The sequence below is a fragment of the Reinekea blandensis MED297 genome, from assembly GCF_000153185.1.
In the GTDB taxonomy this organism is placed as follows: domain Bacteria; phylum Pseudomonadota; class Gammaproteobacteria; order Pseudomonadales; family Natronospirillaceae; genus Reinekea; species Reinekea blandensis.
This window is the reverse complement of record NZ_CH724150.1, coordinates 431,427-488,731: the sequence shown is the minus strand read 5'-3', so window position 1 is coordinate 488,731 and position 57,305 is coordinate 431,427. Positions and strand designations below refer to the sequence as shown.

55 protein-coding genes are annotated in these 57,305 nt (G+C 52.6%); 38 read left to right on the top strand and 17 right to left on the bottom strand.

What is annotated here, in order from left to right:
* The first annotated feature begins 38 nt into the window (after positions 1 to 38).
* The 5 genes from MED297_RS07665 (at position 39) to MED297_RS07645 (ending at position 4,530) form a co-directional block, all read left to right on the top strand.
* Positions 39 to 359, top strand: a complete 321-nt coding sequence (locus MED297_RS07665) for a YqfO family protein (protein ID WP_008043814.1) — start codon at positions 39 to 41, stop codon at positions 357 to 359.
* Positions 360 to 486: 127 nt separating this feature from the next.
* Entirely contained in the window at positions 487 to 717 is a 231-nt protein-coding gene (locus MED297_RS07660) for a FeoA family protein (RefSeq protein ID WP_008043811.1), read from the top strand.
* Positions 714 to 2,837 carry a ferrous iron transport protein B gene (gene feoB, locus MED297_RS07655; protein WP_008043809.1) on the top strand — a complete coding sequence of 708 codons (2,124 nt, stop codon included), beginning with the start codon at positions 714 to 716 and terminating at the stop codon, positions 2,835 to 2,837. Before MED297_RS07660 ends, feoB begins: the two co-directional genes overlap by 4 nt.
* A gap of 447 nt (positions 2,838 to 3,284) precedes the next feature.
* Positions 3,285 to 3,863, top strand: a complete 579-nt coding sequence (hemG, locus tag MED297_RS07650) for a menaquinone-dependent protoporphyrinogen IX dehydrogenase (RefSeq protein WP_008043808.1) — start codon at positions 3,285 to 3,287, stop codon at positions 3,861 to 3,863.
* Between the two features lie 274 nt (positions 3,864 to 4,137).
* Positions 4,138 to 4,530, top strand: a complete 393-nt coding sequence (locus tag MED297_RS07645; protein ID WP_040556742.1) for a hypothetical protein — start codon at positions 4,138 to 4,140, stop codon at positions 4,528 to 4,530.
* 22 nt (positions 4,531 to 4,552) lie between these two features.
* On the opposite strand, the gene MED297_RS07640 is transcribed toward MED297_RS07645, so the two are convergent.
* Positions 4,553 to 5,014 carry an Lrp/AsnC family transcriptional regulator gene (locus MED297_RS07640; RefSeq protein WP_008043805.1) on the bottom strand — a complete coding sequence of 154 codons (462 nt, stop codon included), beginning with the start codon at positions 5,012 to 5,014 and terminating at the stop codon, positions 4,553 to 4,555.
* A gap of 120 nt (positions 5,015 to 5,134) precedes the next feature.
* Here MED297_RS07640 and MED297_RS07635 point away from each other — a divergent pair, with 120 nt between their 5' ends.
* Positions 5,135 to 6,571 (top strand): aminotransferase class V-fold PLP-dependent enzyme, encoded by a 1,437-nt coding sequence (locus MED297_RS07635; RefSeq protein ID WP_008043804.1) that lies wholly within the window; start codon positions 5,135 to 5,137, stop codon positions 6,569 to 6,571.
* A 120-nt stretch (positions 6,572 to 6,691) separates the two neighbouring features.
* Positions 6,692 to 7,369 carry a hypothetical protein gene (locus tag MED297_RS07630; protein ID WP_008043803.1) on the top strand — a complete coding sequence of 226 codons (678 nt, stop codon included), beginning with the start codon at positions 6,692 to 6,694 and terminating at the stop codon, positions 7,367 to 7,369.
* Here MED297_RS07630 and pepQ read toward each other — a convergent pair.
* Positions 7,358 to 8,662: a Xaa-Pro dipeptidase gene (gene pepQ, locus MED297_RS07625; RefSeq protein ID WP_008043802.1), complete on the bottom strand. Its 1,305-nt coding sequence runs from the start codon at positions 8,660 to 8,662 to the stop codon at positions 7,358 to 7,360. The genes MED297_RS07630 and pepQ overlap by 12 nt on opposite strands.
* Positions 8,663 to 8,746: 84 nt before the next feature.
* Here pepQ and MED297_RS07620 point away from each other — a divergent pair, with 84 nt between their 5' ends.
* The 7 genes from MED297_RS07620 (at position 8,747) to MED297_RS07590 (ending at position 14,394) form a co-directional block, all read left to right on the top strand.
* Positions 8,747 to 9,448 carry an aspartate/glutamate racemase family protein gene (locus MED297_RS07620; protein WP_008043801.1) on the top strand — a complete coding sequence of 234 codons (702 nt, stop codon included), beginning with the start codon at positions 8,747 to 8,749 and terminating at the stop codon, positions 9,446 to 9,448.
* A gap of 5 nt (positions 9,449 to 9,453) precedes the next feature.
* Complete coding sequence (locus tag MED297_RS07615; RefSeq protein WP_008043800.1) at positions 9,454 to 10,128, top strand: HAD family hydrolase; 675 nt, start codon at positions 9,454 to 9,456, stop codon at positions 10,126 to 10,128.
* Positions 10,125 to 10,526, top strand: a complete 402-nt coding sequence (locus tag MED297_RS07610; protein ID WP_008043799.1) for a YiiD C-terminal domain-containing protein — start codon at positions 10,125 to 10,127, stop codon at positions 10,524 to 10,526. The genes MED297_RS07615 and MED297_RS07610 overlap by 4 nt, the downstream gene beginning before the upstream one ends.
* Complete coding sequence (locus MED297_RS07605; protein ID WP_008043798.1) at positions 10,523 to 10,837, top strand: hypothetical protein; 315 nt, start codon at positions 10,523 to 10,525, stop codon at positions 10,835 to 10,837. Before MED297_RS07610 ends, MED297_RS07605 begins: the two co-directional genes overlap by 4 nt.
* Before the next feature lie 142 nt (positions 10,838 to 10,979).
* Positions 10,980 to 12,371: a DUF4856 domain-containing protein gene (locus tag MED297_RS07600; protein WP_040556740.1), complete on the top strand. Its 1,392-nt coding sequence runs from the start codon at positions 10,980 to 10,982 to the stop codon at positions 12,369 to 12,371.
* 27 nt (positions 12,372 to 12,398) lie between these two features.
* Positions 12,399 to 13,388 (top strand): sterol desaturase family protein, encoded by a 990-nt coding sequence (locus MED297_RS07595; protein WP_050762886.1) that lies wholly within the window; start codon positions 12,399 to 12,401, stop codon positions 13,386 to 13,388.
* A complete protein-coding gene (locus MED297_RS07590) occupies positions 13,378 to 14,394 on the top strand; it encodes a Fe(3+) ABC transporter substrate-binding protein (RefSeq protein WP_008043795.1) in 1,017 nt (338 codons plus the stop codon). The genes MED297_RS07595 and MED297_RS07590 overlap by 11 nt, the downstream gene beginning before the upstream one ends.
* Before the next feature lie 54 nt (positions 14,395 to 14,448).
* Here the strand turns inward: MED297_RS07590 and MED297_RS07585 are convergent, their stop codons facing one another.
* Entirely contained in the window at positions 14,449 to 15,633 is a 1,185-nt protein-coding gene (locus MED297_RS07585; RefSeq protein WP_008043789.1) for an MFS transporter, read from the bottom strand.
* 393 nt (positions 15,634 to 16,026) lie between these two features.
* Between MED297_RS07585 and MED297_RS07580 the strand changes: the two genes are divergently transcribed.
* Together MED297_RS07580 and gloA2 are read left to right on the top strand one after the other, a co-directional pair.
* Positions 16,027 to 17,139, top strand: coding sequence for a 1-acyl-sn-glycerol-3-phosphate acyltransferase (locus MED297_RS07580; protein WP_008043788.1), 1,113 nt, complete (start codon positions 16,027 to 16,029; stop codon positions 17,137 to 17,139).
* A 14-nt stretch (positions 17,140 to 17,153) separates the two neighbouring features.
* Entirely contained in the window at positions 17,154 to 17,576 is a 423-nt protein-coding gene (gloA2, locus tag MED297_RS07575; RefSeq protein WP_008043787.1) for an SMU1112c/YaeR family gloxylase I-like metalloprotein, read from the top strand.
* 33 nt (positions 17,577 to 17,609) lie between these two features.
* Here the strand turns inward: gloA2 and MED297_RS07570 are convergent, their stop codons facing one another.
* A complete protein-coding gene (locus tag MED297_RS07570) occupies positions 17,610 to 19,850 on the bottom strand; it encodes a CHASE2 domain-containing protein (protein ID WP_008043785.1) in 2,241 nt (746 codons plus the stop codon).
* Between the two features lie 89 nt (positions 19,851 to 19,939).
* Here MED297_RS07570 and MED297_RS07565 point away from each other — a divergent pair, with 89 nt between their 5' ends.
* The 7 genes from MED297_RS07565 to MED297_RS07535 all read left to right on the top strand — a co-directional run bounded on the left by MED297_RS07565 (position 19,940) and on the right by MED297_RS07535 (position 25,829).
* Positions 19,940 to 20,260, top strand: coding sequence for a VanZ family protein (locus tag MED297_RS07565; RefSeq protein WP_154650869.1), 321 nt, complete (start codon positions 19,940 to 19,942; stop codon positions 20,258 to 20,260).
* 106 nt (positions 20,261 to 20,366) lie between these two features.
* Positions 20,367 to 20,810 carry a methylglyoxal synthase gene (locus tag MED297_RS07560; protein WP_008043772.1) on the top strand — a complete coding sequence of 148 codons (444 nt, stop codon included), beginning with the start codon at positions 20,367 to 20,369 and terminating at the stop codon, positions 20,808 to 20,810.
* Positions 20,811 to 20,821: 11 nt separating this feature from the next.
* Complete coding sequence (locus tag MED297_RS07555; protein WP_008043771.1) at positions 20,822 to 21,091, top strand: MoaD/ThiS family protein; 270 nt, start codon at positions 20,822 to 20,824, stop codon at positions 21,089 to 21,091.
* Positions 21,092 to 21,094: 3 nt separating this feature from the next.
* Positions 21,095 to 22,180: a WD40/YVTN/BNR-like repeat-containing protein gene (locus MED297_RS07550; protein ID WP_008043770.1), complete on the top strand. Its 1,086-nt coding sequence runs from the start codon at positions 21,095 to 21,097 to the stop codon at positions 22,178 to 22,180.
* A 212-nt stretch (positions 22,181 to 22,392) separates the two neighbouring features.
* The gene (locus MED297_RS07545) at positions 22,393 to 22,995 is read left to right on the top strand and encodes a YitT family protein (protein ID WP_008043768.1); all 603 of its coding nucleotides are present in this window, start codon (positions 22,393 to 22,395) and stop codon (positions 22,993 to 22,995) included.
* Positions 22,996 to 23,231: 236 nt separating this feature from the next.
* Positions 23,232 to 24,767 (top strand): ABC transporter permease, encoded by a 1,536-nt coding sequence (locus tag MED297_RS07540; protein WP_086004882.1) that lies wholly within the window; start codon positions 23,232 to 23,234, stop codon positions 24,765 to 24,767.
* Between the two features lie 3 nt (positions 24,768 to 24,770).
* A complete protein-coding gene (locus MED297_RS07535) occupies positions 24,771 to 25,829 on the top strand; it encodes an ABC transporter ATP-binding protein (protein ID WP_008043765.1) in 1,059 nt (352 codons plus the stop codon).
* Between the two features lie 18 nt (positions 25,830 to 25,847).
* Here MED297_RS07535 and MED297_RS07530 read toward each other — a convergent pair whose 3' ends face one another.
* Both MED297_RS07530 and MED297_RS07525 read right to left on the bottom strand, forming a co-directional pair.
* On the bottom strand, positions 25,848 to 27,782 hold the full coding sequence (locus MED297_RS07530) for a hypothetical protein (protein WP_154650868.1): 1,935 nt from the start codon (positions 27,780 to 27,782) through the stop codon (positions 25,848 to 25,850).
* Between the two features lie 169 nt (positions 27,783 to 27,951).
* A complete protein-coding gene (locus MED297_RS07525) occupies positions 27,952 to 29,055 on the bottom strand; it encodes a HupE/UreJ family protein (protein ID WP_008043762.1) in 1,104 nt (367 codons plus the stop codon).
* Between the two features lie 67 nt (positions 29,056 to 29,122).
* Between MED297_RS07525 and MED297_RS07520 the strand changes: the two genes are divergently transcribed.
* Positions 29,123 to 29,899, top strand: coding sequence for a DUF4198 domain-containing protein (locus MED297_RS07520; protein WP_083779373.1), 777 nt, complete (start codon positions 29,123 to 29,125; stop codon positions 29,897 to 29,899).
* Positions 29,900 to 30,000: 101 nt separating this feature from the next.
* Here the strand turns inward: MED297_RS07520 and MED297_RS07515 are convergent, their stop codons facing one another.
* The gene (locus MED297_RS07515; RefSeq protein WP_008043758.1) at positions 30,001 to 31,611 is read right to left on the bottom strand and encodes an isocitrate lyase; all 1,611 of its coding nucleotides are present in this window, start codon (positions 31,609 to 31,611) and stop codon (positions 30,001 to 30,003) included.
* Positions 31,612 to 31,823: 212 nt separating this feature from the next.
* Here MED297_RS07515 and MED297_RS07510 point away from each other — a divergent pair, with 212 nt between their 5' ends.
* On the top strand, positions 31,824 to 32,774 hold the full coding sequence (locus MED297_RS07510) for a LysR family transcriptional regulator (RefSeq protein ID WP_040556736.1): 951 nt from the start codon (positions 31,824 to 31,826) through the stop codon (positions 32,772 to 32,774).
* A gap of 115 nt (positions 32,775 to 32,889) precedes the next feature.
* Positions 32,890 to 35,061, top strand: coding sequence for a malate synthase G (locus MED297_RS07505; protein WP_008043756.1), 2,172 nt, complete (start codon positions 32,890 to 32,892; stop codon positions 35,059 to 35,061).
* Positions 35,062 to 35,121: 60 nt separating this feature from the next.
* Here MED297_RS07505 and MED297_RS07500 read toward each other — a convergent pair whose 3' ends face one another.
* The 5 genes from MED297_RS07500 to purM form a co-directional block, all read right to left on the bottom strand.
* Complete coding sequence (locus tag MED297_RS07500; protein WP_008043755.1) at positions 35,122 to 35,775, bottom strand: peroxiredoxin; 654 nt, start codon at positions 35,773 to 35,775, stop codon at positions 35,122 to 35,124.
* Positions 35,776 to 35,985: 210 nt separating this feature from the next.
* The gene (locus MED297_RS07495) at positions 35,986 to 36,981 is read right to left on the bottom strand and encodes a 2-hydroxyacid dehydrogenase (protein ID WP_008043754.1); all 996 of its coding nucleotides are present in this window, start codon (positions 36,979 to 36,981) and stop codon (positions 35,986 to 35,988) included.
* Between the two features lie 18 nt (positions 36,982 to 36,999).
* Positions 37,000 to 37,725 carry a DUF3108 domain-containing protein gene (locus MED297_RS07490; RefSeq protein WP_008043753.1) on the bottom strand — a complete coding sequence of 242 codons (726 nt, stop codon included), beginning with the start codon at positions 37,723 to 37,725 and terminating at the stop codon, positions 37,000 to 37,002.
* Positions 37,726 to 37,745: 20 nt separating this feature from the next.
* Positions 37,746 to 38,396, bottom strand: coding sequence for a phosphoribosylglycinamide formyltransferase (gene purN / locus MED297_RS07485; RefSeq protein WP_008043752.1), 651 nt, complete (start codon positions 38,394 to 38,396; stop codon positions 37,746 to 37,748).
* A complete protein-coding gene (purM, locus tag MED297_RS07480) occupies positions 38,397 to 39,446 on the bottom strand; it encodes a phosphoribosylformylglycinamidine cyclo-ligase (protein WP_008043751.1) in 1,050 nt (349 codons plus the stop codon). It lies immediately after the preceding gene.
* 287 nt (positions 39,447 to 39,733) lie between these two features.
* Here purM and MED297_RS07475 point away from each other — a divergent pair, with 287 nt between their 5' ends.
* Genes MED297_RS07475 through hda form a run of 3 tightly spaced genes read left to right on the top strand, consistent with a single transcriptional unit; the run spans position 39,734 to position 42,736 of the window.
* Positions 39,734 to 40,837, top strand: coding sequence for a DUF2066 domain-containing protein (locus MED297_RS07475; protein ID WP_161599281.1), 1,104 nt, complete (start codon positions 39,734 to 39,736; stop codon positions 40,835 to 40,837).
* A gap of 19 nt (positions 40,838 to 40,856) precedes the next feature.
* Positions 40,857 to 42,032, top strand: a complete 1,176-nt coding sequence (locus MED297_RS07470; RefSeq protein ID WP_008043749.1) for an AI-2E family transporter — start codon at positions 40,857 to 40,859, stop codon at positions 42,030 to 42,032.
* A complete protein-coding gene (hda, locus tag MED297_RS07465) occupies positions 42,029 to 42,736 on the top strand; it encodes a DnaA regulatory inactivator Hda (protein ID WP_008043747.1) in 708 nt (235 codons plus the stop codon). The genes MED297_RS07470 and hda overlap by 4 nt, the downstream gene beginning before the upstream one ends.
* Positions 42,737 to 42,781: 45 nt before the next feature.
* Here hda and MED297_RS07460 read toward each other — a convergent pair whose 3' ends face one another.
* Positions 42,782 to 44,620, bottom strand: coding sequence for a beta-ketoacyl synthase (locus MED297_RS07460; RefSeq protein WP_008043745.1), 1,839 nt, complete (start codon positions 44,618 to 44,620; stop codon positions 42,782 to 42,784).
* Between the two features lie 111 nt (positions 44,621 to 44,731).
* Between MED297_RS07460 and MED297_RS07455 the strand changes: the two genes are divergently transcribed.
* Positions 44,732 to 45,706 carry a GlxA family transcriptional regulator gene (locus MED297_RS07455; RefSeq protein WP_008043744.1) on the top strand — a complete coding sequence of 325 codons (975 nt, stop codon included), beginning with the start codon at positions 44,732 to 44,734 and terminating at the stop codon, positions 45,704 to 45,706.
* Here MED297_RS07455 and MED297_RS07450 read toward each other — a convergent pair.
* From MED297_RS07450 to arsC, 3 genes are read right to left on the bottom strand one after another with little or no spacing between them, the layout of a single operon-like run.
* On the bottom strand, positions 45,701 to 46,099 hold the full coding sequence (locus MED297_RS07450; RefSeq protein ID WP_008043742.1) for a DUF2069 domain-containing protein: 399 nt from the start codon (positions 46,097 to 46,099) through the stop codon (positions 45,701 to 45,703). The genes MED297_RS07455 and MED297_RS07450 overlap by 6 nt on opposite strands.
* Complete coding sequence (wrbA, locus tag MED297_RS07445) at positions 46,074 to 46,685, bottom strand: NAD(P)H:quinone oxidoreductase (RefSeq protein ID WP_008043741.1); 612 nt, start codon at positions 46,683 to 46,685, stop codon at positions 46,074 to 46,076. The genes MED297_RS07450 and wrbA overlap by 26 nt, the downstream gene beginning before the upstream one ends.
* Entirely contained in the window at positions 46,686 to 47,030 is a 345-nt protein-coding gene (gene arsC, locus MED297_RS07440) for an arsenate reductase (glutaredoxin) (RefSeq protein ID WP_008043740.1), read from the bottom strand.
* Positions 47,031 to 47,057: 27 nt separating this feature from the next.
* On the opposite strand from arsC, the gene MED297_RS07435 reads away from it, so the two are divergent.
* A complete protein-coding gene (locus MED297_RS07435; RefSeq protein WP_083779371.1) occupies positions 47,058 to 47,858 on the top strand; it encodes a YihY/virulence factor BrkB family protein in 801 nt (266 codons plus the stop codon).
* Positions 47,859 to 47,880: 22 nt separating this feature from the next.
* On the opposite strand, the gene MED297_RS07430 is transcribed toward MED297_RS07435, so the two are convergent.
* Positions 47,881 to 48,252: a hypothetical protein gene (locus tag MED297_RS07430; protein WP_008043737.1), complete on the bottom strand. Its 372-nt coding sequence runs from the start codon at positions 48,250 to 48,252 to the stop codon at positions 47,881 to 47,883.
* 225 nt (positions 48,253 to 48,477) lie between these two features.
* On the opposite strand from MED297_RS07430, the gene MED297_RS07425 reads away from it, so the two are divergent.
* The 7 genes from MED297_RS07425 to MED297_RS07395 form a co-directional block, all read left to right on the top strand.
* On the top strand, positions 48,478 to 50,877 hold the full coding sequence (locus tag MED297_RS07425) for a c-type cytochrome (protein WP_154650866.1): 2,400 nt from the start codon (positions 48,478 to 48,480) through the stop codon (positions 50,875 to 50,877).
* Between the two features lie 18 nt (positions 50,878 to 50,895).
* Positions 50,896 to 52,530, top strand: coding sequence for a DUF1501 domain-containing protein (locus tag MED297_RS07420; protein ID WP_008043730.1), 1,635 nt, complete (start codon positions 50,896 to 50,898; stop codon positions 52,528 to 52,530).
* Positions 52,531 to 52,596: 66 nt separating this feature from the next.
* The gene (locus tag MED297_RS07415) at positions 52,597 to 52,809 is read left to right on the top strand and encodes a DUF4266 domain-containing protein (RefSeq protein ID WP_008043729.1); all 213 of its coding nucleotides are present in this window, start codon (positions 52,597 to 52,599) and stop codon (positions 52,807 to 52,809) included.
* A 19-nt stretch (positions 52,810 to 52,828) separates the two neighbouring features.
* Positions 52,829 to 54,085 (top strand): DUF3570 domain-containing protein, encoded by a 1,257-nt coding sequence (locus MED297_RS07410; protein WP_008043727.1) that lies wholly within the window; start codon positions 52,829 to 52,831, stop codon positions 54,083 to 54,085.
* Positions 54,086 to 54,096: 11 nt separating this feature from the next.
* Complete coding sequence (locus MED297_RS07405) at positions 54,097 to 54,981, top strand: FAD:protein FMN transferase (protein WP_008043725.1); 885 nt, start codon at positions 54,097 to 54,099, stop codon at positions 54,979 to 54,981.
* A 6-nt stretch (positions 54,982 to 54,987) separates the two neighbouring features.
* Entirely contained in the window at positions 54,988 to 56,682 is a 1,695-nt protein-coding gene (locus MED297_RS07400) for a protein-disulfide reductase DsbD family protein (protein ID WP_040556732.1), read from the top strand.
* A gap of 151 nt (positions 56,683 to 56,833) precedes the next feature.
* Positions 56,834 to 57,305: 3'-5' exonuclease (locus tag MED297_RS07395; RefSeq protein WP_008043723.1), on the top strand; the 472-nt coding region annotated here is incomplete at its 3' end.

Here is a 57,305-nt window from a genome sequence, read left to right as displayed (position 1 = left end):
GTTGCGCTTGTGTTGCTTTATTAAGGAGGTTTTAGGATATGAATGTCATTGTGGCGTATGTGCCATCCGAGTATGTCGATGCGGTTGTCGAGGCCATGGCGCAAGCCGGGGCGGGGCAGATCGGCAACTATCGGGCCTGTGCGTTTAAGGTGCCAGGGCAGGGGCAGTTTCAGCCCATGGACGGTGCGGATCCGTTTGTCGGGTCGGTGGGTGAGTTGGAGAAGGTCTCGGAAGTGCGGGTGGAAATGGTGTGTGCCAACAAGCAAACCCGGGCGACGCTGGAGGCGTTGATCGCTGCGCACCCCTATGAGGAACCGGCTTATCATGTACTGAAGGCGCGTACGCTCGCCGATTTTTGATTCAGGTCATCAACGTTTGTTTTCTGTGGCTGGCGGTTGATGCAGATCAAGAGGCGATTCAATAGCGCCTGCAAATGAGAACAATTCACAACATAATGCTCGCAAAATTTTCAGGTCGTTGCGCACTATGTTGTTAAGTGAAATGCGGGTAGGGCAAGCCTCCCGGGTGAAGGGCTTCAGCGAAGCCGGTCTGGCGCATCAGGCGCGTTATTTATCGATGGGATTGTTACCGGGCGCGGAGGTGACGCTGCGTCATGTGGCGCCGGCCGGGTGCCCGTTGCAGGTGAAGGTCGGTTCGACGCTCATCAGTATTCGCCGCGCCGAGGCCGCCGAAATAGATGTGGAGGCGCGCTCATGAGTACGTTCCGCATGGCCATGATCGGTAACCCTAACTGCGGCAAAACCACGTTGTTTAACGGCCTGACCGGTGCGCACCAAAAGGTGGGCAATTGGCCGGGCGTCACCATTGAACGCAAAGAAGGCCATTTCCGGATGGACGATGGTCGCGAAGCAACGGTTATCGACTTACCCGGTATTTATTCTCTGGAGCAGGACGATTACGGCGTCGATGAGCAGATAGCGCGGGATTTTCTGAGCGACGGTAAAATCGACCTGCTGATAAATGTGGTCGATGCCAATACGCTCGACCGTCAGTTGCTGCTGACGCATCAGCTCAGGGAGTTCAACATTCCCATGCTGGTGGTCGTAAACATGATGGATGTGGCCCAGGCCAACGACGTTCAGGTGGATGTGGTGGCGCTGTCCGAAGCCATTGGTTTGCCCGTGGTCGGGGTGTCGGCGTCGCGCCACTCGGGTGTTCGGTTGGTACGTCAGTCTTTGCCTCAGGCGACGGTCTATCCGGCTGCAGCACCGCCACCAACCGATACGGCTGTTGAGCGGATCAGTCGTCGTCTTGCGGTGGTTCGGGAGTGGCATCAGGCTGCGGTGACCCACGGGAATGGCACCATTACGCTCACCGATAAGTTTGACCGTATTGTGCTGAACCGGTTTCTGGGTGTGCCGATTTTTCTGTTGGTGATGTATCTGCTGTTTACCTTTGCTATCAACATTGGTGCGGTGTTTATCGACTTTTTCGACATTCTGCTCGGTGCCTGGCTCGTCGATGGGCTGGGGGCATTGTTGTCGGCTCTGCATGCGCCTGGTTGGTTGGTGGTGTTGCTGGCCGATGGTCTTGGCGGTGGCATTCAGCTTGTTGGTACCTTTATTCCGGTGATTGGCTTTTTGTATCTTGGGTTGGCGTTTTTGGAGTCCAGCGGTTATATCGTACGGGCGGCGTTTGTGGTCGACCGGCTGATGCAATCGATTGGCTTGCCCGGTAAGGCGTTTGTGCCGCTTATCGTCGGGTTTGGCTGTAACGTGCCATCGATTATGGCGACGCGCACCATGAGTCGTGAGTCTGATCGCTTGGTGACCATGGCCATGGCGCCGTTTATGAGTTGCGGGGCGCGTTTGACCGTGTATGCCCTGTTTGGGGCGGCGTTCTTTGGGTCGATGAGTCAGAACGTGGTGTTTGGGCTCTATCTGTTTGGCATTCTGGTTGCCGTTGCGACCGGTTGGGTGTTCCGCAAGTGGATGTTCCGGGGCGAGTTGAGTTCGTCAATCATGGAGATGCCGCAATATCACATCCCTTCCTGGCGCAATATCGTGATGACCACCTGGCACCGTCTGCGTGGGTTTGTTGAGCGTGCGGGTAAAACCATTGTGACGGTCGTGGTGGTGCTGTCGTTCCTGAACTCCTGGGGTACTGACGGTTCATTCGGTAACGAAAACAGTCAGCGTTCGGTACTCAGTCAGGTCAGCCAGTGGGTAACGCCCGTTCTGAGTCCGATGGGTGTGCAATCCGATAACTGGCCGGCCACGGTGGGCATCATTACCGGTATTTTTGCCAAAGAAGCGGTCGTCGGCACACTCGATGCGCTCTATGCCGATGTCGCAGGCGACAGCGGGAACGATGAAGAACCGGAAACACTGTGGCAGTCGACACAATCGGCGTTCGTCTCCATCTGGGACAATGCCGTTGGGCTGGGCGGCGCCCTGACCGATCCACTGGGCATTCGGGTGGGCGATTACGCCTCGCTGGATGAAGCGGCTGCCGAGCAGGAAGTGCGAACATCAACCCTGCAAACCATGGTGGCGTTGTTTGTATCACCGTTTGCGGCCTTCTGTTATTTGGTGTTTATCCTGCTGTATACGCCTTGTGTGGCGTCGATGGGGGCATTGGTGCGAGAGGCTGGCAGCCGTTGGGCCTGGCTAATCGTCGGTTGGAGTACGGTGGTGGCTTACGCGGCGGCGGTCTCGCTGTATCAGCTGGGAACGTTGGCGCTGCACCCGCTCAGCTCGTTACTTTGGGTCGCCGCGATGGCGATACTGGTGGTGGCCTATGTTGGTTTGTTGATTAAGCTGGCCCGCGCGGGTGAGTCGGGGTCTCCCGACATTATTCCGACTCAATCTGTGTGAGTTGTGAAGCTCGGTTCCATGTCGGAGCCTGTCTGCAGGCGATGGGAGGTGTGGTTAGCCGACTGATCGCGAGCAGGCTCGCTCTTACTTGGGGTGGTGCCGGGTGCAGGTCATGTGGCTTGTGGTTAGCCGATTGTTCGCGAGCAGGCTCGCTCTTACTTGGGGCGGAGCCGGGTGCAAGTCATATGGCGTGTGGTTAGCCAATCTGATCGCGAGCAGGCTCGCTCTTACTTGGGGCGGTGCCGGGTGCAGGTCATGTGGCATGTGGTTAGCCGATTGTTCGCGAGCAGGCTCGCTCTTACCAAGCGGTGGGTTTCTTACTTGGTAAAGAAGGCTTTACAGCGGTGAAGCACTGTGGTGATTTCAGGGGAGTGTGTGGCTTGCTTCAGATCAAATTATCACGAAGTCAGACCCGTACACTGTGGCCAACCAACTGGAGGTTAGGCCATGAAATCTTTGATTTTTTACGCGACAACAGACGGTCACACCAAAAAGGTCGCCGAGGCAATTGCCCGGGACTGGGTCGGTGAAGTAGAAGTCCATCCGTTTGAGGCGTTTGAATCGTTTGTCGGAGCGACCGATGTCGATACTGTGGTCATCGGTGCATCGATTCGGTACGGGCATTTTAATCGCTCTGTCCAGCAGGTGATCAGTCAGTACACCGATTGGCTGAATGATATTCAAAGCGCGTTTTTCTGTGTCAATCTGACAGCGAGAAAACCGGGCAAAGACGATCCGGCGAACAGCCCATACGTACAGAAGTTTTTGCGGGCGACAGGGTGGATGCCCGATCAATTGGCTATTTTTGCCGGCCGATTGGCGTATCCGCAGTATCGGTTTGTCGATAAACAGATGATCCGCTTCATCATGAAAATCACCGGGGGTTGTGCCGATGGTAAAAGCACCATCGAATACACCAACTGGGGTGAAGTGAAACGTTTTTCCAAAACCATTTCCGGGTTAAACCCGAGTCATTACCGACCAAAATCGGTTATGACGCAGGGGGCTGATCTTCAGGTCAGTTGATTCGGAAACGATTGGAGTCGTAAGCGAGCCGGGCGCAAGCCCGGCTTTTTTATGTCCCGAACATTGTCTACACCTTTCCTGGTTCCCGTTGGCATTGCACTCGAAATAATGCATGGTGGTCACGAATTGGAAGCCATGCCGGCTTCGTTAACAACCACTGTCAACACGAAGGACCGCAACCGTGCGACTGATTGCAATCTTAACTTTTCTTTTCCTGGCTTCGGCACCACAGGCCCAAGAACTTAGAGCGTTTTTAAATGGTCAGGAGTTCCGGATGCCAATGAACCCGTTGGCCGTGGTGTCATCAAACAATTCGCTCATCGTTAAGTACAGCAAGGTGAAAGGCGAACGCTATGTCGGTATTACGGATGCTTTGGCGGATGGCTTTTTTGATGAGGCGCAATGCCAAGCCGTTCAGCTGTTGGAACAGGCATTCAATGATATAGATGAAGGCTGCGCCGACGACTGGGTGCATGCTTTGACTTTCTTTTATGTTAAAGACGTCCCTCATGGCACGAAACAAATCGACGGTAGTCGCTTTTATTACGCAGAGAGCGATGGCAAAACCTTTGTGTTTGTCAGCGTAGAGGGACGCGTGTTTTTTCTGGACAGTGACTTTCTTGATCCTCAATCACTCATCAATACGGTGGTACAGCCTGAGCTTTGATAGAAAAGCGTGTTTTAGCACGTCATAACGGCAGGGCGGTGGTGTATTTCATCCGTTCCATGGCAAAGCTGGAGCTGACATCCGACAACCTCACTTTACTCACCAGGCGTTTGTAAAAGGCGTCGTAGTCTTCAATATTCTGCACAACCACGCGCAGCAGGTAATCGACGTCACCACTCATGCGATACGCTTCGCAGACTTCCGGTAACTCGCTTAAGGCATCACTGAAGGTTTGCAGCCAGTGGTCGTTGTGTTCGTTGGTTTTAATGAACACAAACACATCAATGCCCAACGACAGCTTTTCCCGGTTCAACAGCGCCACCCGTCGTTCAATAAAGCCTTTCTGTTCGAGGTTTTGGATGCGGCGCCAGCAAGGGCTGACGGTCAGGTTAATCCGGTCGGCAATCTCCTGAACCGACAGGGTGGCGTCGTGTTGCAGCAGATCGAGAATCTGGCGATCGGTCGAGTCGTATAGATTTTCCATATTCAATGTTAATCCTGGAAAAATATTCCACGTATTGGCGATATTGGGAAATATTAAGCAAAACCTTTGTGTCTGTCACCCATTAGACTTCTCTAAACAACACAGCCTGGAGATCTTGTGATGACTTACGCCCGACAACCCATTACCGAACCGGCCACCGAAGCCTTCTGGGCGGACGTGCGCCGTCAGGTGGTCACGTCGGAAGATGATCGACTGTACGCCGACTGGACGGCCAGCGGTCGACTCTATCGCCCGATTGAAGACCGGTTAATGGCAATGGCGGGCGGCATGATGGCCAATACCCATACCGAAGACAGTGTCACCGGTGCGCAGATGACACAGTGGTTGGAGACTGCGCGGCAGCGCATTAAACAACACGTGAATGCGCAGGCGTCCGATGTGTTGCTGACCAGTGGCAGCGGTATGACCGGAGCGCTGGCTAAGTTTCTGCGCATACTGGGGTTGTGGGTGCATGAGCGTCATCGCGAGGCGGTTTTGCACGAGTTGAATGATCGGCCCTTGGTGTACATTACGCACCGGGAACATCACAGCAATCAAACCATGTGGCTGGAATCGCTGGCGGAAGTGCGCATTATTCCGGCGCTGCCCGGCGATGACATTGACCTGGCCTGGCTGGCGGAGGATCTGGCCAGGGAACAGCATCGGTCGCTGAAGTTTGCCTCCGTCACGGCCGCGTCGAATGTCACCGGCATTTTGACGCCGGTGAAGGCCATTGCCCGGCTGCTGCACGATGTCGGCGGTTATTGTTTTGTCGATTACGCCGCGGCGGCGCCTTATGTCGATATCGACATGCACGCGTCAGCGGACGATTGGTTAGACGCCATTTACTTCTCGCCGCATAAGTTTCTTGGCGGCCCGGGCAGTGAAGGCGTGTTGGTGTTTAATGCCGAGCTTTACGACAACCGGGTGCCTGAGCAGCCGGGTGGCGGTACGGTCGTATGGACCAATCCCTGGGGTGAGCATCGCTACGTGGCCGACATCGAAGCCCGCGAGTCCGGCGGAACGCCCGGTATTCTGCAGACGTTGAAAACCGCCATGGCCCTGCAATTGAAAGAAGAGATGGGTGTGGAGCGTATACGTCAGCGAGAAGCCGAACTGAACGCGCATTTCTTTCGGCGGTTGTCTTCAATGGCAGGTATCACAGTGTTGTCCGATCAGCACCGCCATCGGTTGAGTGTGTTTTCGCTGGTGGTGGAAGGGATGGATTATCGCACGGTGGTGCAGACCCTGAGCCGTCAGTACGGTATTGAAACCCGGGGCGGTTGTGCCTGTGCCGGTACTTATGGGCATTACTTGCTGGGTATTGATTACTGCACCTCGCATCGGATTACCGATCAACTCGACGACGATCATCAGGACAATAAACCCGGCTGGGTGCGGATCAGCCTGCATCCGTCGATGACCCGTCGGGATATCGATCGGATTGCCGATGCACTGGAAGCCATTGTTGAGGCGAACAGCGCGGGTGCCGACGTCGGGTTGCCGCAGGCCAGCCGTGAAGATGATGCTTTGTTTGCGCCCTTGCTGACGACTTAACGGTCCTTTCGATATGTCTGATTTCACCACCGAACCGTCAATCGCTTAGCCGAGAGCAATCGGTGGTGATTGCCTGCCGGCAATGATATAAACGGGGCACCGCGACATTGAGAGCCCATCATGAAGGATCTGACCAGCAGCACCGCTCAGCATTTGAAGCAGCAATTGAAATCGGCCGATCCGGCCTTGCCGGACGATCTGGCGACCCGGTTGCATCGGGCCATCAGTTGGTTGCAGGCGGCTGAAGACGCCGTGAACGATGACATGGAGTTTATTGCGCTCTGGATCGCCTTCAGTGCCTGTTGTTCCATCGATCAGCAGGGCGATGCGCCGCTCGAAGACCACGAACAGTTTCTGCGGTTTGTCGGCAATCTGGTCAAGCATGACCATGGCAACCGTATCTACTCCTGCCTGTGGGAAGAGTATTCAACGCATGTCAAAGCGCTGATCCGTAACCCTTATGTGTTTCACCCGTTCTGGGTCAGTCAGCGCGAAGGCAACGATGCCTGGCAGCGACAGTTCGATCAGTCGTCATTGGCCGCTTTAAATGCCTTGTCGCGTGGCCGCGTAACGGAGTTGTGTTCCATTGTGCTCGATCGTTTGTTTGTCCTGCGTAACCAGTTGATCTTCGGTGGGGCGACTTATCAAGGGCGGGTGAATCGTGAGCAGGTGACCGACGGGGCCGGTCTGCTCGGGACTCTGTTGCCGATCATGATCAGCATTATGCTGCAGGCCGGCGACGAAGATTGGGGCAATATTGCCTATCCGGTCGTCGGCCCGCTGAGCTCAACGCGGTAAGTTGTCGAAAGCGGCGCGGGTCAGGTTCAAAGGTCCTTCCTGTCGCACCAGAACGTTGTCTTCAATGCGGATGCCGCCAAAGGGCTTCAGGCTGTCGATCAGGTCGAGGTCGCAACCGTGGTCGGGTGTCCCGGCGATCATTTTTTCCAACAACATAGGGATGAAATACAGGCCCGGTTCAATCGTGAGAGTCATGCCATCCTGTAAGGGTCGCAGCAAACGCAGGAACGGTGCGTGCTCCGGTCTTGGCGCCATGGTGCCATCCCGATCCTGCTGAAACCCGCCAATGTCATGAACCTGAAGTCCGAGCAGATGGCCGATACCATGTGGGAAAAAGGTTTGCGGTATCCGCTTCGCTAATTGCGCCTCCGGGCTCAATGTGCACAGCTGATGACGGTGCAGCAGCTCAGCGGTTTTCTGTAACGCCAGCTCGTGAACCTGCTGATAATGGGTGTCCACGGTGCAGGCGGCCACCAGTTCCTGTTGCAGCCTGTCCATATCGGAAACCAGTGTGGCGAACAGCGTGCCGTCCGGGGTTGTGGTGCGGGTGATGTCACTGGCGTAACCCAGCGTTTGCGCGCCAGCGTCTATCAACAGGGTGCGGTGACCACTGGATGCAACGGTTTGCTTTTGCTCGTAATGTAAGGTGGCCGCCCGCTCATTCAGGGCCACAATTGCACTGTAAGGCTCCTGCACCTGTTGTTGATGACTGGCTTGCAGGTAGGCCAGATGAATTTCATATTCACTGAGCCCTTGATGGAATGCCTGCGCCGCGGCCTTGTGACCACGCGCGGCAGCATCATTTGCTTGCCGCATCTGGTCAATTTCCCATTCCGTCTTAACAGCACGATCATAATTCAGCCAATGCATCAGATCGGTGGGGTTGATCTGCGCCGCTATGGGCAGGTCTAACTGCTCCGGGTAGGGTGCAAGCACGGCGACATTGCCTTTCAGTGTGTTCAGCCAGCTCAGATCGCCATTGGCTTGTATGTTCCAGTCGCGCGTCCAATCGCCCTTGGGTGCCGATGGGCTGACGTGCCAGAAATCCTGTTGTTCGGGCCAGTGTAACGACAAGCCTTGGTTCACCGAAAACAGCACCCAGGTGTCCGGGGTCGGTAAATAGGGTAACCATTGCTGCACCATGGGGAAGGGGCGAAAAGGGTAGGTCATGTCATCGTACGGGTACGCCAGTGGCCAGCCGCTGTAGAGCAGAATCGCGTCCAGCTCAAAGGCTTCGCAGGCATGGTTGAAGCGCTCAACCAGGGTTTGCAAGTGGCGATGGTAAAGTGACATGGTAAGCTTCCCGCAGTAATGACGATGATGTCGATCAGTGTAAACGCTGAGGTTAGACGCGACAATTTAAGACGAGGTGACAGAATGCGACGACTGGGTTTGCTCGGTGGCATGAGCTGGGAGAGTACCGCCCTTTATTATCAATGGATCAATGAAGGCGTTCGAGAGGCAATGGGTGGCCTGCATTCGGCCGATCTGCTGGTCAGCTCAGTCGACTTTCACCAGATCGAACGGTTGCAGGATCAGGGCCAGTGGGATGAGGCCGGGCGCACCCTGGCGCAGCGCGCGGTGGAGCTCAAAGCTGCCGGTGCTGAGGGCTTGGTTATTGCCACCAACACCATGCACAAGGTGGCGGATCAGATCACCCAGGAAAGTCAGTTGCCATTGCTGCACATTGCCGACTGTACGGCCGATGTCATTGTGCAACAGGGGCGGCAACGCGTGGCCCTGTTGGGGACGGCCTTTACCATGGAGCAGGATTTTTATCGTGCTCGGCTGACTGAAAAATATGGACTGGACGTCCTCATTCCTGAACCAGACGAGCGGGCCGATGTGCACCGGATCATTTACAACGAACTGTGCCTTGGAAAGCAAAATGCCGACTCGCAGGCACGCTATGTGGAGATCGCGCAGCGATTGCAGTCGCGTGGCGCAGAAGCCGTCATACTCGGTTGCACCGAAATAACACTGTTGCTGACAGAAGAGGTGACAGAGGTCCCATTAATTGATACAACGCGCATTCACGCACAGCAAGCTGTTCAGTGGATGCTGAATGGAGAAGGGTAAGCAGGTTGGCGATTATCGAAGCAGTACTGTGGGATATGGATGGCGTTCTGGTTGATTCTGAACGCTTGGTCATGGATGCCTTTGTCGATGTGATTAACAGCAAAGGCGGGATGGACGATCCTGCCGCCTTTTACAAAAGCACCATTGGTATGAACCGAGCCTCGATTGTGTCGACGTACCGTTCCGCTTTTCCGGCCGATGGTGAAGCCGAAGACATCTACGAGCAGGTTGAAAAACTGTATCGGGCCCGGATGAAGACCGATCTGGCGTTGAAGCCCGGCGTTGCCGAGTCGCTCGACAGTATCCGGGCCATGGGTTTGCCACAAATGGTGGTGACCAGTACCGGAACCGAAACCGCCACACACAAGCTGAACCTGTTTTCGTTAATGGAGTATTTCGATGGTCTGGTGGGTGGTGACCAGGTGACTCAGGGCAAGCCGCATCCGGAACCCTACCTGACGGCCTGTCAGCGCCTGGACGTCTCACCGAACCGAGCCCTCGTGATTGAAGACAGCCCCAATGGCGTCCGGGCGGCGATTGCCGCTGGGTGTGCCGTGGTCCATGTGCCGGATCTGGTCGATACCGATCCGGAATGGACCGACGAAATCTACGAAGCACTGGATTCGCTGGAATCTTTCCCCGGCTGGTTTCAGACACAGAATCAGGGCGACTGGGTATGAACCTGGAAGCCATTGAGCCGTTATCCAAACTGGGTATTGAGCTGGTCACCGCTCAGCCTGAGCGGGTCGTGTTTCACGTGCCTTTAGCCGGCAACCGAAACGACAAGGGAACCTTGTTTGCGGGGAGTCAGTACAGTGGCCTTGTGTTGGCCGGCTGGTATCTGGCCAGCCAATGGGCGAACGCGCAAGGGTTGGGCGATAAGGTGGCGGTAAAAGATGCCCAAGTAAGCTACCCCAAGGCAGCCTACTCGAACGTTACCATCACGGCTGAGTTTCTCGCGGCTCCGGATCAGCGCCCCAGTGGGCATTGGCGGGCAAACATCCGTGTAGTGGCGGTCGATGACGACGCCAATACGGTCAGTGAACTGACCGGCGACTATCGAATACTGACCCAATGAGAGTGGTGCCGGCCAATCGGCTGCTGATTCAACCGACCGTACAGCTGTCCTGGATTCGCCAGCACGGTGACCTCGAGTTTGTTGTAGCAAAGGACGTTCAAGACCGTTTTCTTCGCGCCTGGACCCGCTACCGGGCGTCAGACCATCCTTCCTTGGCGGCCTTTCTGGCCGATGATCAAACCCTTGAGCTAGCCCTTCATGAAGATGATGCCGTCTTTGCATTGCTGACCGGGGCCGACACCATTGAATCGGCGTTGGGTCCATTGCGCATGGCTACCCATCAGCCGAATCTGACCTGGACCCTGACCTGAGCGCGGACCTGTTGTCCTAACCTCCTGAATACAATGCTCATCCTGTGATAATTATTCTCATTTGTGATTGCAATAGATTCCCATTCAACTAAAATGAGCCGAAATTTACGCCAGTCTCAACTTAAAAGGACGCATTCGCTTTATGAAGAAAACAATACTGACGTCAATGATTGCACTGTTCGCGGCACAGGCTGCGGCCGATTCCTATCTGGATTTCCCAGTGACGCTGAAAGATTACGAGGGAGATAAAGAATCGTCGGTGTCCTATACCGGTCAAAGTGCCCGCCATGTGCTTCATGACAGTCTGAAGGCGGCAGTTGGTCAGGTTTCCTTCGGCGATGAAGCGGCCAACCTGGAACTGATGAATCGTTATTTTTCTGAAACCGGCACCGATCGTGCTGTGTTAAGTCCCGTCAGTAGCGCCGGGTTTGAAGTGACTCCCGATGTAGTCAGCGCCATCTCCGGCGGCAAAAACCTGGCTGATAAAGCCTACAAAGGTGCGGTACCCGCTTGGCCGGGATACCTCAATGGCGAGCAGGTGCTGGCGGATATGATTGCCCGGGCAGCCCGCACGGAAGGTGGCTTCGATCCGGTGACCGGTCACGATTACCAACAGCTGATTTCAAAATTTGCCATGGGGGCGGTGTTCTACAACCAGGCCGTCGATAATTATCTGGACGAACTGCTGGCCGAAGACGTCAAGCCAAATGACCAAGCTTACAGCGATGGTGCGGCCTACACCGGCAAAGAACACGTTTGGGATGAAGCCTTTGGTTACTTTGGCGCGCCAGCGGACGTGCTGAATATGAGCGCGCAAGACGTTTATGACATTGCCAAGAAAAATGCCGATATCGCCGAGCGTGCCGATGTGAATGGCAATGGCTCGGTGGATCTGCACGGTGAGATGGCCTATGCCCATGCTTATTATGCTGCGGGTTTCGACAAGGGCGGCAAGACCAACTATCTGCACACCATCGCGCAGGCGTTTTACGATGGTCGTGACGTTATCCGTAAAGCAAAAGGCGACACGCTGTCTAAGCGTGAGCGTAATAAACTGTACGATTACGCCGACGTGATCGCGGCTAACTGGGAGCTGGTTTTGGCTGAAGCGGCCTTTAAATACGCTGGCTCAACCTATTCAGATATCGAGAAACTGAACATCATCCTCGAAGCGGACGGTAATGCAGCCGAGGCCTATCGGACGTACGCCAAACATTGGGGTGAGCTGAAAGGCTTTGCCATGGCGTTACAGGTCGGTGGTCGTGATCTGGGCGAAACCGCATTTGAGTTGAACTCTCTGATCGGGTTCAGCCCGGTACTGCCAGGCGACAGCCAGGTCGTTGGTATTGATGCCGATGGCGAAATGGTTCAGCGTAAAACCAAGACGCTGGCGGAATATCAGGCCGATATGGTGCGGGTACAAGCCTTACTGGCCGCCAACTTTGACCTGCAGGCGAAATCCAACGATGTCACGGCAAGCATGACCGAGCTGTTGGAACAGTTGAACTCAGGTGGTTCGGTCGAAAACGACTGACCGTTTGCTTGAGGAACCGGAAATACCGTGCTGGAATCGTTAATGGGTCCGTTCAGTCTGTCGGAGTGGGTCGGTGAGTTCACTGATCCGCGTAAACGGCTGTTCTGGGGTTATTTGGCCAGTGCGGTTTTTCTCGCGTGGTTGTGGTCGTTAAGACACCCAACTTTGCCACGCTTGTGGCAGCGTGACGTGTGGTTTTCGGCCAGCGCTCGCGCTGATCTGAAACTCTTCATCATCAACAAAGTTTTGTTTTTCTGGCTGCGGCCAAACCTGTTAACGCAATCGGCGGTGGCGCTCGGGGTGTATCTGTTTTTGATCGGGCAGGTCAACTCCGCCGGAGTGTTAGCGTCTTCGGTTCCGCCACTCGGGCGCGCCTTACTGTTTACGCTGGTGTTGTTTGTAATCGATGATTTCAGTCGATTCTGGGTGCATTTGCTGATGCATCGCGTGTCCTTTTTGTGGGCGTTTCATCGGGTGCATCACAGCGCTGAAGTGCTTAATCCTATGACGGTACTGCGGACGCATCCGGTGGAAGGCGTGTTGTTCACTTTCCGATCCGTTCTGGTGCAAGGCACGGTGGTCGCCTGCGCGTTATGGTTGTTCGGCAATGATCTGCAGTTGCAGACGATCATGGGCGCGAATGTGTTTGTTTTTGTCTTTCATGCGTTTGGCAGTAATTTGCGACATTCACCGGTACCCATCTGGTACCCGGCTTGGCTGGAGCGCTGGTTGTTGTCTCCGGCACAGCACCAATTACACCATTCGCGCTTACCTGAGCACTATGACAAAAACATGGGTGTAGTGCTGGCCTGTTGGGATCGATGTTTTGGTACCTGGCACGTCAGCGACCGGTCGCCGATCCCCGTCGGGGTGAATGACCAATTACCTGATGAACATCAACTCGGACGGTTGCTCTTGCATCCTTTTGAACGAATAGTAAGTGCGATTCGTCGGCGCATTCATCAGCGCGGTAAGTTTAAAAAGTTTTCTGAAAAAGGGTTACAACATGAACTTTAAGCAATGGGTCGGTGCTCTGGTGCTGACATCGGTAGGTTTGACCGCCACAGCGGCGGAACAGGTTTCGGTTTACAGCGCACGTAAAGAAGCGTTGATTAAGCCGTTACTGGATCAGTTTTCGGAGCAGACGGGTATTAAAGTCAATCTGGTGACAGGCTCGGCCGATACGCTGTTGAAGCGCCTGGAACTGGAAGGGCAGTACAGCAAGGCCGATGTGTTTGTCACGGTCGATGCGGGCCGACTGTATCGGGCTAAGATGGCTGAGGTTCTGCAACCGATTGAATCCGACGTACTTGAAGCTCGCGTTCCTGCAAACCTTCAGGACGCTGATAATTTCTGGTTTGGGTTATCTCAGCGTGCTCGTACTGTTTTTTATAACAAGAATACGGTGGCCGATGGTGAAATCCAAAGCTACGAACAACTGGCCGATGAACAATGGCGCGGGCGTATTTGTGTGCGTTCATCCGATAACATCTATAACCAATCGTTGGTGGCTTCGTTAATCGAACATAATGGTATTGACGCTACTGAAAACTGGGCTGAAGGCGTTGTAGCTAATATGGCCCGTCCGCCAGCCGGTGGCGATACCGACCAACTCCTGGCGTTAGCTGCTGGTTTGTGTGACCTGACGTTTGTGAACACCTATTACTTCGGCCGTCTGCTGACCAGTGACAATGAGCGCGAACTGGCGGCGGCGGAAAATATCGGGTTGGCTTGGATGAATCAGGACGGCCGCGGTGTTCATATGAATGTCAGCGGTGCCGGCGTAACCAAAGCGGCACCTAACCGCGATAACGCCATTTTGCTGCTGGAATTTCTGGTCAGCGACGATGCGCAAAGCTGGTATGCCCATGTTAATAACGAATACCCCGTGGTGGATACGGCCGAGATTCCCGAGCATCTGGCCCAGTATGGATCGCCGAAAATCGATTCGCTGAACCTGACCGTGTTGGGCGAAAACAATCGCGAGGCCGTCGAACTTATGGACCGCGCAGGCTGGCGATAAACAGCAAGTAAAGGAAGCGATGGCGGGCCGGGTATGAACGGCCCATCATCGACGTTAGCTGTTTTGAGCAGACGACGTTTCCAGATACTGGTCGAGATACCACAGGCCCAGAATGGCCGGCACGATCAGTACGACCAGGAACATGGCCGCAACGTCTGCATCGTAAATATCAACGGCCATTCCCATTAACGGACCGAGAAAAAAAGTCGCAATGCGGAAAAACGAGGCAACGATCGAGTTCACGGTGGCGCGATAAACGTTGTCGATGCTCTGATTGATTGCAACTTTCAATCGTGGTGCCACCAGTCCCCGGAAAACCGCCATCAGGAAACCACCGGCGATGATGATTGCCAATGACCTGCTGATTAACGCCACCCAGGCGATAGTCACAACGATGGACAACAAACCGAAGGCACCGAAGCCTGCCAGTCGCGTCGGTAACCGGTCACTGTAGCGTGAAGCAATGGCCACGGTCATGCTGAACAAACCCCAGATTAATCCAAACGTTTCCAGAGGCAGTTGATGCCGCTGCCACAGACTTTGATTCAGCCAAGTGGCCAGATAGGTCGTACTCATGCAGGCAACAAATACCAAGGTAACCAATAAGGTCACCGGAGACAGGCGAAAAGCACGCCAGGCTCCGTGGGTCGTTCGTTTCAGTTCTATCTGATCAGAACGGGCCGGTTCGGTTAAAGCGAAACTCAATATAAACGGGACCCATCCGACGATCGCCTGAACCCACAAAATTAATCGGAGATCCCAGGCGACCAGGAAGAAGGCACAGAGGGCGGCCGTGCCTTCACCAAAGTTCATCCAGCTGAGCATGCGGCCAATGGCGCCGTAGTTCTGCTCTGAAGACAAAGCTTTTTCCGACTCGAAAACCAGGGCTGTATCGCTGCCACTGACCAGGGACATCGCGCAACCCAGGGTGAACTCAAACAAAACCAGAGACCAAAATGTTTCTGCCCAGACAATCTGACTGAACCCGGCACCGGCCAGCAGATAGCCGACCATCAACGTATTTTTCCGGCCAAACACATCCGCCACATAACCCGAGGGCAGTTCAAGAATGAGCGTGGTTCCAGCGAATACCGATTGCAGTAGCATGGTCTGTTGCATGTTCAGCCCATAGCTTTCCATGAGCGGCACAAAGACCGGCATGATGATCAGAAAGGTGCGCGCAAATGAGATGACGTTCATCAGCGTAAGATTGCGTTGCCAGGGTTGCCCGGGTGGCATGTTGGTCTCCTTTTTGTGTTGACTGCCATGTTTTTTGTAACCCCAGAAAACGAAAAACCCCGCGAATCTTTCGATTGGCGGGGTTTTCTGGATATCTGGTTTTTCTCAGACGAACAGCACAGCCCCACCTTGCGATGAATACATCACAATCTCTAGCATGCATTGAGTGGTTAGCTGAAAAGTCATAATTTGGCTGTTTCGTAGGTTGAGTAACGGGTTTAGTCGAACACAAACCGATGATTGGCGCAACGTTTTTTTCATCGTAAGACAAGGCGGTTGTTTGTGAGACTGGCGCATAACTGATTTGAAAGGTCATCGGTTGTCGCTAATTTGGCTGAAAAAATCGCCGAAATGCTATAAATTTGCACAACACTTCTATTCAGCGACCTGATTGTGTTTGACGATATTCGACCCTTTACCGATGACGAAGTCCGTCCGGTATTAAAAGCGACCTTGAAAGATCCGGAGTTTGCTAAAGCCCTTTCGGCTTGGTTAGCCCCTGGCTTGAATCGAAAGGCTCCCTGGCTTATTCGGCCATTGGTTCGATTGGCGTTGACCCTGTATGTCGGTCGGGTGAAAACTATTGAAGCGTTTCAGATGAAACTCGCTCCCTTTGTTGCCCGGTTGTTAAAGCGCTCAGTTGAAGAGTTCTCCGTCCATGGGTTGGAGCGTTTGGATAAAAACAAAGCCTATCTGTTTGTGTCCAATCATCGGGACATTGTCATGGACCCGGCCATGGTGAACTGGGCATTGCACCAGAATGGTTTTCAGACCGTTCGTATCGCCATCGGTGATAACCTCTTGTCGCGACCCTTTTCTTCCAACCTGATGCGTTTGAATAAAAGCTTTATTGTTAAGCGCAGCGTGAAAGGGATGAAAGCGAAGTATAAGGCAGCTCTGGAGTTGTCGCGGTACATCCATTTTTCCATTCTGGAAGAAAACGCGAATATATGGATCGCACAGCGTGAAGGTCGTGCAAAGGATGGCTATGACCGAACCAATCCCGCGGTCATTGGAATGTTCAGTCTGAGCCGACCTAAAACCCGTGACTATTCCGACTACATTAACGAACTCAATATCGTTCCTGTTGCGATCAGCTACGAGCTTGATCCATTGGATGTGGCCAAAGCGCGTGAGTTACATGCGCAGCATACAACGGGTGAGTACCGTAAACGTCGCAATGAAGACATGACGTCCATTGCCCGGGGCATGACCGGTTGGAAAGGGCGGGTGCACCTGGAGTTTGGCAATGTGCTCAATGGGAGTTTTGAATCGGACGACGACGTAGCGCAGGCCATTGATGAGCAGATTCATCAGATCTATCGGCCGTTCGAAACCAATGAATGGGCAGAAGCGCAATTGAACGGCACGCCCGTACCTGAAAGCAACAGCAACGTTGAACAGCTTCGGCAGCGCGTGGAATCCATTCGTCCGGAATGGAAGTCCTATCTTTTGAAGCAGTATGCGAATGGTATGCGAATGCGTCGGGGTGAAGACCCGTTGTAATAGGAGTCGAAACGATGGCGTTACCAGGGCTGACGGGTGTTGATCACATTGCGGTTATTGCATCGGATTATCGACGCTCGAAGCAGTTCTACATTGATGTGCTGGGTGGCCAAATCATTGCGGAAACCTATCGGGAAGCACGCGACAGTTATAAGTTGGATCTGGCTTACCCCGGGTTTCAGATTGAACTGTTCAACTTTCCGGCTCCACCACCGCGACCGTCCCGTCCTGAAGCTCAGGGCTTACGACATTTGGCGTTTCAGGTAGCGAACCTGGATGAGAGTATTGATTATCTCGAGGGCTTGGGTGTTCCGGTGGAGCCGGTGCGGGTCGATGAGCTGACGGGTCAGCGTTTTACTTTTTTTCAGGACCCAGACGGGCTGCCATTAGAGTTGGTGGAAACCAAACCAGCGAATAAACACGAAGGCGATCGCTGAACGTGAAGCTCGCGCTTGAGCGTCGCCTGTGTTTTATTTGTGCGTGTGGGTAAAGGTACCGTCCCAATCGTCGGGCAGTGGTTGCCAGCTCAGGATGTCAATCCGGTCGAGATAAATCTGGTAAAGCTCCGGACGTTTCGATGTTTCCAGCAGTTGCTCAAAGCGTGCCCGTGCGGCATCCCATTCCCGGTTCAGATACAGATCGTAAGCTTCCTGATAGGTAGCCAGTTCTTCACTCAAACGTTTACTGACTTTGCTGGTCGGACCGATCGGTTCAAACACATCCACCGGTTTGAGTTTGCCCCGTACCTGAATCCGATCAACAAACCGGAATGTCAAGTCAGGACAGTTCTGAGCGGTTTGAGCACCCACCAGAATTCCGACGTGGTAAAACTTGGTCAGATTCTCAAGGCGGCTGCCGAGATTTACCGCGTCGCCGAGAACCGTATAGGCGCGACGGAAACTGGATCCCATGTCGCCTACGTTCATCGGACCTGAGTTGATCCCGATGCCAATGGTCAGTTCCGGATAACCGAGCGCTCTGAGTTCCGGGTTCAGACGGGCGACCACCTTTTGCATTTCCAGCGAGGCTTGTATTGCGTGTTGAGCATGTTGCGAATCGTTCAACGGTGCGCCCCAGAATGCCATGACCATATCGCCGACGTATTTATCGACGGTACCCTGATGACGAAAGATAGTTTCAGTGATCGGCGTAAAATAGCGATTCAGCAAATCTTTCAGTTCGGCAGCGGAGAGATTTTCGGAGATGGTGGTAAAGGAACGGATATCTGAAAACAGAACGGTCATGTCTCGGTTTTCACCCTGAAAACCATATTGATCCGGTGCCGTCAGCATGTGATCGATGTGCGCACTGGGAACATACTGACCAAATACAGAGGTCACGTGTTGTTTGGCCCGGCGTTCGCCGAGAAAACCTTCCAACAGGTGCAGCGTGCCCAGCGCTAACGTCAATATAAAACTACTGGCTAATGGCAAGGCAACATTCAACGAAAACCAGATGTATAAGTTGATGGAAACAAGCGTCAACAGAAGTGCCAGTGTCGCCACCGTCAGTTGAAAAGGTCCTAAGCGATTGGAAAATGCGGTAAATAAAAAGCCCAACACTAACAACACAATCGCCGTAAAGGTGTTGGCATCGACCGGCTCAAACGGGAACACGCCGGCCAGTAAGCCGTTGAGGAGGTTCGCATGCACTTCAACTCCGGGGTATTGCGTACCGACGGGCGTGGAACGCAGGTCTGCAAGCCCGACTGAGGATGTACCAATCAGAACGATCGCGTTTTCAAACTGTTCCGGATCAATCTGGTTGCTCACCACATCGGTGGCCGATACATACGGAAACTGCCCTTGAGGACCGAGGTAGGGAACCAAAACCCGTCCATAAATATCGGTACGAATGGTTTTGTCGACAAAGCCAATCTGAGAAACATAACTGAGATTACGGTTCAGAGCGGCAGTATGCAGTTCGATTTCATCCAGAAACATGTAGGCCATGCCAATCGCCAACGCCAGGCTGGGATAGAGTTCGGACCCGTAACGCTGCACCATGGGCGCACCACGCAGTACACCGTCGCCATCGATTGCAGGAACAATGAAACCGGCCCCCATTGCGGCATCCTGCACGATGGGGACATTGGCGGTGTAGCCATTCGCCGTGATGACCACCAGTTGATCCGATTCGTCATCAGTAAATTGATAGACCGGTTCGGGCAGTTCTCCGACCTGAATGGCATCGTTATCGTGAAACAGGAATGACAGAACGACGTCGGTCGTGGAAAAACTCTCGGACAGGATACGATCGTAGTCGGTTTCGGACGCAAAGCCTGCAAGTTCTGCTGCCAGACGGGTCCGACCCATTTCAATGGCCTTTTTCTGCAGCTGCCGGGTCGGGTTTAGCTGCGGCTCGGTCATCAGTACATCGAACCCGACCACGATAGCGCCTGCAGACGCCAGGTTTTCAACCATTCTGGCAATTTTATCCCGCGACCAGGGCCAACGACCTTCCATTTCCAGACTGTGTTCATCAATATCCACGATGACAATGGATTCTTCGGCTCGGGAAAAGCGATCGTCGTTTAAACGCAGGTTGTATCGCCAGTCGTAAAAGAGGTAATCGAGTCGCTTAATAAATGAACTCTGATCCGTTTGCGCCTGAAACAGATGATAGCTGGCGAGCGTCAGCGTAATGAACACACTGAGTGTGACGACGGTCCAGCGCAGGCTATGGCGTTTCAACAAACGGATTATTTGCATAGATCACGACTTAAGTTGATATTATCCAGGTACAAAAGAGATAGGTTAGCGCAAAATTGATTTCGACGGGATTCCCACGCACGCTTTTATTGACTCGATGGTTGTTTGCGACTGCGCTGTCAGGCGTGTTGGTTTTATCATTGTTACCCATGGATCACCCGGATTTTTCTCCTAATGACAAACTGAACCATTTACTCGCTTATGGTGGCCTGATGGTTTTGGGTGCACTCAGTTGGCGAAATCTCTGGTGGGTTGCCGGCGGTGTATTTATGTGGGGCGTCGGTATTGAGGGGCTTCAGGGATTAACGCCGTATCGCTACTTCAGTCTTGCTGACATGCTGGCCAACGCGTCAGGGGTGTTACTCGGCTGGATGGGCTATTTTGGTGTCAGAAAATTATGGGTACGGTAACGCCATTGCCATGGGAACCGGTTGGCTTTGATGCGCGCTGAACGTTAATTTCAGCAACGATAAGCATGTGACTAAAATAACGATGTCTTTTTAAAAGGTTAACAATATGAAACAACGCAACATCGCCCTAGTGGCTCATGACAACAAGAAAAAAGAACTGGTGGATTGGGCGGTGGCGAAAGCCGAGTTAATGGCCGAAATTGGTATTTTTGCAACCGGCACGACCGGTCGGTTAATTGAAGACGCCATGAAGCGCCCGGTTAATCGGTTACTCAGCGGACCGTTAGGCGGCGATCAGCAAATTGGCGCTAAGATTGCGGAAGGCGAAATCGATCTGCTGATTTTTTTCTGGGATCCGCTCGAACCACAACCTCACGATCCGGACATTAAAGCGTTGCTGCGTATTGCCGCTTTATACAACATCCCTGTGGCGTGTAACAAAGCCAGTGCTGATTACATGATTCATTCGCCATTGCTTCACGGCGACTATGTGCCGGATGAGCCCGATTTTTCAGACTATACTCTGCGCAAAACGCCCATCGATAAATAAGTGATCGCTATATGGTTCGGGTGAGTGTTACAGACAACCTGCAAAGGCATGTTCACTGTCGCGACCTGAACGTCGAAGAAGGGTCGCTGGCGGATGTTTTGAACGATGTTTTTGCCCAGTGGCCCGAGCTTGAACCCTATGTCCTGAATGAACAGAAACAGCTTCGACCGCATATCATGTTGGCGGTCGATCAGTCCCTGGTTCAGGGAAATCTGAAGGATTGGCGCTCTCATCGGGGGTTTCATCGTTTGCATATTATGCAGGCGCTCTCAGGAGGCTAGAGGATGGACATACTCATTGCGACCCGTAAGGGGTTAATGGTTTACGAGGATACCGAGCAGGGGTTGTCGTTGACCGGGCGACATTTTTTGGGCGATCCGGTATCGAATGTTGTCGTTGACGCCGCCGGGGTCTGGTACGCCGCTCTCAACCTAGGGCATTTTGGCCCCAAGATGCACAAATCCGTCGACCGTGGCGCTCATTGGACCGAAATTGCCTGCCCAACCTTACCTGAGAAACCACCAAGCAGTTCCGATAGTACCGACTGGACGGTCAAACAGGTTTGGGAACTGACCGCCTTTGCCGATGAACCCGGTCATCTGTTAGCGGGAACCAATCCCGGTGCTGTGTTTGAAACAACCGATGGTGGCCAGAGCTGGCAGTTGAATGATGCATTCTGGCAGTTGGAGCAGCGTCCAGGTTGGTTTGGTGGCGGTTTTGATGACAGTGGTGTGCATTCCATTTCCATTCGTTCAGATGACCCGTCGTCATGGTCAGTAGCTGTCTCGGTAGGTGGCGTGTGGCATACCGACAACGCCGGTCAAAGCTGGGCACTGCATTGTGCTGGTATGGTGGCTGACTACATGCCGGAAGACATGGTCGACTCAGAAGACCTGCAGGACCCGCATCGAATGGTGCGCTGTCTGAGCGCTCCTGACCGTTGCTGGGTTCAGCACCATTGCGGCATTTTTGTGTCGGATGATGGTGGTCACCAATGGCGGGAATGTCAGATCGACGGACGTTCCAGTTTTGGTTTTTCGGTGGTTGTGCATCCGACGTCGCCGGATACAGCCTGGTTTGTCCCGGGCATTAAAGATGAAAGCCGCTACCCGAAAGACGGGCAGTTGTGTGTACTACGCACGCAGGATGGCGGACAGACCTTTGAACGGCTGCGCAGCGGACTGCCACAGGAGGACTGCTACGACCTGATTTACCGGCATGCGCTGGCGATCAGCCAGGATGGCCAACGCTTAGTCATGGGGTCCACAACCGGCAATGTCTGGGTGTCGGATGATCAAGGTGAGCATTGGCACTGCCTATCCAACCATTTACCGCCGGTTTATGCGGTGGTCATTCACTCTGTTTCATGACTCAACGTCCGTTGGGCGGAATGAAGTATTGAGTGGTGTTCGTAAAGGTATGGTTACGAAGGTGGGTGCTTTTTGATAAATAGGGGTGGTCCGTAAGCTATACTTTACGGATAAAATCATTAGCATGTGCGCCGAATTATGACCCTGTTGCAGGGTAGTCTGGCGCTCATCCGTGCATCGCCAGCCTGCAACACTTCATTTGGAGGCATTCGGTGAAACCCCAGAATCATCATTCCATCCCAGAAGACCTGCTGGCGCTGATAACGGCATCGCTCATGGTGGCTTTTGGTATCTATCTGTTTAAGCAATGTGGCTTTCTGACCGGTGGGACTGCTGGGATCGCGCTGATCCTGACCCAGCTGACACCGTTCTCGTTTGGTCAGATCTTTTTTACCATCAATCTTCCATTCTATTATCTGGCCTGGACACGCATGGGACGGCGTTTCACATTGAACACCTTTATCTCGGTAGCGGTGGTGTCACTGTTTTCCGACAACCTGCATCGGGTCATTCAGGTCAGTGACCTGAACCCGGTGTATTCCGCCATATTTGGCGGACTTCTGGTTGGTATGGGCATTCTGATTATGTTTCGCCACGTCTCCAGCCTCGGTGGATTGGGTGTGTTGGCGAAATTCGTTCAGGATCGGTTCCAGATCAGTGCTGGCAAGTTTCAGATGTCGATTGATGTCTCGATTGTTTGTATTGGCTTCTTTCTGGTCAGCCCTTGGGTTTTGGCGTTGTCCGTTCTCGGAGCGGTCGCACTGAACCTGGTGATTGCCATTAACCATAAACCCGGACGCTATCAGATTACCTGAGACCGGACGCTGATCAATTGAGAACTGTTTGTATTTGCGGTGACTGAGCGCTAAGATCTGACTCCCATATCATTGCTCTGCTGTAGAATGCATCCCGACCGTACGTTCATCATTAAAGTTGTCTGGTCGGGCTCAGGTCTGAGGTTCCGTTGAAACAACGCCGTTTTGGAAAACTCTCTACTGTATCCGTCATCACGGCGACTTTGCTGAGTACGCCTCTGCTGGTGATTGTGCTTATGGCGGTCACCGGTAAGGCCGATGTCTGGTCGCATCTATGGCAAACGGTACTGGGCGATTACGTCACGCACTCATTGCGATTGGTGGTCGGAGTGGCCATTGGCGTCCTGCTGCTGGGGGTCAGTACCGCCTGGTTAACGGCTTGCTGTGAGTTTCCCGGACGAAAGCTGTTATCTCTGTTGCTGCTGCTGCCAATGGCCATGCCGGCTTATATCATCGCTTATGCCTACACCGGGTTGTTGGACTTTGCCGGTCCGATCCAAACCTGGATCCGGGCGACTTTTGAGTTGCGTTACGGCGAATACTGGTTCTTCAATATTCACTCAGTTACGGGGGCGACCTTAATGTTGTCCCTGGTGCTGTATCCTTACGTTTATCTCATGGCCCGTGCAGCCTTTCTGGCGCAATCGGCGCATATCATTGACGTCAGTCGTTCGCTTGGGGCAACGCCGTCCCGCGCGTTCTTCCGGGTCGCCTTGCCGATGGCCCGACCGGCGATTGTGGCTGGCTTATCCTTAGCCATGATGGAAACGCTGGCGGATTATGGCACGGTTCAGTACTTTGGCGTGCCGACCTTTACCACAGGCATATTTCGTACTTTTTACGGCTTTGGTGATGCGGCCGCCGCGGCGCAGTTGGCGGTCGTTTTGCTGACGTTTGTGATTCTGCTGGTGGTTCTGGAAAAGTACTCCCGTCGTCGCATTTCGTACTTTCAGTCCTCGGATCGTAAAACGCCAATGACCCGGCTGCCGTTGCAGGGTTTAACCGCCTGGCTGACGACTCTGTGGTGCCTGCTGCCGGTCAGTCTGGGCTTTTTGTTGCCCTTTGGTTTGTTGGCAGTCTGGTCGACATCTTCCAATGAGTGGGTGCAGGGCGGGTTTATTGACATCGCGGTGAACTCGCTGTCTCTGGCGGCCATTGCTGCTTTGGTTGCCGTATTGCTGGCGCTGGTCTTTGCGTATGCGGCGCGAATCAGTCGCAGTCGTTGGGTTCATTTGTCGGTTCAGGTCACATCGCTAGGGTACGCCTTGCCCGGAACCATTATCGCCATTGGCGTCCTGGTCAGTTTTGCTTGGATTGATCACCACGCTGTGGCGGCATTCGATTCAATGGCAGGAACACAGCTCGGGCTGCTGTTCTCGGGGACGTTAATTGCCTTGGTGTTTGCTTACACCACGCGTTTCCTGGCGGTGTCGTTAGGCGCGGTGCAAAGTGGTCTGCAAACGATCAAACCCAGTTTGGACTCGACCGCCCGGTTGTTGGGTCGGACACCTTTGCAAGTACTGCGGGAAATTCATGTTCCGATGTTAAAAGGTTCGGTGCTGACGGCGTTTCTTATTGTTTTTGTCGATGTCCTTAAAGAGCTGCCGGCGACCTTGATGCTGCGGCCATTCAACTTTAATACTCTGGCTGTCCGGGCTTATGAACTGGCCTCGGATGAACGATTGATCGACGCGGCGCCTGCGTCGGTGTTGATTGTTCTGGTTGGCCTGATTCCGGTTTTCTTCCTGAACCGGTCAATTACCAAGAGGTAAGCTATGTCTGTTGTCTCATCGGATCTGCAATTATGGCTGGAAGGCGTCGACGTCCGCTATGGTGATGTTAAAGCGGTCAGTGGTGCAGCGTTTGGACTGCACAAAGGCGAGATCGGTTGCCTCTTAGGCCCCAGCGGTTGCGGTAAGTCGACTTTGCTGCGCGCCATCGCGGGTTTTGAAACCGTCGCTGGCGGATCAATCGCCATGGCCGGCAAGGTGATCAGTTCGCCAACGCTGCAGCTGGACGCTCAGGAGCGAAACATCGGTATGGTGTTTCAGGACATCGCGCTGTTTCCGCACTTAACCGTTGAACAGAACATTGCGTTTGGCCTGAATCGTTGGCCAACGTCAGATCAGCAGGCACGAGTGCAGGTGTTGCTGGATCTGATTGGCCTGAGCGGATTTGAAACCCGGTATCCTAACTCGCTCTCTGGCGGACAACAGCAGCGGGTTGCGCTGGCTCGGGCATTGGCACCGAAGCCCGCTGTTTTGCTGATGGACGAACCCTTTTCAGGTCTCGATGCGACACTGAAAGAAACCCTGGTGCCTGATGTTCGGGATATCTTGCTCAAAGAAGGCATTACCGCGCTGGTGGTGACACACGATCAGCAGGAGGCGTTTTCCATCGCCGACAAGGTCGCATTGATGAACCAGGGCTGTATTGAGCAGTTTTCAACGCCTTATGAAATCTATCATAAGCCCGAGACCCGCTTCGCTGCGGACTTCATCGGCCAGGGCTACTTTATTCCGGCAACGGTTCTGAACTCCCGGCAGATTAACACCGACCTGGGCGTGTTGGACTTGCCGCAGGAGTCCGGGTTTACGCCGGAGTTCACCGTGGATCTGTTGGTCCGCCCCGATGATGTGTTGCACGATGACGACAGTCCGTTTGAAGGTGAGATCACCAAGAAGTTCTTTAAGGGCACTTTCTTTCAGTATCAGGTTGCGCTGGCCAATGGTCGCCGGCTGTGGTGTATCGCTTCAAGCCATCATAACCATGAAGTAGGGCAGCGCATTGGTATTCGACTCGACCTGGACCACTTTGTCCTTTTTCCTTGCTAAGTATTTGCGGGTTTGAATTTATTGGCTGGCTTCGGGTTTCGGGTGTGCTGAATACCACAATCGTTCCAGATGCCGACGTGCTCGTTGGCTGAGCTGTCCGCTGTCGTCAGTCGTGTCCGCCAGTGAGTCTGCAAAACGGCTTCCGCTGAACTCATTGGATAACGCTCGGATTAACTGTTCGCCTTGTCGAATAAATTCCTCATAGCTGTAAGCTCGATCCAATGCGTTCCATAGTCGTGCATTGAACAGCATTTCCAGCGCGGCATGATCGAGCCTGCCGCGGACGGCCGAGGTCAATTGATGTTCCGGAATCGGCGTGCTCAACGACATTTCAGATTGCCAACCGATAAACCGTCGCAGCAGATAACTTTCTTCATCACTTAAATGTGGAATCAGTGGTTCGTAACCAGGCCAATCCCGACTGTCGATGCCTGCCGACTCGAGATGATCCAGCAGTTGATCGGCCATCGAATCCTGTATCGGTTGGCTGAATGTCGGCAACAATCGAATCAATTCCTGATGAAGTTGCACATCATTGAATCGTCGACTGGAAAACCAATGCAGTAACGGGCTGTATTGATAAAAGGAGTCACCATGCGTGGTTCCATACCGGCGCTGCCAGTGTTGATAATTCACCTCAATTCGTTGGTACAGATTGGCGTTTCGAATGATGCGGATGCGTCCTTTGCGCGCCAGAAAATCGAGTACGGTATGGCTGTTAATGGCTGCAATCTCGGTCCGCTCGGTGGTGTTCAATGAGCCAAAAAAACTATCCAGTTGCGAATCGGTGATTGTGGGTGCCGACAGAATCTGTTCCCAGAAGTTGGCAATTAAATCATCAGACAGGGTGACGATGTCCGGTACGGACTCCTGACTTCGGCCTTCGCAACTTAACTGAATCGATAAGTTCCGATTAAGTACTTCTAACCAATGTGGCTTACGGTTTAAACAAGCCTGAAAGTAAAAAAACTGATTCCACCACCCATAACGGCGCTGGTATTGAGGCAGAGTTATTTGGCGTAGCAAGGCTTCGGGAGCGCTGGTCGCCAGCAAGTCGTATAGAAAATCATAACGCTCCGATTGCAACCCCGGAGCTTTCATCAACAGTGCGGTTGCCTGATCCCATTCTTGCTTTAAAACAGCATTGTAAAAGCGAAAGACATCGCTGCCCGCACCGGCATAAGGCGTCATTGCCTGAACCGTTTTATCGATGGAGTGTGTCCGGCGTGAAATGCGCAGACCTGCGCTTTTCATGACGACATCATTCAGGTGGAACTCCAGCAATCGTTGAATGCCGGGCGCTAATGGTGCCAGTGTATCAGCCAAGCCACCGCGTTCTATTTTGATTAAAAAGTCCCGATCGTAGTGGTTCAGCAACAGAGACTCTCGATAGGTGTTGTCGGCACTGCCTGCAATCAGCGACATGGGCCAGAACTGATCGGCATGATGGTTCAGCACGTCAAACAGCGAACTGCGGGTGTCATCCAGTAGAGACTCGGCTCGATACTGTTCGGTAATCTGTCGGCTGGCCGATGGGTAAAGATTCATGTCGTAAAGCCGGTCCAGCTTCAAATAAGCCGCCAGCTCCGCCAGGTATGGGCTGCCGGCAGACAGGCGATATCGCCAGCGTGCCTGAGTCTCTATATCAAAACTGGTGGTGAAGTAATCGTGTAGCAAGGCATTCAGAGTGTCGGCGACCGGGTCCAGCGCGGTTGGTGGTAATGCGGTGGACGGAGAAGGCGCCAGTTGGATGCTGGCTGGTGCTGTTTGGATGGATGGACTCGGCGACCAGGCAATAGGCGTGTCCGCCTCGACCCTTGTTTGCGTGTGACCCATGTCGGGTTTTAACTGCAGGATAGCAGAGATCAGCCAGGCGACGATTGAAAGAGCCACAGCCATACCAACTATGGTATGCCAGGTATGGGGTTGTTGCAGATTTAATTGATTTGGCATGCACACCTCGACAGCGAACTGAGGTCGTTCGGGCATCGGTCGAGTTGGTTGTGCACCAGAGTGCCGGAACGCCGGAGTTAGGCATTACATTTCCGATAAGCGTAGCCGAACTCCGACATTCCGAATGTGACAATTGTATTGACTGTGTTACTTCGGATTGAGAGGTGCGTTATCCAAGCACGCGTTGCACAAACCAGAAAGCTCCGGTGGCGGCAATGGCGGCCGAAGCCGGGATAACAACCCATTGCCGGTACTGATCGCGTCGCGAGAACCACAGACCGACCAGCAGATAACAGGCCGCAATCACACTGAGCTGACCCAGTTCAACGCCCAGGTTAAAGCCGATCAGGCCGGCAATGAATGATTGCGTGGTGAGGCCGAAATCGGTCAGAACCGAAGCGAAGCCCAGACCGTGTAACAAACCAAAAGCAAAAATCAGGATCGGACGCCACCAGTGCAGACGTTTAAACACAATGTTTTCCAAGGCCACGTAGACAATACTCAGCGCGATCAGCGGTTCAATGATACTCGGAGAGACACGCAGGATGCCCAGCATACCCAATGCGAGAGTGATGGTATGAGCAATGGTGAATGCCGAGACTTGCCAAAGCAACGGTTGCCAGCGGGCACTGAGCAGAAACAGACCTATGACAAAGAGGATGTGATCAAGCCCGAGCGGTACGATGTGCGTAAACCCGACCGGGATATAGGCGATGAACGTTTTGCCGGCGGACTGAGGCATCTGGTCACTGAGATCGATAACCTCAGAAGGCGCACCGTTCTGCAGGTAACCGGTGGCCACATCCTGTGTGTTCGGTGTGCTCACCCGGTAGGCCAGCGAGCCCAGTTGGCGATCCCAGATCAAAGACCAGGGTGCTCGGACCGGCGCTTCACTGATCAGGGTGATGGTGGACTCCCGGGCTTCGCGTGGGCTATCGGCTGACCCGATTTTTAGATCGGTCACCACAAGAGTGGTTGGTGGTTCAACGGACAGGCCGATTAATGTTGGCAGCCGAGCCAGCCAGGGTTGTGCCTGTTGTTCAAGCTCGGCCGCAGGTAAGGCGCGGAGAGCCTGATAGACGTCGGCATTGTCGGCATCTTCGGTATTCGTATGGTTTTCAGGGATGCCGGTCAGCTGAGCTTCCAGGTTCAGTGTTAAGGTTAACCGGAGGTGAGCATCGGATTGCAGTTGGACATCAACGATGACAGGATTGATTTCATGCGCTTCAACCGATGACAGGGCCATCGCGAACAGCAAACCAAGGCTGCTCATAAAGTAAGACAACCTGGGCCGCCCGCCGTATTTCCTGTCAGACATCATTTCACTCCCGGATATTGATATGAAAAAGATATGCATTCCATTGATGGTGTACCTGTTCGCTGTAGCAACGGTGCAGGCGCACGATTTCTGGCTTGAACCCGAGGCCTATACGAGCACACCTGGGGAAGAGATTGCCATAGAATGGCGAATAGGGCAGGGTTTTTTGGGTGAATCGCTGGTCTTTCTGCCTTTTAACGCCGACCAAGTCGCGATTTGGCTGGGCGGGGAGCCAACGGCGTTATCGCCGCGTTTTGCGGCACGTCCGGCCTTGTCCGTTGCTCTCCCGGATGACGGCAGTGCCATCGTGAGCACCGTTACCCCCAAGTTTGATTTGCAATATGACGCCTGGTCGGAGTTTCAGGATTTTGTCGAACATGAGGCCATTGGCGTAACGTTGCCGGCGCCGGCAGCCGGTCCGGTCAAGGAGCAGTATCAGCGCTTTGCGAAAACATTGCTGAGCAGCGGTAACCACCGTTGGCAGGATGAGCGACTTGGGTTGCGTTATGAATGGGTGGTGCAGCCCGAGTCTGAGCATAGCCTGATGGCGACCCTTTACTTTGACTCCGAGCCGGCATCGGACCATTCGGTAAAGGTGTACGTTAAGCAACCTGCACAACCGGCAAAAACCATCGAACCGACGTTCTATCGGACGAATGCACAAGGGCAACTGCTGATCAGAGCGTTACGCCCGGGTGATCAGGTCTTGCTGAACGCGCTTCATTTGGTGCATGAGCCTGATAACGAGTGGTCTTGGCAAAGCTATTGGGCATCCACAACATTGCAGATGCCGGAATAAACGTTTTGCTCATCTGTTTGATAGGTAACGAACTCAACGAACATAAAAAAGGCGGCCTTTTGGCCGCCAATAACACTTTTGGGGAGTGTGTTGCTGGTTAATCAGGCAAACTGATTCATGGTGTTGTCTTCACCGGCCGCTTTCAGTGCATTATCGCCTGAGAAGTATTCTTTATGATCGTCACCGATGTCGGAGCCAGCCATGTTCTGGTGGCGGACACAGGCAATTTTCTGACGAATTTCTTTGCGCTGTACACCGGCGACGTAGCCGAGCATGCCCGCTTCACCGAAGTACTCTTTCGCCAGGTTGTCTGTAGACAATGCGGTCGTGTGGTACGTTGGCAGCGTGATCAGGTGATGGAAAATGCCTGCATTCGCAGCGGCATCCGCCTGGAAGCTCTGGATGCGACGATCCGCTTCTTTCGCCAGTTCCGTTTCATCGTACTCAATGCTCATCAGGTCGTCGCGGTTGTAGCGTGAGACATCCTGACCCGCTTCGGCCCAGGCATCGAACACCTGCTGACGGAAGCTCAATGTCCAGTTGAACGATGGCGAGTTGTTGTAAACAAGCTTAGCGTTTGGCACTTCTTCGCGAATGCGATCAACCATGCCACCGATCTGGCCAACATGTGGTTTTTCAGTTTCGATCCACAGCAGGTCAGCACCGGCCTTCATGGCTTCGATACAGTCGAACACGCAACGATCTTCACCGGTATCTTTACGGAACTGGTAGAGACCTGATGGCAGTCGTTTAGGTCGCAGCAGCTTGTCACCTTTTTTGATGACTACGTCGCCTTGATTCATGGTTTCGGTACTGACTTCTTCGACATCGAGGAAGCTGTTGTAAATGTCACCCTGATCGCCTTCTTCATTCACAACGGCAATCTGTTTGGTCAGACCGGCACCCAGTGAGTCGGTGCGGGCTACGATCACACCATCGTCGACACCCAACTCGAGGAAGGCATAACGAACGGCACGGATTTTTGCGTGGAAATCATCGTGCGGAACAGTCACTTTGCCGTCTTGGTGACCACATTGCTTTTCGTCGGCGACCTGGTTTTCAATCTGAATGCAGCAGGCACCGGCTTCGATCATTTTCTTCGCCAACAAGTAGGTGGCTTCTTCGTTACCGAAACCGGCATCGATGTCGGCAATGATCGGCACGACATGGGTCTCATGGTTGTCGATCTGTTTCTGAATGTCCTGTGCTTTCAGTTCGTCGCCGGCTTTGCGAGCCGCGTCCAGTTCACGGAACAGACCGCCGAGTTCACGGGCATCAGCTTGTCGCAGGAAGGTGTACAGCTCTTCAATCAGTGACGGAACGGCGGTTTTTTCATGCATTGACTGGTCTGGCAGAGGACCGAACTCAGAACGCAGTGCCGCAACCATCCAGCCAGAAAGGTAGAGGTAGCGACCTTTGGTGTTACCAAAATGCTTTTTAATGGAAATCATCTTCTGTTGGCCAACAAAGCCATGCCAGCAGCCCAGAGATTGGGTGTACTTGCTGTTGTCGGCATCATAAGCCGCCATATCTTCCCGCATGATCTTTGCCGTGTAGCGGGCAATGTCCAGGCCGGTCTGGAACCGGTTTTGAGCACGCATACGGGCAACGGCCTCAGGGTCAATGGCATCCCAGGAGGTACCGGCGGCTTTTTTCAATTGCTCTGCAGCTTGCAGATTGGTTTTGTAGTCAGACTCAGTTCGGGTCGTCATGTCGAATATCCTCTTCTTGTTTTACCAGTGCGACCAGGGGTGGTTTGCGTCCGTTCCTCATCGCCGATGCCCAAACAATAGGTTTGCGACTATGATTCGTCTAATTTATATGTATAATTTTCGCCATAACTTAGGTGAATTTAAGTTGGTGTAATTTTTAAATCCAGCGAAATTTCGCTAAAAATAATTGAAATGCATCGGAGATTATTAATATGCACTTAAGCCGAGTGGATATGAACCTTCTGGTCTATCTCGATGCTTTGCTGAGAGAGCGAAGTGTCACAAAGGCGGCCCATAAATTGGGCATAAGCCAGCCTGCGATGAGTAACGGGCTGCGTCGATTGCGGGATCTGTTTGAGGACCCGTTGCTGATTCGAACCAGCGACGGTATGACGCCGACCGAGCGGGCTCGGGAGCTGGAGCCGATGTTGCGTCTGGCCTTGCAGTCGCTGGAAAAAGTCGTGCAGCCGCGAGCTCACTTTGATGCTCATGAGAGTCATCGGGTGTTCCGGATCATGGCCAGTGACTATGCTGAATCAACTCTGATACCGGCTCTGTTGAAGCGTTTGACCGTCGAGGCGCCGAATGTGGCGTTGGACATCATGACGCCCAGCGATGTCAGCTTTACCGATGTTGAGCAGGGTCGGGTAGACATGGTGATCAACCGGTTTGACCAGTTGCCGCAGTCGTTTCACCAGATGACCGTCTGGACCGATAACTTCTGTTGCATGCTGTCTGCAGACAACCCGATTCTTGAAAACTTCAGTCTGACTAATTACCTGCAGGCCCGCCATGTCTGGGTCAGTAAGACCGGTTATGGCGTGGGTGTGGGCGTGGACCCGAGCGATGTTCAGAAGCTCGGATTTGTTGATGAAGTGCTGCACCAGATGGGTAAAAAGCGGGATATCGCCGTCTTTACCCGGCACTATCAGGCCGCCATGTTATTGGCAGAGGAAAACGACCTGGTTGTGACCATTCCGGCGCGTGCCGCGCATTTGCAGGCGCGTAACCCGCGGTTGGCCGTTAAGGCGCCGCCCTTTGAGATTCCTTCTTTGCTGCTGAAAATGGTGTGGAGTCCTTTGCTTCACCATGATCCGGCGCATCGCTGGATTCGACGCTTGATTATCGACGTCGCTGAAGAAATTCCAGCACCTTATTTTTAAAGGTGGACCCTATAATAATTACTGTGAATGTGAATTATAAATTTAATTGATTAGCTGGATTTGGTCCTCGTCTTTATTCTGGAAGCACAACAAGAACGAGCAGAAGGTAAGTGACATGACCGACTACATACAATTGGGCACTCTCAAGGTTGCCAGAGAGCTTGCTGCGCTGATATCGGATGAGATGATTCCAGGCACTGGCGTTCAGGCGGATGCGTTCTGGGCTGAGTTGGAATCCATTTTTAACGATTTGGGGCCGGTCAATCAGGCATTGCTGGCGAAACGCGATGCGTTGCAGGCCGATATTGATCGTTGGCATCAGGCACGCGCCGGTCAACCGCATGACGCTGAAGCTTATAAAACCTTTCTGACCGACATCGGCTATCTGTTGCCCGAACCTGAAGATTTTCAGGTGACCACAGACAATGTTGATGACGAGATTGCGCAACAGGCGGGCCCCCAACTGGTGGTGCCGGTCAAAAACGCCCGGTTTGCACTCAACGCGGCGAATGCGCGTTGGGGTTCTTTGTATGATGCGTTGTATGGCACGGATGCGATTTCCGAAGACGGTGGCGCTGAACGAACGGGGGGCTACAACCCGGTTCGTGGTCAGAAGGTCATCGATTTTGCAAAAAATCATCTCGACCAGGTGGCTCCATTGGAGTTAGGCGAGCATGGTCGCGTCACTCGATACGCCATTGTAAACGGTGAACTGCTGATGACCCTGCAAGGTGGCGAGCCTACCGGGTTACAGAATCCGGAGTCGTTTGTTGGTTATCGTGGCGATCCGGGAGCGCCGGAAGCGATTCTGTTTCGACACAATGGGTTGCATGTTGAAGTGCAGATCGATGCAAATCATCCCATTGGTAAGACTGACCCAGCGGGTGTGAAAGATTTGTTGGTCGAGGCGGCCATCACGACCATCATGGACTGCGAAGATTCCGTTGCAGCGGTGGACGCTGAAGACAAAGTGGAAGTTTATCGTAACTGGCTGGGGCTGATGCGAGGCACGCTGACGGCCGAGTTTAACAAAGGCGGACAGACGATGACCCGTCGCCTGGAAACTGACCGGGAGTATACGGCAGGCAACGGCGAAACCTTTACTTTGCACGGGCGTAGCCTGATGTTTGTGCGCAATGTCGGTCATCTGATGACGAATCCTGCAGTACTGAATGCAAAGGGCGACGAAATACCCGAAGGCATTCTCGATGGCATGGTGACGGTGCTGGCCGCTCTGCACGACTTGAAAGGTCTGGGTGCGTTGCGTAACAGTCGACGTGGCAGCGTTTATATTGTTAAGCCAAAGATGCACGGACCTGAAGAGGTTGCGTTCACTGTGACCCTGTTCGAGCGGATCGAGCGGGCTCTGGGATTGCCGGCGCGTACGTTGAAAGTCGGCATTATGGATGAAGAGCGCCGAACGACGTTGAATCTCAAGGCTTGTATCCGAGAAGCCAGTGACCGCGTGGTCTTCATTAATACCGGATTCCTGGATCGAACCGGGGATGAAATTCATACCAGTATGCGTGCTGGGGTGATGGTTCCGAAAGGGCAGATGAAAGCATCTACCTGGATTCAGGCCTACGAAAACAGCAATGTTGATGTCGGCCTTGCCTGTGGCTTGCCCGGCAAGGCGCAAATCGGCAAGGGCATGTGGGCCATGCCTGATGAAATGGCAGCCATGCTGGAACAGAAGATTGGGCATCCGAAGTCAGGCGCCACCACTGCGTGGGTGCCATCACCGAATGGCGCGACACTGCACAGTACGCATTATCATCAGGTGAATGTTTTTGATCTGCAGGAGTCATTGAAAACGCGAACGTCGGCGTCTCGGGATGAGATTCTGCAAATTCCATTGTTAGACGATCCAGACAGTTTGACGGCTGAGGAGATTCAGAACGAACTCGATAACAATGCACAGGGCATTCTCGGTTACGTGGTTCGTTGGGTCGAACAGGGTGTCGGCTGTTCTAAAGTGCCGGATATCAATAACGTCGGGTTGATGGAAGATCGTGCGACGCTTCGGATTTCAAGTCAGCACATGGCAAACTGGTTACTGCACGGCGTCACCAATGAAGCCCAGGTTATGGAAACGCTGAAGCGGATGGCTAAGGTGGTCGATGACCAAAATGCGCAAGATCCGGATTATCGAGCGATGAGCCCGGACTTTGATCGCAGTGTTGCCTTTCAGGCGGCGGTCGATTTGGTGTTGAAAGGGACGGACCAGCCCAATGGTTACACAGAGCCATTGCTACATGCTTATCGCCAACAGGCTAAGCGTCAGTAAGTCGGCTGGGAATCTCTAGTAGACAAAAAAGGCACCGCTGAGCGGTGCCTTTGTCGTTTATCACGATGGGTATTTCGTGGTCCTGAGGTAGGGCAGTTTGACATCGATGTCGCCAAATTTTTCTTTTGCCTGTTCGTCATTGAGTGACAGTGCCACGATCACATCCTGACCTTGCTGCCAGTTAGCCGGTGTGGCAATCGGGTTGCCATAGGTTGCCTGCAGTGCGTCGAGTGCGCGCAGTACTTCTGCAAAGTTACGGCCAACGGACATTGGGTAGGTCATCGACAGTTGCAGTTTCTTATCGGGACTGAAAATGAATACCACGCGGACACTGGCTGAGTCTGCTGCGGTGCGACCGTCCGGGAGGTAGGCTTCTGCCGGCAGCATATCGAGGGCTTTCGAAACGGCCAGGTCATCGTCGGCAATGATCGGGAAGCCGGCTTTCGCCCCGGCAAATTTTTCAATGTCAGCTTTCCACTGTTTGTGTTCGTCGACGCCGTCAACGGACAGACCAATCACTTTGGTGCCGCGCTTTTCCCATTCATCGGCAAGCTGAGAGACTGCGCCGAACTCTGTCGTGCAGACGGGAGTGAAATCTTTCGGGTGACTGAACAGAATGGCCCAGTTGTCGCCGATAAAATCGTGCAGTTTGAAGTTACCCTGGTCGGTGACTAGGTCCAGATTCGGAACAACATCATTGATTCGTAGTGCCATGGTATTTCCTCGCTATCTGGTGTTGAGAGAGCGTGACAACGTGCTTGCGTCAGGCGGATACCGGAATCAGCAAACCTAACAAGAGAGTCACGAGGGCTACGATAGCACATCGGTGTTACGGTGCTATTAAAACAGTCATATAATTTACCTATTAAATCGATTGGTCGGTAGGTTTTTACGAAACGGCCCTGGATGCAGGGCTTTTGGGTGTTAACTTGTGCTCACGAGGCAGATGCGTTCGGGCTTGCCTTCGGCAAAACCGGAAAGATTCTCGATCGTCACTCTGGCAATAGCGCTGAGGGCTTCATTGGTGAAAAAAGCCTGATGTCCGGTGATCATGACGTTTTTGAAGGTCAACAGACGGGCGAAGGTGTCGTCACGCAGAATTTCATTGGAGTTGTCCTCAAAGAACAGATCCGCCTCTTCTTCGTAAACGTCTAACCCCAGGTAGCCGATCTGCCCGGTTTTCAGTGCATCAATGACCGCCTGAGTATCGATTAACGCTCCCCGGCTGGTGTTTAACAGCATGACGCCGGGTTTCATCTGACTCAGACTGTCCTGGTTGATCAGATGACGGGTCGCAGGGACCAAAGGGCAGTGAAGCGAAATGATATCGCTGTCGGACCATAGGGTGTCCAGAGAGACGTATTGCGCGCCAGCGTGCTCTGCCTCGGGGTTGGGGTAAGGATCTGAACAGATGACCCGGCAGCCAAAGCCCACCATGATGCGGATAAAGGCGATACCGATTTTACCGGTCCCGATAACCCCCACGGTTTTGCCATGCATGTCAAAACCCAACAGACCATGCAGCGAGTAGTCATTTTCACGAACCCGATTGTGCGCACGATGCAGATTTCGGTTAAGTGACATGGCCAGTGCGACGGCATGTTCGGCGACCGCATAAGGCGAATATTCCGGGACTCTGGCAACGGTGAGCCCGCGTTTTTCAGCTTGTGCCAGATCGACATTATTAAATCCGGCGCAACGAAGTGCGATTAATTGGACCTGGTTATTAGCCAAGGTGTCGATGACTTCGGCGCTCAATGTATCGTTGACGAAGCAACAGACCGCGTCAAAGCCGGCTGACAATGCTGCGGTCTGTTCGTCCAAGTGGGGCTCAAAGAAGGTGAATTCATGCTGGCCCTGATTGGCATTTTCAAGATGAGTTTTGTCGTAAGGTTTGCTGCTGAAAACAGCGACTTTCATGCTTGCTCCTTGGTGAGGTCAGGGATTAAAGCGAACTTCTTTTCCATCGACCCACAGTTTTTCGACGACCAGCTCATCTTTCAGTTTGCCATCATCATAGGTTGAGAATCTTACCGGAATGAAATTATGGTCTTTCGCCACCCAGATCAGCTTTTTTTCATCGCGTCGCAGCGGGTCCGTTTGGCGGATGATGAGCGTATGGACCCGGCCTCCGGCAAGCGTAAGCAGTTCTTCGCCGACGACTTCAAAGGCCAGATCATCGGGCCGGCTGTAGCGCATAAAACGGAAGTTGAACTCGGTTTCGCCGGCTTTCAAACCCTGTCTCATCGGAATCTGAAAGCTGTTCGGGTCGTGAATGAGTTCTCTCAGCGGGTGACTGTGGCTGTCTTTTTTCACCTGTCCGCTGACGGTCTGCTTTGCCCAGTCAAAGCGCCAGTTAATGTCTTCCCGGTAAAAGAGGATCTTCAGGCGGCGTTCAAAGTCCAATGGTCGATAGAGGCCATCGTCAGTGATTTCGCCATGAGTGGTTTCAGACAGTTTGAGCGGGCCGTCGTTTAACCGAACCTTGAGTTGCCAGCTGTTCTGGTCTGTATGGTTAAATGAAATGTAGCCTTCGGACTTGATATCGATGGCACCGTGACGAACCGCGCGGATCTCCGCCCGGTAGTCGCTCAGTTCGGATTGAGCGAATGAGAGCGCGCTACCGATGAGAGTTATCAGCAGCACGCAGATCGTGCGCAACATAAACAACGCCTTTGTTGAGTTCAGGCGTTAGTATCAGTGAAAAGGTAGGGAAATTGAAGAACTTCGCCATCAAGTTGAGGTAAGCCTTCAGCAAAGGTTAAGCGACCCGAACAAAACCAGCGTACAACTTCAGGATAGAGGTGATGTTCCTGAGCGAGCACCTTTCGGTTCAGCGTTTGTACCGTATCGTCTTCGCTGATGGCAACCTTGGCTTGCGCAATGAGCGGACCACCATCCAGTTCGGCGGTTACCAGGTGAACGGTAGCGCCTGCCTCATGATCGCCGGCGTCCAGCGCGCGCTGATGGGTATCCAGTCCCGGATATTTAGGCAGTAGTGATGGATGAATGTTCAGCATACGGCCATGGTAGCGATCGACAAACGACTTGGTCAGAATCCGCATGAAGCCGGCCAGGACGATCAGATCGGGCGTGTATTGGTCAATGGCTTCGGCGAGGGCAGCATCAAAGGCTGCCCGATCTTCAAACTGTTTATGATCCAGTGTAATGGCATCCGCCCCGGCTTTTTCCGCCCGGCTCAGCCCCAAGACGTCGGGACGGTTGGAAATCACCGCGGTGACTTGGCCGTCGATATCCCCGGCAGCGCACTGATCCAGGATCGCCTGAAGGTTACTGCCGCTGCCGCTGATCAGAACAACAATTCGTTTGCTCATTCAGTTCTGGATTCCATCAATGATCACAGGTTCGCCATTGCGCGCTTCGATAACGCCGATGGTGACTGGTGATTCGCCCAGTTCATTCAGTCTCTGGGTGATGTCATCTGAACGATCAGCCGGGACGATCAGAACCATGCCAATACCGCAGTTGAAAGTTCGCAGCATCTCAACGTCGGTAATGTTGCCTTGTTCCTGTAACCAGTCAAAAACGGCAGGCCGCTGCCACTGTGTGGCATCCAGGTGAATCGCCAGGTTATCCGGCAGTACGCGAGGGAGGTTTTCCCAGAATCCGCCGCCGGTGATGTGTGAAAGCGCATTCACCGGATGATCTTGCAGCAGTGCCAGAACCGATTTGACGTAAATGCGTGTTGGCTGCATCAGGGCATCGGCCAGGGTTGAATCGCCCAGAGGTTGTTCCGGATCCGCACCAGAGTGCTCCAGTACCTTGCGGATCAGGGAATAGCCATTGGAATGTGGTCCGGAGGAGGGCAGACCGATGACGATATCACCCGCTGCGACTTTGCTGCCATCGATGATCCGATCTTCTTCGACCACGCCAGTACAAAAGCCGGCCAGGTCATAGTCGTCACCGTCATACATGCCCGGCATCTCGGCGGTTTCCCCACCGACCAGTGCACAATTAGATTGCTGGCAGCCGACACCGATTCCCTCAACGACCCGCGATGCGACGTCGACATTCAGTTTTCCGGTGGCGTAGTAATCCAGGAAGTACAGCGGTTCCGCCCCGAGGACCAGCAGGTCGTTGACACACATGGCCACCAGATCGATTCCGATCGTATCGTGGCGATTCAGATCCATCGCCAGTTTCAGCTTGGTTCCGACACCATCAGTGCCCGACACCAGAATCGGCTTTTTATAGCCTTCCGGAATGCGGCACAAGGCACCGAAACCACCGATCCCCCCGAGGACTTCTGGCCGGCGTGTCGCCTTTACCGTACCTTTGATTCGATCAACGAGTTCATTACCAGCGTCAATGTCGACACCAGCGTCTTTGTAGCTCAGAGAGGGTTTTTCAGGGGTGGTCATCTAGGGCTCCAGAAGAATCAATACAGGGCCTGTCCGTCAGGCGGGCGCATTGTATCAGGGTCACAGAGGCAGATCAGCATGTCCATTTGGTCAGTTTTCGTTTTTTTATTCAACAAGTTGTTACTGACCCGGCGACCGGTGGGGTTCGCTTTGCTGTATTGTGCGCACAATGCAAATTAAGTGTTAACAATGCCCGATATTGGGCGGGACAGCCTGTTTTTTTTTGGATGCTCTGTCACAATAGCGCCTGTTTTGTCAGTCATTTCAGGATAAGGACGGTGACGTTGGTGGGCATTTGGAGAAGTTTTAAAAACGTTATTGCGGTAGTCGCGGTCATGGCAGGAGTGGCCGTGGGCGGGGCGAATGCCGCCACAGATCTCGATCTTTATCAGGAATCGGTGGTGGTCAGTCAGAACGCTGATCGTCAAGAGCAGAATGAGGCCATTGCGGAAGCGTTTTCCCGGCTGATTGTTCGTGTTACGGGCTTGCAGCAGTCGCTGGACAACGAAGCCATTCAGGAAGCACTGACCCAGGGCGCCGACTATATTGCAACCTTTCGTTTTGATGTCAGTGATCAGTTTTTCACCAATGTGCTTGGTGAACAGGTGCCGACTAAAGAAATGGTGCTCCAGTTTGATAAAAATGCCGTCGACACCTTACTGGTGCAGAACCGGCTTCCGGTTTGGGGTCAACGTCGTCCCGATGTTCTGGTCTGGCTTGCCGACAGGTTGGATGGCCAGGAACATATTCTGACCGACGCTGAAGGAACGGAGGTTTCTCAGGCGCTGTTGGCATCGGCAACTGAACGTGGGATTCCGGTGGTCCTGCCGATCGGGGATTTGACGGATACATTGAATTTGTCGTTTTCTGAGTTGTATGGCTTGTTTTCGCGGGACATCGAAACCGCGTCAGAGCGCTACGAGCACGACGCCATACTCGCCGGTCGTATTGTACCCGCGGCGGGCAATGACGTGCAGGCAGACTGGTTACTGTTATTTAAAGGGGAACGTCTGCGCCTGCCAACCGTATCGGGTTCAGTGAGTTCTGTTGTCGCTCAGGGCATTGATCTGGTAGCGCAACGTTTGTCCGAACAATATGCCTTGATGCTGGACCCCACGATGATTGGCAATCTCTCGGTCAATGTTCTTGGGGTTGAAAAGCTCGATGATTTCGCAGCGGTCGAAAACTATCTCAAGTCAATTAACCTGATTACCCGGGCAACCCTGAGTCGTTTCAGCGAAGACGGTGTTGAGTTTCTGGTCGAAGTCAGCGGTGATCGTTCGCAGTTAATTGACGTCCTGGCCCTGGATGATCGCCTGCTGCCGGTGACTGAAACCACCTTGAATGCGCAATTGGATAATCGGCTGGTGTATCGCTGGCAGAGTAACTGATAACCACAAGGACTAAGTTGTGCAGATTACGGATTCTCAGAAATGGCTTGTGTTGGCGAGCCTGGTGTTGCTGTTTTGGCTGATCACATTGCTGTCACCCATTCTCAGCCCCTTTTTGACGGCGTTGCTCTTAGCCTATCTCGGTGATCCGCTGGTCGATAAGCTGGAAGAATGGAAGCTGAGCCGAACTCAGGGCGTCGTGGTTACCTTTCTGGTGCTGGCCTTGATATTTGCGTTGGCAGCCTTGTTGGTTATACCGGCATTAATTCAGCAGATTGACGATTTAATCAAGCTCGTCCCTCAGGGCGTTGCCTGGATTAAGAATGAAGCCACCCCCTATCTGGAGCAACGGTTTGATATTGACCTCTATGAGTTCGATTGGGCATGGCTCAGTGCGAAACTCGACTGGGGCGCGACCGGCAATGTTGTCCGCTCGGTACTGGCAAACCTTACGCAGTCCGGTCTGGCGATGGTGTCTTTCATTGGTAACCTGGTGTTGATTCCCGTGGTGACTTTCTATCTGCTGCGTGATTGGGATCTCCTGGTTGAGCGCGTGGGTGCTTTGATTCCGAGATATTACATTGCCAATGTCAGTTCACTGGCTCAGCAATGTCACGAAACCTTAGGCGCATTTTTCCGTGGCCAGTTATTGGTCATGTTGGCGCAAGGAATTATTTATTCCATTGGTTTAATGGCAATAGGCCTAGACCTGGGACTACTGGTTGGCATGCTCGCGGGTCTGGCGTCGATTGTTCCGTACTTAGGCGCCATCATTGGTATCGGTGCAGGGTTGTTTGCGGCTTGGTTCCAGTTTGGCGATCTGCTGCATCTGGTCTTGGTGTTGGTCGTATTTGGTGTCGGACAAACGTTGGAAGGAACGGTTCTGACCCCGAAGTTAGTCGGTGATCGTATTGGTCTGCATCCGGTGGCGGTGATCTTTGCCGTCTTGGCCGGTGGCCAGCTGTTCGGTTTTGTTGGCATTCTGTTAGCGCTGCCGGCAGCGGCCGTCATTATGGTACTGCTGCGTCAGGTGCATTCGAACTACCGACTGTCTTCACTGTACGGCTCCGATCCTCAGGAACAAACCGAAGGCGAGGATTACACCGCTCAGGATGTTTACGCTGAGAGCGATGATAATACGGTGGACAAGCAACCGTCCGAGCCAGGTACAGATGATGCGGAGAAAGATCGTTGAGCCACAATCACATCAGTCCTCAGTTACCGCTCCACGTCAGCTTTGCCGAAGACGCTGTCTTTGAAGATTATTTGCCCGGACAGAATGCTATTGCCATTGGCACGTTGCGCCAGTCACTGGCGAACCTCACGGATCATCTGATTTATCTCTGGGGCGCTAAGGGCGTTGGTGTCAGTCATTTGCTGCAGGCCTCGATTCATGACTTGCAGGTCCAAGGGTTTGATGCGGTTTATTTACCGCTGTCGGAATGTCTTGAGTACGGCCCGGAAGCGCTGGAAGGCTTAGACCAGTTGCATGCCGTAGCGCTGGACGATATCGACCTGATTGCTGCCGATGCACACTGGCAGGAAGCCGTATTTCATTTTTACAACCGGATGCGTGACAGCGGTCGTCATCTGATGGTTGGTGCTCGTTGCAGCCCTTTACAGTTGCCTTTGACGTTGGCAGATCTAAAGTCCCGGCTCAGTTCAGGTTTGACCATCAGCTTACTGCCGATGACTGATGAAGAGCGGGTCACCTGGGTGATATGGAAGGGACGTCGTCGTGGATTGGTCATCGGGCGCGATGTCGCTGAGTTTCTCATTACCCGGCATAACCAGAACATGAAAGAGCTGGTGACCACCTTTGACCGCCTCGATTCTGCATCACTGGCTGAAAAACGTAAGATCACCATTCCGTTTTTAAAGCAGGTGCTGGGGCTTTAAGTCGGGCGCGTGAGCAACCGTTATGAACAGTTGCTCAAATGTCGGTTAATCGATAAAAGGATTGCCACTCGGCAAGTTGATGCGTCGTTTGAAGTCTCTCAGTTCAATGGCGTCTTCACTGAGTTGAACATCACTATCGGTCATGACCGATTCCCCAAATGCGTACATGACTGACAAACCGTTTTCCCGGGTGTCGCGATCAAACTCAGCCTGAGCATCCAAGATGGCCTCGTTGCGGTGGCGATACTGGGTGAGGTTATTCTTGCCGTGACGCTGGGACATCAGCTCCAACGTTTTTGCCGGCGACAAAATCAAAGCGCTGGCGTTGTTACCACCAAAACCCTTCGAGTTAATAACCGACGCCAGCATCTGTTCGCCGTTGTCTCCCACCGCGTGATGGTCCATAAGAATGTTCAGGTTGCTTTGATGAACGTCTTCAGCAATGTGGTCGATGGTTTTGATGCCTGGTACCAGGCCCGTGTTCCAGACGCCGAGCGCGGCACTGATCTGGTCGGCTGCTGCCGGTCCCAGCGAATGACCGACGTAAGACTTGATGGCTGAGACCGCCCAGTTTTCGATCCCGAAGGTTTTCGCCACCTCGTTCATGATGTGAGACTCGGTGACCCGATTCTGCGGAGTGCCGGTGCCATGGGCCATAACAAAAGAGCGTGGCAGGTCGTTACCGAGAATGCCTTTAGCCAGGGACGTGGCTTTGGCCATCGTGATGTAGTTGCCGACGCCGGGTCCGGATATGGATTTTTTATTGGCATCCGCATTGACGAAAACGTCAGCGACGGAACCAAACACCGTCGCACCGAGTTCCAGTGCCAGTTCGTCATCCATTAACACCATAAACTGAGCCGATTCAGCCATGGTGAAACCGGCATTGGCTGAGAACGGACGACAGGCTCGACGATTATCAGCGGTGTCAGAACCATCCAAGGCTTTCAGCTGCTCATCTTCGGCCAATGCACCCATGATGCGGAAGCCTTCCATGATTTCCGGAACGACGGGTGCCTCGGCATTCCCTACAATGGCCACCCGGCATTGTCCGGATTGTATATCAATCAGGCCCTGACGCAGATTGTAGAGGAAGGTTGCACAGGCACCGGCATTAGACCCGGTGTTTCCCACGCTGTTGATCATATAGCTGTTGATAAAGTCCGCTGCCATTTCAGGCAGCGTTAACGGCATCATTTTTGAGGTGGTGCGTTTGCCGTTGTAGCCTGCCTGATACAGGCCTTGTAATCCGTATTGATCCATTTGACTGATGGCCGATCCGGCATAAACCGACACCGCGTCGGGCGAGACTTTTTCAAGAATGGTTTGCCATGGGATGCCAACAGAACGAATGGCATCGGAGGCACCATAGACCGCCATTTGCAGGCCGCGGGGGTGATGCGCAGCATTGTAGTAATCGGCCGGATTGAAGCCTGTTGGCAGTTGTCCGGCGGAGCAAACACGGCTCTGATAAGCGTCTGGTAATATTGTATCGAGGCCATCGGGGACGGTAACTGAGACCGTTTTCGTATCGCGATCACGTACATCCCAGTGCGCCGGGATCGTTTCCGGCAGTTGGTTTTTCTTGATAACGAACTCGATGGGGTTGTCGAGCAGCAGCTGTGCTTTTTTTCCGGTTGGAACGGCGTCGCACGGGTAGTGGCTTTCTTCAATTCTGCGTACCAGCGTCCCGTTGAGCAGATCCTGATCCCGTTGTGGTGAAGCGAGGTCGAGTCCCATTATTGTAGAGAGGTCTTGCCAGGTATCTTTTAGCTGTTCTGCCGACAGGGCTTCATGAACCATGCGTTTATGGCCGTGGTGCATGGAGGTACGTCCGGCGGCATTAATACCGCCAAAGCCGACAATTACCGGTAACTTTTTCATTTGTCTGCTCAATAAAGTTTGATTTGCGGGCAATATAGGCGTTTACTGAGGTTGGTGTTATAACTATTCGGACAAAATTTTGTCTTATTCGGATATTTCTGTGTTGCTGTGATGAAGCTGGCTTTTTTACTGTACCCTCAAATTCTGACAACCGGGGTGTCGATCCCCGTCGAAATGTTTCACGCGGCTGATCAAGCGGTTGGCCATCTCGCCGGTCAGGGCGTTCAGGTTTATTTTGTTGCCGAGCGCATCGGCCCGGTGTCACTGACAGCGGGAATCGAGCTGGTTGCACAGTCCGATTTTGCAAAGCCGTTGGATGTCGACTTTGTCTTCTGTCCGCCGATGTGGGGCTCTCCCTGGCAGTCGTTCACAAGACAGCGGCAAGCTCAAAACTGGTTGAGAGCTCAATACCAGCAGGGCAGTCGTCTGGTGGCTACCGGGTCCGGTGTCGGCATGGTTGCCGAAGCGGGACTACTGGATGGACGGGTCGCGACAACGCATTGGTATTACCTGGAGCGGTTCCGCCAGCGATTTTCTTCGGTTAATTTTCAGACAGAGCATTTCATCACACATGAAGACGGCATTTATTGCGCCGGTTCTATTAATGCGCAAACCGATCTGGTGCTGTACTTCATCGAGCGGGAGTTCGGTGAAGAGGCGTTGGCACTGGTTGAACGTCAGTTTATGCATGAAATCAAACGAGATTTCAGTACACCGTTTTATGAGCCTGGCGGGGCTGTTCATGACGATGAAATTGTCAGTCTGGTCCAGAGTTGGGTTCGGTCACACCTGAATGAACCCATCAGTCTTGCACAGCTTGCAGCCGTGGCAGGTCAGTCGGAGCGGCAGATCCGACGTCGGTTTAGTGAAGCGACCAAAGAGTCGCCAATGCAGTATGTGCAGAAAGTGAGGCTCGAAGAAGCACGAGCTTTGTTGCGCGAAACCAACTTGAGCGTGACTGAAATTGCATCTTCGTGCGGCTTCACTGGTGTGGCTTATTTTGCGAGAGTGTTTCGGCAATCAACCGGGATGTCTGCCGGGGAGTACCGGCAGATGGTTCGTAAAAAGCTGTTCTCCGATTTATGACTTTTGTTTTTCTTTAGCGGCTTTTTTGAATGGTCGCAGCCAGGCAACGGCATAGAAGAACGCGGTGAGGTTAAACAGGGTCATCAGCGTGCCCCCGAAAAAACCACCCGGCGAAAAAATTTTCAATATCGCAAATACCAGATAAGCCAATAAGAAAAAACTCAACCAACTGACACTGCCGGGCGTGGGCTTTAGTACAGTGGGGATAAAAAACATCAGGGGTAGTACCGTAATTAATGACATCATGAGTCCGGTTCCGAACCACTCAGGTAAAGAGAGATCGGTGCCTGCTGGTGACGGGCCGGACAAGAAGGTGCCTAAAATGCAGGCCATAATCAGCAGAAAAAAATGCCATTTCAGCCGAGTGTTAATATTGACGCGTTTTTGTTTCATTCATCAACCTTAGTGCGTAGGTCGCCAGTCGAGCGCCCTGATGGCGGGCGAGGTTTTTAAGTTCAGGGTGCAGAGCGTTATGAGACTCCCCGGCGATGTGAGAAACGCCATAAGGCGAACCTCCACCGATAGTCTCGTGCAGCCCAGGCTCGGTAAATGGAACCCCGGTAATGAGCATGCCATGGTGAAGCAGAGGATTGATCATGGACAGGAGGGTGGACTCCTGCCCGCCATGTGGCGTGGTAGTTGAAGTGAATACCGTTGCAGGTTTGCCCACCAGTCGGCCACTGACCCAGCTACCGGTTGTTTGCTCCAGAAAGTATTTTAACGGTGCGGCCATATTGCCAAACCGACCAGGCGAACCTAATGCGATAGCGCTGGTCAGGGCAAAGTCGTCTTCAGTGCAAAAAAGAGGGCCATCGGCGGGTATATCCGTGGCGTCCGGGTCAAAGTCCGGTGAGACTGATGGTACCGTGCGGACGCGGGCTTCGATGCCCGGAACCTGATCGATGCCCTGTGCGATTTCTGCTGCCAAAGCAGCGACGCTGCCAAAACGACTGTAATAAAGTACCAGAACGTACGGCAATCAGAGAATCTCCAGTAACGCTTCGGTAGGACGGCCGATACGCGCGCCTTTGTCAGTGACCAGTACTGGTCGCTCCAGGAGCTTGGGTGATTGAGCGATGGCGGCGACGATGTCGGACTCTGAACTGTCTTTGCTCAGTTGATGTTCCTTATATTCTGCTTCTTTTGTTCGTAAAAGATTGTGTGCCGGTAAACCAAGCTGTGACAGCAACGATTGGATCTCACCGGCACTTAATGGCGATTTCAGGTACTCTCGAACCTCGAATGAAATGCCTTTTTCTTCAAGCAGTTGTTTTGCCTGTCGTGATTTTGAGCAACGAGGGTTGTGGTATAAGGTGTTGGCCATGGTTGTGTCCTGAATGAGATTTGACGAGTGAAGACGCTATTGTATGGGATAGTTGAAAAGGTTCGCAATTTTCTGCGCAGTGACTTGGTCGCGGGTGCGCACATAGGTCAACATGCGTCGGTGCTGACGCTGACCACACTTTTTGCGTTGGTGCCATTGGTCAGCGGTGTGCTTTGGTTTTTGTCACAGGTTCCCTCCGTTCAGTCTCAACTCATTGAGCAGTTTGATGTGTTGTTGTCGTATCTGATTCCTGAACAAGCTCTGAGCTGGCGCTCCAGAGCGGACGAATGGGTTCAGGATGTCAGCAGTCTGCAGGGATACTCCGCCATTTTATTATTTGGTTCGTTGATATTTCTGGTGAACAAAGTCGACAAGACCCTGCATTGGGTTTTTCAGATTGAACAGGGTCGTGGTCGTCGGCGCTGGCTGCACTATCTGTGGGTGATGCCCGCCTTGATGATGACACTGATTGTCGCGATGACGTTGGTGCTGTTGTTGCAGATTATGCTTGGAACCGGGCTACTGGCGCTGTTACCAGGTGTGAACCTGACGTCGGTTCCTGTGATGTGGTTACTGCTGATGGCTGTATATCGCCTGTCCAGCCGTGGAATGATTACCTGGCGGGACAATGCTGCTGTCTCACTGGGTGTGACAGTTCTCTTTCTGTTTTTGAAATTTGGTTTTGCCTGGCTTTATATCACCTTGCCAAACTGGTCGATTGTGTTTGGTGTCTTCTCGGCGGTACCACTTTTTCTTCTGTGGACCCAAATGGCCTGGAGTATTTTTTTATACGGGGCGGTCATGCTGCGCTGGCTAACACACAGATGATATGCAGTCGAGCTCCGTTCGATTAGCGGGTTGTCCGGCGATATGTGGCATAGACCTTTTCAAGTTCGTTCTGATGCCACATCTGTGCATCCGCACCATCGTCCTTGCCGGCATACAGGTCCAGCTCTTTCAGTGTTTGAAAAAAGCCCGGGCGAGGGTAGGGTTTGCCGCTTTTCTGAATCACGACCGCTGCCAGCTGAGGTTGCTTGAGTAAGGCATCTTCTTCCTGAATGGCTTCAAGCAATGTCGTGGTTTTCCGAATCATACCGGGTGAGCGGAAAGACAGCCGTTCAGCCAGGGTTTTGTAGTCAATGGTTGTCTGGTCTCGAGCTACCGCTTCAAGACAGGCTCTGACTAAGTTCGTGTCTGGGGCTGTGGTGTGCGAATCGGGCATTGGTGTCATTTTGACCTGTATATGGTTGCGTCAGCTGCTGACCAAAATTGTCACTGTTCTGAAAACTAATCGATTCAGGCTGTGAAGTCACTCTCAATGTAAAGAGAAAGTCATTGCGCTGGATCAATATTGTGACGTGTCACCGCTTTTAATTGGGCTTACCTGATACTTTCTTTCCCGATAAAAGAACCTCAAAGTCCAAAATCAGGGGTCTCGGAGAGAGAAATGTTCAATTCTAGTAGTTTACTGACGGTTATAAAAGCTGGGATGCTGAGCGCGGTAATTCTGCTCAGCGCCTGTTCTCAACAATATGGGGATGGTGAGGAACGCACTTCAGGAAATCATGAGGCGGGCCAAAAAATCTATGCTGAACAATGTGCGTCCTGTCACGGACCCAATGGTGATGGCGGTTCTGGTGGCGCCCTGATCGCCTGTTCATCATGTGGTTCCCAAGAATCGTTAGTGGCAAAAATCGAAAAAGATATGCCAAGTGCCGCTAATCCGATGAGAGGACAATCCGCTGCCGACGTTGCCGCATTTGTTCTGGCCGAACTTAACAGCTCAACGTCTGGTTCCGTTGCCCGCTCGCTACCTGGCGTGGGAACGATGGATCCCGAAGAAGCTGTCTACAAGATAGCGTTTGAGCTGGCGGGTCGCTTGCCGACAGAACAAGAAGTTGAAACCTTTCTCTCTGACCTGGAAGGCGAGAAGCAAGTCGTTTACGGGTTTATGGAAAGCGATTACTTTTATGAGCGCTTAAAAGACTTGTTCAACGATAAGTTATTGACGGATCGTTTTCGTAAGGAAAATACGGGAAGCACAAACTCAATCCGAAACCTTTACGGAAATACGTTCCGTCGCCGAGATTCGAACAATGACTTATATACAATTTTGCCTGACCTGAACTGGGACGATGATTTCCGTTCAGAAAACGAACTTGATATCTCTGGCAATTACTTAGAATACTTCACTACGGAAGCCTTGGCACGCAAGCCGCTGTTGTTTGTAGAGTATCTTGCGCGCAATAATCGAGACTTCCGTGAACTTGTTTCTGGTAAATATACCGTGGTGAATCGCTTTAGCTTTGAAGCGTTCAATAATGGCGATAACGGTCCAAACGTAAAATTAGTCGATCCTGATTCTGATGACTCAAATGGTGCGTTGGATCTGGCCGATGCAGATGATATCGAATGGAAGGAATGGTCTTCTCAGCAAGAACTGCTTGACTATATTGATGTTGTTGCGCTTTACGAAAATCCCACTCGCAATGGCGATGTTTCACAAAACTATATCCTTGATGAGTTTCCGTACGATCCACGTGACCTCAAGCCAGTCCAGATGTACTACAACACTGATGCCAGTATGACACCGAGTACTCGAGGAGTGCCGCATTCTGGGATCATTACCGATGAAGTTCTTTTAAATAAGTACACGGCTACTGAGACCAATATGCACCGTAACCGAGCGTGGATGGTCTATTGGTTCTTTGCTGGTAAGGATTTGCTGGCGATCGAAGGGAACCGAGTGTTGGAAGACCTGGAGTTTGAAGATTTTTCCAATAGCGTTGGTATCGATGATCCGACTGCGTCTAACCCAGATTGTATTCTGTGTCATGAAATTATGGATCCGGTTGCAAAAGCCTTCCAAAACTATGACCTCGATGGGGTTTATGACATCAGTAATCCCGATGAAGTCCCGTATCATGACGACACCATTGGTTGGGGCCTTTCAAAAAGTGAGTTTCAATCTGGGGGCGTGAACGGCTACAACACTCGTGAACTTCAATGGCTGGGTGAGCAGGTCGCTTCAGATGGCGCCTATCCGAAAGGTATTGCCCAGATTGTTGTGAGTGGGATGACGGGTCAGCCCATTTTAGGCCAGCCGGGTGAAGATTCGCCAGAAGCCTATCGACGGGCCTACCAAATGCAGTCGCGTCTGATTCAGAGTGCGGCAGGTGAGTTTGCTGGTGGTGGTTTCAATATTAAAGACTTGATCTATGCGGTGACCAAAAGTGCTTACTTCCGCTCAGACAGCTTATTTTATGACGGCGTTTCTGAAGAGTATGAACAGGTCGGGTCGATTCGATATCTTCCTCCGCAACTGTTGAACCAAAAACTGCGTGCTCTGAATTCAGGCGGTTGGAACACCCCTGGCTCTCTGAACCTGTACAGTCTGAACGATCGTAAGTTCCTCGGCGGTAAAGATTCGATTGACGTATTTGAAGATTCAGACTCCGTCAGTGGTATCGTCTCTGCGATTACGGAGCGTATGGCAGTTGATGAATCCTGTGACATCGTTCGTAATGAGTTCAACTCACCTATCGAAGATCGTTTGTTGTTTACAATTGCAGATGAAAATGTCGATCTGAGCGCGCCTACAGCGGCCGGTCGCTTGGCGCAGCTAAAGGTGATTCGTAAGCAGATTGCGCGCTTACACTTAGCGGCACTGCATCAGAAAGTAGATTTTGACAGCGAAGAGGTCGATATTGCCTACGAACTGTTTGTTAATGTGCTTGAAGATGATCCGTCACTTGGGTGTGGTACTGGCGGTAACTCTAGGGTTCGCAAGGCTTGGTTTGCGGTTATGACCTACATCTTGTCTGACTATCGTTTCATCTACAGCTGATTAACGGAGAACTGAACTATGAATCGTCGAGAATTTATGAAAACGGTCAGTGCCTCCGGTATGGTTTTGGTGTCTCCGGTCGCTTTGACCGGTCGAGCACAGGCTGCGGATCTGACCCCAGTGGGCCAATATTTTGTTTTTGCGCATCTTGGAGGCGGTTGGGAACCTACAACATTTTGCAATCCAAAAGGCAATGAAATTCGGGGTAATATCAACCCTAATGCCCGCAATGCAGGCAGCCCTGTGAATCGATATCCTGCCAGTTCAATACGCAAGGCGGCAGATATCTATGCTGGCTCAGCCAATATTTCTGATGAGATGTCTTATGCACCTTATCTTGGCACCTTTAATCAGGAAGATGAGGACGGAAATCGTGATGATGGTGCTGCGAATCAAGGCCTGACGACGCAGCATATTCGCCAGATTTTAAGCGGAACCATCAGTGGCAATACGCTAACGGCATCGTCTTCAACCAATTGGCTGGAGGATGCTGCCGCGGTTGAGAACGTGCAAACGAATGCGAGAGCCATCCTTGAGGAAAAGATTGATCGGGTTAACATTGCTACCGCTGGAATTCTGGATGACCTGGTCGACAGAAACCTGGCAATTAATGGTGATAACACCATGAACTCCAACCTTTTCATGTACGATGCCTTCGTTTGTCTCCATGCGGACAATCTGCGTGTTTTAAATGGTGTAGACAACCGTACTAACTCACACAGCACCGGAACGACCTATGCGGACACCGGTACCATGGCCATGGGATACCCTGATTTCAGCGCTCTTTACGCAGCCGTGCAAGGTGCGGATCGCCCGATGGCATGGATGACTGACGGCGGTGGCAATAGTCAATCTGCGGGTCTGGTGGCAAGCTCTGGTGCTTCGAGTGCAAATATTTTTAACATCGTTGCAAGTCCGACAGACGGTGATACCGATGCAATCGATAGTTACTTAAATACCGCTAGAAATAAGCGCAAAGCATTGCAAAAGGAAAAAGAAAACCTACCGTTGCGTCGTCAGTTTCAGGATCAGCTCTATCTCGTCAGAGAACAGGGTGTGGAGTTTTCGGGTGCAGCCGCGGAGCTGGATAATCCACCGGCGGGTTCGTTGGCAGCAGAAGTTAAAGATGATTCAAACTCCGGACGGCGAGATCACATGCGATACGCGGTTGCTGGCTTTTCCTCAGGAATGGCGTCGTCGATGCAAGTGGGTTTTGGTGGATTCGACACCCATGGAGATCACGACAACCGACATTACTTCCGTATCCGTGACGTTCTGAGGGACTTGCACTTCCTGTTCCGAGCGCTTGAAGCCTACAATATTCAGGATCAGACCACGATCGTCGTTGGCTCTGATTTTGGTCGAACGCCTTGGTACAATGATGGCAATGGCAAAGACCATTGGGCGGTGACCAGCTACATGTTGATGGGTAATCACGTCAACGGGGGAACTCAAATCAATGCGACTAATGCACTGGTGGAAGCCAAAGATATCCGAGTTGAAGGAAACGAACTGGTCCCTGTTGATGTAGCCAGTACACGAATGACGGCGTCACATATTCACTATGCTTTGCGTAAAAAGGCGGGAATATCGACACATCCGTTCGCGCTTGAGTTTCCGATTGAGGCCGAAGACATCCCGATTTTTGGATGACTTAGTTTGGAAACAGTACAGGCAGCCGTTGGCTGCCTTTGTCTTGTAATAAGTAAACGAGTAGTTATGAAAAACGTATTGTTAACAGGTTTGATAGCCGTCTCACTGTTAAGCGGTTGTGTTACTGTCAGTCCCTGGCAGCGCGGTAACCTGGCAAAAGACGAGATGAGTTGGTCCGCAGATCCCTTGGAAAGCACATTGGATGGACACGTCTACTTTGCTAAAGAGGGTTCTTTTGGTGGTGGTTCGGCCGCTGGTGGCGGCTGCGGATGTAACTGATTTAACAGGAACGTTTTTCATGTCAGATGTATTAAAGAAACTTACCGCCAGTGCCTTGGCGATTCCGGGTATGGCAAGCAGTGTTGCGGCGGCAGGACCAGCACAATCAGAAGCATCTTACCGCTATACCTATTACACGGAAGACGACAGTCCGGCAGCCCGCGACGATGCGGGTATCGCTCAGGAACGCTATACCATTCAGGTGCATCAGTTTCATCTGCTGATGCCCGTCAAAGACAAATATTCTGTGACTGTCGAGTCCAGCTTTGAACACATGGCCGGTGCTTCGCCGGTATACACCTATGTCCCGGAAGGTGAAGAAGAGGTCTATACTCACTTTGCCGGTGCTTCTAAAGAGTTGCGTTACGATTTGACTGCCGCCGGGCGTGTGTACGGGGCGACAACCGAAGCTGGTGCTGCGGCCTATTTTTCGATCGAGCGTGATTACATTGCCTTGAACGCCGGCATCGATGGGGCGGCTCAGATTAATGATCAGATGACGACACTGAGTGGCGGTCTCAGTTTTGGTTATGATTGGATGAGCCCAACGACGCTGAGAGACGAAGGGTCGGAAGACCAAGCCGCAAATGAACCTGGACGTTATTACGCCAATGACGAAAGCAAATGGCAAGTTTCAGTCTCAGAGGGCATCGGTCAAATCATTAATATGAACCTGGTGGTTCAGGGGAATGCGACTTTTACCTACAAAAAAGGTTATCTGTCGGATCCTTATCGCGATTGTCCTCATGCTGAGTCGGTGCCTTGCGACATTCGTCCAAGTACTCGGTCAGTTGGAACGCTGTCGCTGGGCGCACGTCGTTTCCTGCCGGATCTTAACGCGGCCGTACACGCCGATTATCGGTTATTTTTGGATTCCTGGGGCATCGCTTCCAGCACCATCGACCTGGATTACTATCAGAACTGGGCGCCGAACTGGTCGTTTTTTACCAATAATGGCGTCAATATTCAGGTTGTTCCCGGGTTGCGATATTACGTTCAGACGAGTGCCTATTTTTATGAGGTTCCTGATCTGAACGAGAACGATCCCTTTTACACCGTGGATACTACAACCTTTTATTCCAGTGACCCGCGTTTGTCTCATTATGGTGCTTTAGCCGCCAAGCTGAGGGTGAATGCTGATTTCCGTAACTTCACGTTAAACACCTATGCCGAGCGCTATGCTGCTAATCCGGCCTATGGGTTTAACTTTGATGAAGAAGCCCCTGGATTACCAGGGTTCTGGAGATTTGGCACTGGATTGGACTATCGTTTTTAACGTAATTGACCATGCCTTTAGTTCAGCACCGCTTTAAAGCCATGGGTGGTCCCTGCGAAATCAGCCTTTGGCAATCTGATGAGCGGTCATCATTGCCACTGCTGCAAGTCATGGAAGCCGAAGTTCGGCGATTGGAGCGCAAGTTCAGTCGGTTTCGCGAAGACAGTTTGGTTTGCCGGTTGAATCGAGGGGAACTAAATGGCATTGGGCTGGACGAAGAAACGCAAGGTTTGATGAGTTTCGCCAATCACTGCTATGAGCTCAGTGATGGGCTGTTTGATCTTACGATCGGAGCTTTGCATCGGGTTTGGTCATTTTCTGGCAACCAGGTACCTGAAGAGGAAGCTGTGCAGGCAGCTTTGACAAAAGTAGGCTGGCCGAAACTGGCCTGGGACGGGAACGCTGTGAACATTCGAGACAGTGTTGCGGTCGACCTCGGTGGCCTGGTTAAAGAGTTTGCGGTTGATCGTCTGGTGCAGATTTTGCGTGACGCTTCTGTGCCGGGGCTGGTCAACCTGGCCGGAGATATCGCCGCGAGTGATGTACAGCCTGAACAGACCCCATGGACTGTGGCAGTTTGCCATCCGCGGGAGCCGGGTGCGATCGCCAAGGTTGAGCTTAAACGGGGCGCTTTAGCCACCAGTGGTGATTATGAGCGTTACATCGAAACCGACACTGGGCGTTACTGTCATCTGCTTCGCCCCGATACGGGGTTCCCGGCGCAGAATGGTCTGTGCTCAGTCAGTGTTATCGCTGAGCAATGCATTATCGCAGGAAGTATGTCCTCGATCGCGATGTTAAAAGGCGAAAGCGGACTGGATTGGTTACAGAAGGTCGATTTACCCTATTTGGCGTTTGATCAGGCGTTGAATGCCAGCGGCACTATTAAGGTATAAGAGAACATGAGAAAAGTTTGGTTTTTTATCGGAATGCTCGCATCGTCGCTGTTGTTTGCTGACGAGTTTCTGGACGTTGATGACGCCTTTTCAGTGAATGTCCAGAGGGTAGGGGATTCGTTGACGGTCGAGTTTGATATCGCGCCTGATTATTACCTCTATCGTGACCGTTATTCGATCAGAGCGCAGGGCGCAGCGGATGTCACATCTACACAGTTTGGCGACAATGTTCTGATCAAGTACGACCCTAATTTTGATGAAGATATGGCCGTTTTTTACGACGTCATGTCAGTGCGCCATGCGGTATCCGGCGCTCAGGAAGAGCTTGTTCAACTGACATACCAGGGTTGTGCAGATGCTGGATTGTGTTACCCGCCTCAGAAACGGCTGTTCGATTTGAACGGTAATCCGGTTGCCATAGAGCCGACAACCTTGTCGCTTGACCTGAGTTCTGAGCTGTCCGGTGCCGAAACGCTTGATCTCAACGAAGCCTCAAATGAATCGGGCGTTGGGTTAACTCTGATCAGCGCTACACTGTTTGCCCTGATCGGTGGACTCATTCTGAACCTTATGCCCTGTGTTTTTCCTGTACTGTCACTGAAAGTCATGCAAATGACTCAGTTTGGTGACTCCCCTGCGCATACTCGGTTGCATGGTCTGGCTTATACGGTTGGCGTCGTAGTCAGCTTCCTAGTGGTAGCTTCAGTGCTGCTGCTTATTCGGTATTTCGGAGACTGGGTCGGCTGGGGTTTTCAGTTGCAGTCTCCGTACTTTGTCGCGGCTCTGGTCCTGTTGTTTTTTGTCATGTCATTAACCATGTTCGGATTCGTTGAGTTCGGGCAGTCTATGATGGGCATCGGGCAGGGGTTAACTGAAAAGTCGGGTATGGCCGGGTCGTTTTTTACCGGTGTCTTAGCGACGGTGGTGGCAACACCCTGCACGGCGCCGTTTATGGGTTCTGCAATCGGTTTCGCCTTGCTCCAGCCAGCATATGTGAGTTTGTTGATTTTCGCCGCCATGGGGCTTGGCTTGTCTTTACCGGTGTTATTGATCAGCTTGATTCCGAAATTGGCAGGTTGGATGCCGAAACCCGGCGCATGGATGACCACCTTTCGTCAGTTGATGGCGTTTCCCCTCTTTGCAACGGCTTTGTGGCTTCTTTGGGTGCTTATTGAGTTACAGGGAACCAATGCGCTTTTACAGGTTGGTCTCGGACTTATTCTGCTGACGATGGCGTTGTGGCCAGCGTTATCATCGAGTTCCGCCGGTTCCACCGGTGGCCGCTGGTTTAAGCGTACGGTCCGTGTTGCGTTGGTGGTGACAGCCGGGTTCATGGTCTTCGATCAACGTCAGTCGGAATCTTTATGGCAAGAATACAGCCCTGAGTTGGTTCAAGCCTCTCTGTCAGAAGGGCGTTCGGTCTTTGTTGATGTGACCGCGGCCTGGTGTATCACCTGTAAAGCGAATGAACGCGTCGCGTTATCGGGAGAGCGGTTTGAGTCATTGGTTGAACGGGAAGACGTCGTTTTGATCAAAGCGGATTGGACAAACCCTTCACCATCGGTTGATCAGTTGATTGCTGGTTTTAACCGAGATGGCGTTCCTCTTTATGCATTTTACGAAAAAGGATCTCCGGTACCTGAAATATTACCTCAGATTCTGACGGCTAATCTCATTGAAGAGGTGTTTACCGGGAGTTGACCAAAGGACGTCTGGTTAACATCACCGATGTGAATGTTTTTTGAATGCAGTCTTGTTATTTGTACGACATCAACGATATTGTCTACTCTCTAAAAAGCCCAAGTGGGCTTTTTTTCGTCTGAACGGTAAATTGAACTGAAAGGAAAGGATCTTGGAGCGACACCGGACGCCCCCCGTCATTATTGATATTGAAGCCTCTGGATTTGGTAAGGGCAGTTACCCTATTGAAATCGGGGTCGCGACCGACAATGGTGAGTCCCGGAACTGGCTGATACGGCCAGAGGACGATTGGACCCATTGGCAACCTGATGCTGAAAAACTCCATGGCATTCAACGAGAGACGCTGATCGAAGAAGGGCTATCACCACGATTTGTTGCCAGTGCCCTGAACGAATTGTTTGAAGGTCAGATTTTATACACCGATGGCTGGGGATTCGATTCTGGCTGGTTGAGCCTGTTATTTTATGTTGCTGAGCAGAAAATGTTGTTTAAGCTCGAAACATTGCCAAAAATCCTGTCGCAATATCAACTGGAGCATTGGGATGAAAACAAGGCGGCGCTGCGGGAGAAACATGGTTTTCGACATCACAGCGCCGAGGACGATGCTCGTCTGCTTCAACTTA

What these genes read in the sequence shown, in the direction of transcription:
- MED297_RS07665 (WP_008043814.1), top strand. Translation starts at nt 39, where the DNA reads ATGAATGTCATTGTGGCGTATGTGCCATCCGAGTATGTCGATGCGGTT.
- MED297_RS07660 (WP_008043811.1), top strand. Translation starts at nt 487, where the DNA reads ATGTTGTTAAGTGAAATGCGGGTAGGGCAAGCCTCCCGGGTGAAGGGC.
- feoB (WP_008043809.1), top strand. Translation starts at nt 714, where the DNA reads ATGAGTACGTTCCGCATGGCCATGATCGGTAACCCTAACTGCGGCAAA.
- hemG (WP_008043808.1), top strand. Translation starts at nt 3,285, where the DNA reads ATGAAATCTTTGATTTTTTACGCGACAACAGACGGTCACACCAAAAAG.
- MED297_RS07645 (WP_040556742.1), top strand. Translation starts at nt 4,138, where the DNA reads ATGCCAATGAACCCGTTGGCCGTGGTGTCATCAAACAATTCGCTCATC.
- MED297_RS07640 (WP_008043805.1), bottom strand. Translation starts at nt 5,014, where the DNA reads ATGGAAAATCTATACGACTCGACCGATCGCCAGATTCTCGATCTGCTG.
- MED297_RS07635 (WP_008043804.1), top strand. Translation starts at nt 5,135, where the DNA reads ATGACTTACGCCCGACAACCCATTACCGAACCGGCCACCGAAGCCTTC.
- MED297_RS07630 (WP_008043803.1), top strand. Translation starts at nt 6,692, where the DNA reads ATGAAGGATCTGACCAGCAGCACCGCTCAGCATTTGAAGCAGCAATTG.
- pepQ (WP_008043802.1), bottom strand. Translation starts at nt 8,662, where the DNA reads ATGTCACTTTACCATCGCCACTTGCAAACCCTGGTTGAGCGCTTCAAC.
- MED297_RS07620 (WP_008043801.1), top strand. Translation starts at nt 8,747, where the DNA reads ATGCGACGACTGGGTTTGCTCGGTGGCATGAGCTGGGAGAGTACCGCC.
- MED297_RS07610 (WP_008043799.1), top strand. Translation starts at nt 10,125, where the DNA reads ATGAACCTGGAAGCCATTGAGCCGTTATCCAAACTGGGTATTGAGCTG.
- MED297_RS07605 (WP_008043798.1), top strand. Translation starts at nt 10,523, where the DNA reads ATGAGAGTGGTGCCGGCCAATCGGCTGCTGATTCAACCGACCGTACAG.
- MED297_RS07600 (WP_040556740.1), top strand. Translation starts at nt 10,980, where the DNA reads ATGAAGAAAACAATACTGACGTCAATGATTGCACTGTTCGCGGCACAG.
- MED297_RS07590 (WP_008043795.1), top strand. Translation starts at nt 13,378, where the DNA reads ATGAACTTTAAGCAATGGGTCGGTGCTCTGGTGCTGACATCGGTAGGT.
- MED297_RS07585 (WP_008043789.1), bottom strand. Translation starts at nt 15,633, where the DNA reads ATGCCACCCGGGCAACCCTGGCAACGCAATCTTACGCTGATGAACGTC.
- gloA2 (WP_008043787.1), top strand. Translation starts at nt 17,154, where the DNA reads ATGGCGTTACCAGGGCTGACGGGTGTTGATCACATTGCGGTTATTGCA.
- MED297_RS07570 (WP_008043785.1), bottom strand. Translation starts at nt 19,850, where the DNA reads ATGCAAATAATCCGTTTGTTGAAACGCCATAGCCTGCGCTGGACCGTC.
- MED297_RS07560 (WP_008043772.1), top strand. Translation starts at nt 20,367, where the DNA reads ATGAAACAACGCAACATCGCCCTAGTGGCTCATGACAACAAGAAAAAA.
- MED297_RS07555 (WP_008043771.1), top strand. Translation starts at nt 20,822, where the DNA reads ATGGTTCGGGTGAGTGTTACAGACAACCTGCAAAGGCATGTTCACTGT.
- MED297_RS07550 (WP_008043770.1), top strand. Translation starts at nt 21,095, where the DNA reads ATGGACATACTCATTGCGACCCGTAAGGGGTTAATGGTTTACGAGGAT.
- MED297_RS07540 (WP_086004882.1), top strand. Translation starts at nt 23,232, where the DNA reads ATGGCGGTCACCGGTAAGGCCGATGTCTGGTCGCATCTATGGCAAACG.
- MED297_RS07535 (WP_008043765.1), top strand. Translation starts at nt 24,771, where the DNA reads ATGTCTGTTGTCTCATCGGATCTGCAATTATGGCTGGAAGGCGTCGAC.
- MED297_RS07530 (WP_154650868.1), bottom strand. Translation starts at nt 27,782, where the DNA reads ATGCCAAATCAATTAAATCTGCAACAACCCCATACCTGGCATACCATA.
- MED297_RS07525 (WP_008043762.1), bottom strand. Translation starts at nt 29,055, where the DNA reads ATGAGCAGCCTTGGTTTGCTGTTCGCGATGGCCCTGTCATCGGTTGAA.
- MED297_RS07520 (WP_083779373.1), top strand. Translation starts at nt 29,123, where the DNA reads ATGAAAAAGATATGCATTCCATTGATGGTGTACCTGTTCGCTGTAGCA.
- MED297_RS07515 (WP_008043758.1), bottom strand. Translation starts at nt 31,611, where the DNA reads ATGACGACCCGAACTGAGTCTGACTACAAAACCAATCTGCAAGCTGCA.
- MED297_RS07510 (WP_040556736.1), top strand. Translation starts at nt 31,824, where the DNA reads ATGCACTTAAGCCGAGTGGATATGAACCTTCTGGTCTATCTCGATGCT.
- MED297_RS07505 (WP_008043756.1), top strand. Translation starts at nt 32,890, where the DNA reads ATGACCGACTACATACAATTGGGCACTCTCAAGGTTGCCAGAGAGCTT.
- MED297_RS07500 (WP_008043755.1), bottom strand. Translation starts at nt 35,775, where the DNA reads ATGGCACTACGAATCAATGATGTTGTTCCGAATCTGGACCTAGTCACC.
- MED297_RS07495 (WP_008043754.1), bottom strand. Translation starts at nt 36,981, where the DNA reads ATGAAAGTCGCTGTTTTCAGCAGCAAACCTTACGACAAAACTCATCTT.
- MED297_RS07490 (WP_008043753.1), bottom strand. Translation starts at nt 37,725, where the DNA reads ATGTTGCGCACGATCTGCGTGCTGCTGATAACTCTCATCGGTAGCGCG.
- purN (WP_008043752.1), bottom strand. Translation starts at nt 38,396, where the DNA reads ATGAGCAAACGAATTGTTGTTCTGATCAGCGGCAGCGGCAGTAACCTT.
- purM (WP_008043751.1), bottom strand. Translation starts at nt 39,446, where the DNA reads ATGACCACCCCTGAAAAACCCTCTCTGAGCTACAAAGACGCTGGTGTC.
- MED297_RS07460 (WP_008043745.1), bottom strand. Translation starts at nt 44,620, where the DNA reads ATGAAAAAGTTACCGGTAATTGTCGGCTTTGGCGGTATTAATGCCGCC.
- MED297_RS07455 (WP_008043744.1), top strand. Translation starts at nt 44,732, where the DNA reads ATGAAGCTGGCTTTTTTACTGTACCCTCAAATTCTGACAACCGGGGTG.
- MED297_RS07450 (WP_008043742.1), bottom strand. Translation starts at nt 46,099, where the DNA reads ATGAAACAAAAACGCGTCAATATTAACACTCGGCTGAAATGGCATTTT.
- arsC (WP_008043740.1), bottom strand. Translation starts at nt 47,030, where the DNA reads ATGGCCAACACCTTATACCACAACCCTCGTTGCTCAAAATCACGACAG.
- MED297_RS07430 (WP_008043737.1), bottom strand. Translation starts at nt 48,252, where the DNA reads ATGCCCGATTCGCACACCACAGCCCCAGACACGAACTTAGTCAGAGCC.
- MED297_RS07425 (WP_154650866.1), top strand. Translation starts at nt 48,478, where the DNA reads ATGTTCAATTCTAGTAGTTTACTGACGGTTATAAAAGCTGGGATGCTG.
- MED297_RS07420 (WP_008043730.1), top strand. Translation starts at nt 50,896, where the DNA reads ATGAATCGTCGAGAATTTATGAAAACGGTCAGTGCCTCCGGTATGGTT.
- MED297_RS07415 (WP_008043729.1), top strand. Translation starts at nt 52,597, where the DNA reads ATGAAAAACGTATTGTTAACAGGTTTGATAGCCGTCTCACTGTTAAGC.
- MED297_RS07410 (WP_008043727.1), top strand. Translation starts at nt 52,829, where the DNA reads ATGTCAGATGTATTAAAGAAACTTACCGCCAGTGCCTTGGCGATTCCG.
- MED297_RS07405 (WP_008043725.1), top strand. Translation starts at nt 54,097, where the DNA reads ATGCCTTTAGTTCAGCACCGCTTTAAAGCCATGGGTGGTCCCTGCGAA.
- MED297_RS07400 (WP_040556732.1), top strand. Translation starts at nt 54,988, where the DNA reads ATGAGAAAAGTTTGGTTTTTTATCGGAATGCTCGCATCGTCGCTGTTG.